Origin of the sequence: Pedobacter cryoconitis, from assembly GCF_014200595.1 — a bacterium.
Classification (GTDB): domain Bacteria; phylum Bacteroidota; class Bacteroidia; order Sphingobacteriales; family Sphingobacteriaceae; genus Pedobacter; species Pedobacter cryoconitis_C.
Genome location: NZ_JACHCG010000003.1, coordinates 173,015 through 230,685, shown reverse-complemented (window position 1 = coordinate 230,685; position 57,671 = coordinate 173,015). Strand labels below are relative to the sequence as shown.

The 57,671-nt window shown below is 40.4% G+C and carries 51 protein-coding genes, 6 tRNA genes and 1 riboswitch (2 of these 58 running past the window's edge); of the genes, 23 read left to right on the top strand and 34 right to left on the bottom strand.

Annotation, left to right across the window (positions count from 1 at the left end):
* Window positions 1–814: the 3' portion of a ferrous iron transport protein B gene (gene feoB / locus HDE70_RS18275; protein ID WP_183891476.1), read on the top strand. Its footprint begins 1,304 nt before the window's first position; 814 of the gene's 2,118 nt are visible here — the last part of the coding sequence; its start codon lies beyond the left edge, outside the window; the stop codon is at window positions 812–814.
* A gap of 18 nt (window positions 815–832) precedes the next feature.
* The gene (locus tag HDE70_RS18270; protein WP_311676738.1) at window positions 833–1,447 is read left to right on the top strand and encodes a SprT-like domain-containing protein; all 615 of its coding nucleotides are present in this window, start codon (window positions 833–835) and stop codon (window positions 1,445–1,447) included.
* Here the strand turns inward: HDE70_RS18270 and HDE70_RS18265 are convergent.
* The 13 genes from HDE70_RS18265 to pdxA all read right to left on the bottom strand — a co-directional run bounded on the left by HDE70_RS18265 (window position 1,396) and on the right by pdxA (window position 14,885).
* Window positions 1,396–2,214 carry a hypothetical protein gene (locus HDE70_RS18265; RefSeq protein ID WP_183870228.1) on the bottom strand — a complete coding sequence of 273 codons (819 nt, stop codon included), beginning with the start codon at window positions 2,212–2,214 and terminating at the stop codon, window positions 1,396–1,398. The genes HDE70_RS18270 and HDE70_RS18265 overlap by 52 nt on opposite strands.
* Window positions 2,215–2,271: 57 nt before the next feature.
* Window positions 2,272–4,248, bottom strand: a complete 1,977-nt coding sequence (locus tag HDE70_RS18260) for a thiamine pyrophosphate-dependent enzyme (protein WP_183891475.1) — start codon at window positions 4,246–4,248, stop codon at window positions 2,272–2,274.
* A 5-nt stretch (window positions 4,249–4,253) separates the two neighbouring features.
* On the bottom strand, window positions 4,254–5,645 hold the full coding sequence (locus HDE70_RS18255; RefSeq protein ID WP_183870226.1) for a LutB/LldF family L-lactate oxidation iron-sulfur protein: 1,392 nt from the start codon (window positions 5,643–5,645) through the stop codon (window positions 4,254–4,256).
* A gap of 105 nt (window positions 5,646–5,750) precedes the next feature.
* Window positions 5,751–7,385 (bottom strand): M28 family peptidase, encoded by a 1,635-nt coding sequence (locus tag HDE70_RS18250; RefSeq protein ID WP_183891474.1) that lies wholly within the window; start codon window positions 7,383–7,385, stop codon window positions 5,751–5,753.
* A gap of 208 nt (window positions 7,386–7,593) precedes the next feature.
* Window positions 7,594–8,028 carry a ribose 5-phosphate isomerase B gene (gene rpiB / locus HDE70_RS18245; RefSeq protein WP_183891473.1) on the bottom strand — a complete coding sequence of 145 codons (435 nt, stop codon included), beginning with the start codon at window positions 8,026–8,028 and terminating at the stop codon, window positions 7,594–7,596.
* 4 nt (window positions 8,029–8,032) lie between these two features.
* Window positions 8,033–8,923, bottom strand: a complete 891-nt coding sequence (gene tatC, locus HDE70_RS18240) for a twin-arginine translocase subunit TatC (protein ID WP_183870223.1) — start codon at window positions 8,921–8,923, stop codon at window positions 8,033–8,035.
* A 90-nt stretch (window positions 8,924–9,013) separates the two neighbouring features.
* Window positions 9,014–10,354 carry an acetyl-CoA carboxylase biotin carboxylase subunit gene (gene accC, locus HDE70_RS18235; protein WP_068405607.1) on the bottom strand — a complete coding sequence of 447 codons (1,341 nt, stop codon included), beginning with the start codon at window positions 10,352–10,354 and terminating at the stop codon, window positions 9,014–9,016.
* 36 nt (window positions 10,355–10,390) lie between these two features.
* Window positions 10,391–10,873: an acetyl-CoA carboxylase biotin carboxyl carrier protein gene (gene accB / locus HDE70_RS18230; RefSeq protein ID WP_183870222.1), complete on the bottom strand. Its 483-nt coding sequence runs from the start codon at window positions 10,871–10,873 to the stop codon at window positions 10,391–10,393.
* 72 nt (window positions 10,874–10,945) lie between these two features.
* Entirely contained in the window at window positions 10,946–11,935 is a 990-nt protein-coding gene (locus HDE70_RS18225; protein ID WP_183891472.1) for a beta-ketoacyl-ACP synthase III, read from the bottom strand.
* 13 nt (window positions 11,936–11,948) lie between these two features.
* On the bottom strand, window positions 11,949–12,887 hold the full coding sequence (plsX, locus tag HDE70_RS18220; RefSeq protein ID WP_183870220.1) for a phosphate acyltransferase PlsX: 939 nt from the start codon (window positions 12,885–12,887) through the stop codon (window positions 11,949–11,951).
* A gap of 99 nt (window positions 12,888–12,986) precedes the next feature.
* Window positions 12,987–13,178 (bottom strand): 50S ribosomal protein L32, encoded by a 192-nt coding sequence (gene rpmF / locus HDE70_RS18215; RefSeq protein WP_068405618.1) that lies wholly within the window; start codon window positions 13,176–13,178, stop codon window positions 12,987–12,989.
* Between the two features lie 18 nt (window positions 13,179–13,196).
* Entirely contained in the window at window positions 13,197–13,730 is a 534-nt protein-coding gene (locus HDE70_RS18210; RefSeq protein WP_183870219.1) for a YceD family protein, read from the bottom strand.
* 75 nt (window positions 13,731–13,805) lie between these two features.
* Entirely contained in the window at window positions 13,806–14,885 is a 1,080-nt protein-coding gene (pdxA, locus tag HDE70_RS18205; protein WP_183870218.1) for a 4-hydroxythreonine-4-phosphate dehydrogenase PdxA, read from the bottom strand.
* A gap of 6 nt (window positions 14,886–14,891) precedes the next feature.
* Between pdxA and HDE70_RS18200 the strand changes: the two genes are divergently transcribed.
* The 5 genes from HDE70_RS18200 (at window position 14,892) to HDE70_RS18180 (ending at window position 20,728) form a co-directional block, all read left to right on the top strand.
* Window positions 14,892–15,086, top strand: a complete 195-nt coding sequence (locus HDE70_RS18200) for a hypothetical protein (protein WP_183870217.1) — start codon at window positions 14,892–14,894, stop codon at window positions 15,084–15,086.
* Between the two features lie 106 nt (window positions 15,087–15,192).
* Window positions 15,193–15,975 carry a 16S rRNA (adenine(1518)-N(6)/adenine(1519)-N(6))-dimethyltransferase RsmA gene (gene rsmA, locus HDE70_RS18195; protein WP_183870216.1) on the top strand — a complete coding sequence of 261 codons (783 nt, stop codon included), beginning with the start codon at window positions 15,193–15,195 and terminating at the stop codon, window positions 15,973–15,975.
* A gap of 11 nt (window positions 15,976–15,986) precedes the next feature.
* The gene (locus HDE70_RS18190; protein WP_183891471.1) at window positions 15,987–16,910 is read left to right on the top strand and encodes a 2-hydroxyacid dehydrogenase; all 924 of its coding nucleotides are present in this window, start codon (window positions 15,987–15,989) and stop codon (window positions 16,908–16,910) included.
* 112 nt (window positions 16,911–17,022) lie between these two features.
* Window positions 17,023–19,506, top strand: a complete 2,484-nt coding sequence (locus tag HDE70_RS18185) for a DUF2339 domain-containing protein (protein ID WP_183891470.1) — start codon at window positions 17,023–17,025, stop codon at window positions 19,504–19,506.
* On the top strand, window positions 19,499–20,728 hold the full coding sequence (locus HDE70_RS18180; protein ID WP_183891469.1) for a DUF3999 family protein: 1,230 nt from the start codon (window positions 19,499–19,501) through the stop codon (window positions 20,726–20,728). The genes HDE70_RS18185 and HDE70_RS18180 overlap by 8 nt, the downstream gene beginning before the upstream one ends.
* Window positions 20,729–20,772: 44 nt before the next feature.
* Here the strand turns inward: HDE70_RS18180 and HDE70_RS18175 are convergent, their stop codons facing one another.
* Window positions 20,773–22,653 carry a M1 family metallopeptidase gene (locus HDE70_RS18175; RefSeq protein WP_260161228.1) on the bottom strand — a complete coding sequence of 627 codons (1,881 nt, stop codon included), beginning with the start codon at window positions 22,651–22,653 and terminating at the stop codon, window positions 20,773–20,775.
* A gap of 280 nt (window positions 22,654–22,933) precedes the next feature.
* Between HDE70_RS18175 and greA the strand changes: the two genes are divergently transcribed.
* Complete coding sequence (gene greA, locus HDE70_RS18170) at window positions 22,934–23,407, top strand: transcription elongation factor GreA (RefSeq protein WP_183870212.1); 474 nt, start codon at window positions 22,934–22,936, stop codon at window positions 23,405–23,407.
* Window positions 23,408–23,416: 9 nt separating this feature from the next.
* On the top strand, window positions 23,417–23,809 hold the full coding sequence (locus HDE70_RS18165; protein WP_111633005.1) for an HIT family protein: 393 nt from the start codon (window positions 23,417–23,419) through the stop codon (window positions 23,807–23,809).
* Window positions 23,810–23,841: 32 nt separating this feature from the next.
* Here the strand turns inward: HDE70_RS18165 and HDE70_RS18160 are convergent, their stop codons facing one another.
* Genes HDE70_RS18160 through rsgA form a run of 3 tightly spaced genes read right to left on the bottom strand, consistent with a single transcriptional unit; the run spans window position 23,842 to window position 25,548 of the window.
* Window positions 23,842–24,168, bottom strand: coding sequence for a nucleotide pyrophosphohydrolase (locus HDE70_RS18160; protein ID WP_068405648.1), 327 nt, complete (start codon window positions 24,166–24,168; stop codon window positions 23,842–23,844).
* Window positions 24,169–24,621 (bottom strand): D-aminoacyl-tRNA deacylase, encoded by a 453-nt coding sequence (dtd, locus tag HDE70_RS18155; RefSeq protein ID WP_183891468.1) that lies wholly within the window; start codon window positions 24,619–24,621, stop codon window positions 24,169–24,171.
* Window positions 24,622–24,627: 6 nt separating this feature from the next.
* On the bottom strand, window positions 24,628–25,548 hold the full coding sequence (gene rsgA / locus HDE70_RS18150) for a ribosome small subunit-dependent GTPase A (RefSeq protein ID WP_183870210.1): 921 nt from the start codon (window positions 25,546–25,548) through the stop codon (window positions 24,628–24,630).
* A 357-nt stretch (window positions 25,549–25,905) separates the two neighbouring features.
* Here rsgA and thrA point away from each other — a divergent pair, with 357 nt between their 5' ends.
* From thrA to thrC, 3 genes are read left to right on the top strand one after another with little or no spacing between them, the layout of a single operon-like run.
* Window positions 25,906–28,353, top strand: coding sequence for a bifunctional aspartate kinase/homoserine dehydrogenase I (gene thrA / locus HDE70_RS18145; RefSeq protein WP_183870209.1), 2,448 nt, complete (start codon window positions 25,906–25,908; stop codon window positions 28,351–28,353).
* The gene (locus HDE70_RS18140; protein WP_183870208.1) at window positions 28,350–29,285 is read left to right on the top strand and encodes a homoserine kinase; all 936 of its coding nucleotides are present in this window, start codon (window positions 28,350–28,352) and stop codon (window positions 29,283–29,285) included. The genes thrA and HDE70_RS18140 overlap by 4 nt, the downstream gene beginning before the upstream one ends.
* A gap of 11 nt (window positions 29,286–29,296) precedes the next feature.
* On the top strand, window positions 29,297–30,607 hold the full coding sequence (gene thrC / locus HDE70_RS18135; RefSeq protein WP_183870207.1) for a threonine synthase: 1,311 nt from the start codon (window positions 29,297–29,299) through the stop codon (window positions 30,605–30,607).
* Between the two features lie 62 nt (window positions 30,608–30,669).
* Here thrC and HDE70_RS18130 read toward each other — a convergent pair whose 3' ends face one another.
* The 6 genes from HDE70_RS18130 to murQ all read right to left on the bottom strand — a co-directional run bounded on the left by HDE70_RS18130 (window position 30,670) and on the right by murQ (window position 38,395).
* Entirely contained in the window at window positions 30,670–31,107 is a 438-nt protein-coding gene (locus HDE70_RS18130; protein ID WP_183869964.1) for an META domain-containing protein, read from the bottom strand.
* A gap of 74 nt (window positions 31,108–31,181) precedes the next feature.
* Window positions 31,182–32,135: a methylenetetrahydrofolate reductase [NAD(P)H] gene (gene metF, locus HDE70_RS18125; protein ID WP_183891467.1), complete on the bottom strand. Its 954-nt coding sequence runs from the start codon at window positions 32,133–32,135 to the stop codon at window positions 31,182–31,184.
* Window positions 32,136–32,153: 18 nt separating this feature from the next.
* A complete protein-coding gene (gene metH / locus HDE70_RS18120; protein WP_183891466.1) occupies window positions 32,154–35,813 on the bottom strand; it encodes a methionine synthase in 3,660 nt (1,219 codons plus the stop codon).
* A gap of 119 nt (window positions 35,814–35,932) precedes the next feature.
* Window positions 35,933–36,042: riboswitch (SAM riboswitch) on the bottom strand.
* Between the two features lie 169 nt (window positions 36,043–36,211).
* On the bottom strand, window positions 36,212–36,961 hold the full coding sequence (locus HDE70_RS18115; RefSeq protein WP_183869967.1) for a Bax inhibitor-1/YccA family protein: 750 nt from the start codon (window positions 36,959–36,961) through the stop codon (window positions 36,212–36,214).
* 50 nt (window positions 36,962–37,011) lie between these two features.
* Entirely contained in the window at window positions 37,012–37,581 is a 570-nt protein-coding gene (locus tag HDE70_RS18110) for a hypothetical protein (protein WP_183891465.1), read from the bottom strand.
* A gap of 7 nt (window positions 37,582–37,588) precedes the next feature.
* Window positions 37,589–38,395 (bottom strand): N-acetylmuramic acid 6-phosphate etherase, encoded by an 807-nt coding sequence (gene murQ, locus HDE70_RS18105; protein WP_183891464.1) that lies wholly within the window; start codon window positions 38,393–38,395, stop codon window positions 37,589–37,591.
* 191 nt (window positions 38,396–38,586) lie between these two features.
* Between murQ and HDE70_RS18100 the strand changes: the two genes are divergently transcribed.
* The gene (locus HDE70_RS18100; RefSeq protein WP_183891463.1) at window positions 38,587–40,194 is read left to right on the top strand and encodes a S41 family peptidase; all 1,608 of its coding nucleotides are present in this window, start codon (window positions 38,587–38,589) and stop codon (window positions 40,192–40,194) included.
* A 78-nt stretch (window positions 40,195–40,272) separates the two neighbouring features.
* On the opposite strand, the gene der is transcribed toward HDE70_RS18100, so the two are convergent.
* On the bottom strand, window positions 40,273–41,574 hold the full coding sequence (gene der, locus HDE70_RS18095; protein ID WP_068405690.1) for a ribosome biogenesis GTPase Der: 1,302 nt from the start codon (window positions 41,572–41,574) through the stop codon (window positions 40,273–40,275).
* 46 nt (window positions 41,575–41,620) lie between these two features.
* A complete protein-coding gene (gene era / locus HDE70_RS18090; protein WP_111633120.1) occupies window positions 41,621–42,499 on the bottom strand; it encodes a GTPase Era in 879 nt (292 codons plus the stop codon).
* A gap of 111 nt (window positions 42,500–42,610) precedes the next feature.
* Between era and HDE70_RS18085 the strand changes: the two genes are divergently transcribed.
* The 7 genes from HDE70_RS18085 (at window position 42,611) to HDE70_RS18055 (ending at window position 44,317) form a co-directional block, all read left to right on the top strand.
* Window positions 42,611–42,683, top strand: a tRNA-Met gene (locus HDE70_RS18085).
* A gap of 41 nt (window positions 42,684–42,724) precedes the next feature.
* A tRNA-Glu gene (locus tag HDE70_RS18080) sits at window positions 42,725–42,796 on the top strand.
* A gap of 48 nt (window positions 42,797–42,844) precedes the next feature.
* Window positions 42,845–42,917: transfer RNA gene (locus tag HDE70_RS18075), tRNA-Met, on the top strand.
* Window positions 42,918–42,961: 44 nt separating this feature from the next.
* A tRNA-Glu gene (locus HDE70_RS18070) sits at window positions 42,962–43,033 on the top strand.
* Between the two features lie 205 nt (window positions 43,034–43,238).
* On the top strand, window positions 43,239–43,934 hold the full coding sequence (locus HDE70_RS18065; RefSeq protein ID WP_183891462.1) for a hypothetical protein: 696 nt from the start codon (window positions 43,239–43,241) through the stop codon (window positions 43,932–43,934).
* Between the two features lie 197 nt (window positions 43,935–44,131).
* Window positions 44,132–44,204, top strand: a tRNA-Met gene (locus tag HDE70_RS18060).
* Window positions 44,205–44,245: 41 nt separating this feature from the next.
* Window positions 44,246–44,317 (top strand) — tRNA-Glu (locus tag HDE70_RS18055).
* A 610-nt stretch (window positions 44,318–44,927) separates the two neighbouring features.
* Here the strand turns inward: HDE70_RS18055 and HDE70_RS18050 are convergent.
* Window positions 44,928–46,430: a glycosyl hydrolase family 18 protein gene (locus HDE70_RS18050; protein WP_183869972.1), complete on the bottom strand. Its 1,503-nt coding sequence runs from the start codon at window positions 46,428–46,430 to the stop codon at window positions 44,928–44,930.
* Window positions 46,431–46,774: 344 nt separating this feature from the next.
* Between HDE70_RS18050 and HDE70_RS18045 the strand changes: the two genes are divergently transcribed.
* Window positions 46,775–48,055, top strand: a complete 1,281-nt coding sequence (locus tag HDE70_RS18045) for an acetyl-CoA C-acetyltransferase (RefSeq protein WP_183869973.1) — start codon at window positions 46,775–46,777, stop codon at window positions 48,053–48,055.
* 6 nt (window positions 48,056–48,061) lie between these two features.
* Here HDE70_RS18045 and HDE70_RS18040 read toward each other — a convergent pair whose 3' ends face one another.
* From HDE70_RS18040 to HDE70_RS18005, 8 genes are all read right to left on the bottom strand, one after another.
* Window positions 48,062–50,266, bottom strand: a complete 2,205-nt coding sequence (locus HDE70_RS18040) for an alpha-galactosidase (RefSeq protein ID WP_183891461.1) — start codon at window positions 50,264–50,266, stop codon at window positions 48,062–48,064.
* A gap of 111 nt (window positions 50,267–50,377) precedes the next feature.
* Window positions 50,378–50,809 carry a DUF417 family protein gene (locus tag HDE70_RS18035; RefSeq protein WP_183891460.1) on the bottom strand — a complete coding sequence of 144 codons (432 nt, stop codon included), beginning with the start codon at window positions 50,807–50,809 and terminating at the stop codon, window positions 50,378–50,380.
* Between the two features lie 89 nt (window positions 50,810–50,898).
* Window positions 50,899–51,834, bottom strand: coding sequence for an NADP-dependent oxidoreductase (locus HDE70_RS18030; protein ID WP_183891459.1), 936 nt, complete (start codon window positions 51,832–51,834; stop codon window positions 50,899–50,901).
* A 226-nt stretch (window positions 51,835–52,060) separates the two neighbouring features.
* Window positions 52,061–52,258, bottom strand: a complete 198-nt coding sequence (locus HDE70_RS18025) for a hypothetical protein (protein ID WP_183891458.1) — start codon at window positions 52,256–52,258, stop codon at window positions 52,061–52,063.
* Window positions 52,259–52,282: 24 nt separating this feature from the next.
* Window positions 52,283–52,498, bottom strand: coding sequence for a bacteriocin (locus HDE70_RS18020; protein WP_183869978.1), 216 nt, complete (start codon window positions 52,496–52,498; stop codon window positions 52,283–52,285).
* 404 nt (window positions 52,499–52,902) lie between these two features.
* Complete coding sequence (locus tag HDE70_RS18015) at window positions 52,903–55,056, bottom strand: peptidase domain-containing ABC transporter (protein ID WP_183891457.1); 2,154 nt, start codon at window positions 55,054–55,056, stop codon at window positions 52,903–52,905.
* On the bottom strand, window positions 55,053–56,222 hold the full coding sequence (locus HDE70_RS18010) for an HlyD family secretion protein (RefSeq protein ID WP_183869980.1): 1,170 nt from the start codon (window positions 56,220–56,222) through the stop codon (window positions 55,053–55,055). The genes HDE70_RS18015 and HDE70_RS18010 overlap by 4 nt, the downstream gene beginning before the upstream one ends.
* Window positions 56,223–56,299: 77 nt before the next feature.
* Entirely contained in the window at window positions 56,300–56,494 is a 195-nt protein-coding gene (locus HDE70_RS18005) for a hypothetical protein (RefSeq protein WP_183869981.1), read from the bottom strand.
* A 234-nt stretch (window positions 56,495–56,728) separates the two neighbouring features.
* Between HDE70_RS18005 and HDE70_RS18000 the strand changes: the two genes are divergently transcribed.
* Together HDE70_RS18000 and HDE70_RS17995 are read left to right on the top strand one after the other, a co-directional pair.
* Window positions 56,729–57,283, top strand: coding sequence for a hypothetical protein (locus tag HDE70_RS18000; protein WP_183891456.1), 555 nt, complete (start codon window positions 56,729–56,731; stop codon window positions 57,281–57,283).
* Between the two features lie 82 nt (window positions 57,284–57,365).
* Window positions 57,366–57,671 carry the 5' end (the start) of a bifunctional helix-turn-helix domain-containing protein/methylated-DNA--[protein]-cysteine S-methyltransferase gene (locus HDE70_RS17995; RefSeq protein ID WP_183891455.1) on the top strand. It continues 543 nt past the right edge of the window, so the window shows 306 of its 849 coding nt (coding positions 1–306); the start codon lies at window positions 57,366–57,368; the stop codon falls past the right edge of the window.

The window sequence follows — 57,671 nt, the reverse complement described above, 5'->3', positions numbered from 1 at the left end:
ACTAATCTCCCTGATTATTCCCGACACCAAACTATTCGGCTTTGTCAGCATGCAGGCGCTTGCCCTGATGGGAATGTACCTGATCAGCATCATTGCTGCGGTTACAGTAGCTTTCGTGATGAAATTCATGATCAAAGCCACTGAAAAGTCTTACTTTATTATGGAGCTGCCTGTTTACAGAATGCCAAGATGGAGTAACGTACTGTTCACCATGTATGAAAAATCTAAAACTTTCGTATTTGAAGCAGGTAAGGTGATTATCGCGATATCCATAGTCTTATGGGTGATGGCAACCTATGGGCCTTCAGAGAAATTCCAGCAGATAGAAACTAAATACGCTAAAATTGAAATGCAAAAAGACAGTGTACAGATCAGTACGCTGGAAAGAGATAAATCGGCCGAAAAACTAGAAAACTCTTACGCAGGAATCCTGGGCAGAAGTATCGAGCCGGTCATCAAACCTTTAGGCTTTGACTGGAAGATCGGTATTGCACTGATTACCTCATTCGCTGCCCGTGAAGCCTTTGTAGGGACGATGGCTACGATTTACAGCGTTGACAACGGAGAAGAGAATCCAGGCACGATACGGGATAAAATGAGAGAGGCAAGAAATCCGGAAACCGGGCTGCCAGTCTTTACCTTTGCCACCGGATTTTCCCTGATGCTGTTTTACGCTTTCGCTATGCAATGTATGAGTACCGTTGCGGTAGTTTACCGCGAGACCAAATCATGGAAATGGCCGCTGATTCAAACAGTATATATGACCGCTATGGCCTATGTAGCCAGTTTAATCGCATATCAGTTTTTGAAGTAAATTCTTTATCTTAGGACTGTGGAAAAAGTTGATGTTTTAGCACAGTATATGCCCCCTGAGGCGGCTCCCGTAATTGCTAAATGGATCGACTACTTTCAATGCGAATTTAAGATCTCCAAAAGCAGGGCGACCAAACTCGGTGATTACAGACACCCTTTTAAAGAACTGGGACATAAGATCTCTGTCAACAATAACCTGAACCGTTATGCATTTCTGGTTACTACCGTGCATGAATTTGCACACCTGTTAACCTGGAACGATCATAAGAATAAGGTCAAGCCACACGGCGGAGAATGGAAACACAACTTTAAAAGGATGATGACCCCATTTCTGGAGCAGCAGGTTTTTCCCGAAGACCTTCAAAAGGCCATCAGCACTTACTTAACTAACCCTTCCGCCTCCAGCTGTACTGACTTAAGTCTGTCCAGAGCACTTAAAAAGTACGATGGTATACTGGATCACTCCCGGTTAGAAGAACTTCCCCAGCATACCGTATTTACCATTAAAGATGGCCGCCGGTTTAAAAAAGGGGAGAAACTCAGGAAACGTTTCAGATGTGAATGCCTGGATAATGGGAATATCTACTTGTTCAGTCCTTTGGCCGAAGTTGTCGTATCTGCTACAGGTACATAAATAGATGTATTATCCTCTATTTTCCATTTGAAGTTTAATTTGTCATCCTTAAATTGTGAAGGGAAATTCAATAAACTATCGATATAAGCATCTTTAGTTTTGACCAGAATGCTCGATTTATAACTCGGCTGTCTCTTGCTTTTAAGCATAATATAAAGTGCATCCGGATAAGTGGAAATATTATCAAAAACCATTTCAAATTTATCTGTTCCCTGAATTGCATCATTGATACCTTTCACATCCGAAGCGTAATTTTCTTCAGGATACTTATTATCGGCAGCTTGTACCAATAAATAAGGGAGTGTACGTAAGGCCTCAGCCGAGCTTGCTGTGCGGCTATCTATTTTGAAGATCACATTATTCCGCATATAAGTCCGGACGTCCTTAAAGACGCTCCCTTCTTCATTCATGAGCTTAATCCGTTCTTTGACCAGGATCAGGCTGTCATTTTTAAAATAATAGCTTTTTACTGCATTACTGATTGTACCATTTGAAGTATAGGTTTTATACAACATCCCATCATTATGTGCACTGTACTTTTCTGCATATACTGAAAGATCGCCCGATAAATAGATCAGACTGTATTCTTTCTTATAATCTCTGAGTGTCCGGTCAATCGAAGCAGCATAGTTTAAAATAGACTTGTCGGTCATATTTGTGGTACCTTCCTCAGGTAAACCAGCTTGTGGATGGGTAGATTTAAAATACTTACAACCCGGAAGCGTAAACAGTAAAACTCCTAAACATAGTAGATAAATGGTTTTCATAACGCGCTCCAGTAAATAATGGTCTGCCAATCAGCAGGCCATTATCGTGCCAAGGCCTTAGTAAGCCATCAATTTCTGAATAGTTTCATGCAGACGGCTTTTAGCCAGAAACTGATCTTCGAGCAGCTTGCTCATCGGAATAGCAGTGTCCAGACTCGCGCAACGCATTACAGGCGCATCTAAATCTGTGAAACAATGTTCACCAATCCATGCGGCGATTTCAGCTCCGAAACCACTGCTCAGCGTATCCTCATGAAGGATAATTACCCTGCCAGTAACTTTCACAGCAGCTGCAACTGTTTCCTTGTCCCAGGGTTGTAAACTGCATAAATCGATCAGGTTCACTGATAACTCAGGATGATCATACAAATAAGAGAGGGACCAGTGAACGCCTAAACCATAGGTAATAATGGTAAACTGCTGCCCTTTTTTCAACCAGTTGGCTTTGCCGATTTCCAGCGTATAATGACCAGCAGGAACCAGCCCGCTTAAACTTCTGTATAAAAGTTTATGCTCAAAATAAATCACAGGATTAGGATCTTCAATTGCCGCCAGCAGCAAACCCTTTGCATCGTATGGGAAAGCAGGATAAACTATTTTAAGTCCCGGTGTCTTGGTAAACCAGGCTTCATTACTCTGAGAGTGAAAAGGGCCTGCACCAGTTCCCGCGCCAGTAGGCATCCGCACCACTACATCTGCTTTTTCTCCCCAGCGGTAATGTGTTTTCGCCAGGTTATTGATAATCTGATTAAAGCCGCAGGTAACGAAATCTGCAAACTGCATTTCCACTACCGCTTTATAGCCGTTGATTGATAAACCAAGCCCCGCGCCAACAATGGCAGATTCACAAATAGGGGTATTGCGGACTCTGGCCTTGCCAAATTCTTCTACAAAACCTGCTGTAATCTTAAATGCACCACCGTATTCGGCAACATCCTGCCCCATAATAACCAGGTTAGGATGTTGTTGCATCCCAATTCTCAAACCATCGCTGATCGCATCCAGATAACGGATTTCGGTAGAAGGTTCGGCAGGAGGGACTACTTGCTGGGTATAAGGATAGTACATATCCGTTAGCTCTGTTTCCGCTGAAGGTGAAGGATCAGCATCTTTAAAAGCCTGCTCAATTTCCTGATCCAGTTCAGTTTTAAAATCTGCTTTAATTTCCTCTAAAAGCTCATTCGTCAGGATATGCTGTTCAAACAGATAGCGCTCGAAATTCTTAACCGGATCTTTTTCAGCCCACTGCTCAAACAAGTGTGGAGGAACATATTTTGTACCCGAGGCCTCTTCATGGCCTCTCATTCTGAAAGTGAGGCATTCCAGTAAAACTGGTCTCGGATTGGCACGGATGTTTTTTGTAATCTCAGTAATCGTATCAAAAACCTCCAGCACGTTATTCCCGTCAATCTGAATTCCTTCAATACCATAACCTATAGCTTTGTCCACTAAGTCATCACAATTGAATTGCTCATTGATAGGTGTAGAGAGGCCGTAACCATTGTTTTCAACCAGAAAGATGACTGGTAAATTCCAGACTGAAGCGACGTTGACTGCTTCATGAAAATCACCCTCGCTGGTGGCGCCTTCACCTGTAAAAACAAGTGTGGCCTGTTCTTTTCCGGTGATCAGATCGGCCAGGGCAATTCCGTCAGCCAGAGCCAGCTGCGGGCCAAGGTGAGAAATCATCCCTATGATTTTGAATTCCTGTGTGCCGAAGTGAAAAGACCGGTCTCTGCCTTTGGTAAAACCGGTCATTTTTCCCTGCCACTGCGCCATTAAATTACGCAGCGGAATGTCTCTGGAAGTAAAGACACCCAGATTCCTGTGCATCGGCAAAATATATTCTTCCGCATTCATCGCTAAAGTGGCTCCCACTGCGATTGCCTCCTGGCCTATGCCAGAAAACCATTTACCTATTTGTCCCTGCCTAAGCAGGATTAACATTTTTTCTTCGACCATTCGGGGATAAAGGAGACGCTTATACAGCGACAACAAAGTTTCATCGTCTTTTTCTTTCCGGTCGAAATGCATATAGGTTAGGTTTGCGGTTTATTTTTGGATTTTTCTTCCCATTGTTTAGCGAAAGATTTTGGTGCGATCTCCGGCATAGCACGGTACTTGCCCCACATTTTTTTGAAGATCAGCTTCATAAAAAAGTTCTTGATTTTTCCGCCGAACAAATCCATCTTAGATCTTTTGGACATGCCCGAATTCCAGATCTTCCAGCCAATATCTTCAGTTTTTGTGTTTTGATGCTGTTCTACAGCATCTCTTCTGTTCAGCAGCAACATTTTATGAATATCAATCTTTACCGGGCAAACTTCAGAACATTTGCCGCAAAGACTTGACGCATAACTCAGGTGCTTGAAATCTTTCATCCCCTGTAAATGAGGCGTAATAATAGAGCCAATAGGGCCGCTGTAAGTTGTATTGTAAGTATGACCACCTATATTTTTATAAACAGGACAGGCATTTAAACAAGCACCGCAACGGATACAATATAATCCCTGGCGCTGATCTTTTTGTGCCAGCAGGTTTGTACGTCCGTTATCCAGTAAGATCACGTACATTTCTTCCGGGCCATCAGTTTCATGTGCCTGTCTTGGCCCGCTTAAAATTGAATTGTAAACTGTTAAATTCTGGCCTGTGCCATGGCTGGATAATAAAGGCCAGAAAAGGTCAAGGTCTGCCATCGAAGGAATGATCTTCTCTATTCCGACAATCGCAATATGTATTTTAGGGAAGGTCGTGCTTAAACGTGCGTTCCCTTCATTTTCAGTTAACGCAACACTGCCTGTATCTGCAATCAGGAAATTTCCACCGGTAATCCCTATATCAGCAGTCAGGTATTTCTCTCTTAAAAGCTCTCTCGCTTTTTGAGTAAGCTGTTCCGGCGTATAATCTATCGGAGTACCGAATTTTTCATGGAATAACTTCGCAATATCCTCCTTGGTCAGGTGCATCGCAGGCGTCACGATATGGTAAGGTGCCTGCCCTAATAACTGTACGATAAACTCTCCCAGGTCACTCTCTAAAGAAGATATGCCGTTCTTTTCCAGAAAATCATTCAGATGAATTTCTTCGGTAGTCATGGATTTCGATTTAATAACCGATTTGCCACCACTTTTATTAATTATATTTAAGATCTCTTTCTGTGCCTCTTCAGCATCATTTGCCCAGATTACTTTTCCACCACGGCGCTGGAAATTGGCTTCAAATTCAGGTAAGAATTTGTCCAGGTTTTCCATCACTCTCCACTTGATGACATGCGCCTTCTTCTTTGAGTTTTCTAAATTCTCAAATTTCGTTAAACCCCTTGCAACCGCATCATTGTACTTTCCAATGTTGTGGTTGATTGTGTTACGATGATCTACATCAAATGCCTTCTCATCTGCCTTCACCAAAAACTCTTCAGCAATCTTCGTCATGTTCAAATATAAATAAATGTTTGAGAGCGTGTTTAAATTTAGGGGCTAAAATTAACAAGCTCTTAATAAAACGAAAAAACCTGCGGGTTATGCAGGTTTTTAAAATTATTTCTTTGGCGTACCATCTTCATTCTTATCTACCGCAGGCCGGGTAGGGCGGTTAGCCAGGTCCCAGGCCGTATAATAGACTAGTTGTGCACGTCTGGCCAGCAGGTCAAATTTGATCTTGCTCACTTCATCGCCTGGCTGGTGATAATCTTCATGCACCCCATTAAAATAAAAGATAACCGGAATACCATGTTTCGCGAAATTATAATGATCTGAACGGTAATAGAACTGGTTTGGATCAGTCCTGTTATTGTATTTCATGTCCAGGTTCATCTTCATGTACTGGTCATTCGCATTGATTCCGGCAGCATTCAGTTCAGAACTCAGCATATCAGAACCAATGATATAAATATAATCTTCGTTGTTCTCATGTTCCTTATCAACACGGCCAATCATATCAATATTTAAATTGGTAATTGTATTCTCCAAAGGCAGTACCGGGTGTTCAGAGTACCACTCAGAACCTAATAAACCTTTTTCTTCTCCAACTACGGTCATAAACAAGATACTTCTTTTAGGCCCTTTTCCGGCTGCTTTAGCTTTGGTGAAAGCATCAGCAATCAGCAATACACCTGTAGTTCCGGAGCCATCATCATCTGCACCATTGTTCACTTTATCAGTACCTGAAGTCGTTAAGCCGATATGATCATAATGACCAGTGATCACCAGGATTTCTTTTTTTAACACCGGATCTGACCCTTCCAGAAAGCCTAAAACATTTTCAGCTCTTACTTTTACTTCTTCCTTTTTAGCACTGCCAGACAAAGCGATTTTAATGACCTGTGAAGCAGGCTGGCCAGTTGAGCTGATCTTTTGTTGTAAAGCCTCCACAGTTGTGCCTGCCGCTTTTAATAGTTCGTTTGCAGTAGCTGTATTGATATTAATGGTAGGAAAAGTTTTCATCTTCGCCATTCGTGCAGTATTCTCCTCGCTTTTCAAAGTCAGCTGTCCTGAACCTGCATACATCAATTTCGTTTCTGCATTCAAACTATCCAGTGATGGGTCTATCTGAATTACAGCCAGTGCCTTGTGATTAGCCAGGTATTGAACTTTTTCTCTTTTCGCTGCCATTGCTTTTCTTCTTGCAGCGCGGTCGGCCGGAGCAGTCTCATGTTGTTGCGACGGACTGCCAGAAGCAAAGATCACAATCACTTTACCTGCCACATCAATGTTTTTATAATCATTGTAGCCCTCTGTATCTAAGCCGTAACCAGCAAAAATGACTTCTTTAGTGTTGAAAGTAAAGCCTTCCAGCGATACATTCGACGCAGGAATAACAAAGTCGTAGTTATAGACCTTAGCCTGGCCCCCAATCGTAAAGACAGGTTGGTTCAGCTGATAAGTGACCATGTCTATCGGCTGAAAGTAATCACCTTTAACCGGTCCTTTTAAGCCAATACTTTTGAAATAATTTTTGATATAATCAGCTGCCATCCAGGCGCCCTTTTTACCAGTTTCCCTGCCTTCGTATTCATCAGATGCGAGTACAGAGAGATGTTTGTAAGCATTTGCTTTATTGATACTTGCGCTAAACTTTACTGCCGTTTGATTCTGAGCAGGAGTTTGATTTTGTGCACATGCACCCAAGCAAAGCAATAAAGCTATGCTTGTACTTAAAAAGTGTTTATTCATTATTTAGTTTTATGCTGTTTTCTTGTTTTTCCAGATGAATTAACCCGGTCTTTAAAAGGTCTTAATATAGGAAATTAACTATTTCTTTTAGCGGCACTCCGCCGATTTTTAAGGGGGTCACTATTATGTTACAACATAGCCGGAAACAGAATTGGCCCGTCATACTTTAGCATGACGGGCCAATTGTTTATGAAGCTTAGCCTTGCGGTTAGCAGGATATTTTAGCTACACGTTTAGCGTGTCTGCCGCCTTCAAATGCTGTATTCAGAAAGGTCATCACCATTTCCTTAGCCAGTTCTTCTGAGACAAACCTCGCAGGGATACAAATGATATTTGCATCGTTATGCTGTCTGGCCAGCGAAGCCAGTTCATTCTCCCAGCAAATCGCAGCCCTGATCCCCTGATGCTTGTTGGCAGCAATAGCAATGCCGTTAGCACTTCCGCAGATCAGGATTCCGAAAGGGAATTCCCCGTTTTCCACAGCCGAAGCCACAGGATGTGCAAAGTCAGGATAATCTACAGAGTCCGGGCTATAAGCCCCGAAATCCTGAACTTCAAAATCCTTCAGAAAATCACGCAATAACTCTTTGCAGGCAAAACCAGCGTGGTCAGCACCAATAGCGATTTTTAGTTGTGTGGACATGTTTTTAAGCGTTGTTACCTTTAGTTGTACCGTAAAGTTCTTTGTTTTTTCTGCGCTCAATTTTTGCAGAAATGAATATACTCAACTCATATAAAATGAATAGCGGGAAAGCTACAACAAGCATCGTCATCATATCTGGAGTAGGCGTAACTACAGCAGCAATGATCAGGATGATGACGATAGCATATCTCCGGCTTGCACGCATAAATGCAGGCGTCATGATACCGAATATAGAGAGGATATAAATGACAACAGGTAATTCAAATATAATCCCTGTACCGATGGTTAAAGTCGAGACAGATGATAAATACGAATCAATAGTAAACGTATTTTCAATCATCGGGCTTACTGAGAAATTGGTCAGGAAGTTAATTGATAATGGACAGATGATGTAGTAACCGAATAAAACACCTATCAGAAATAATACAGAAGCAAAGAAGACAAATCCCCTTGCAGCCTTCCTTTCTTTCTCATGAAGGGCAGGTTTTATAAATAACCAGAGTTCAAAAAGAATATATGGGATACCAAAAACGATACCCGTCATGATACAGGAATTAATCTGTAACGTGAACTGGCCAGCCATTTCTGTGTTGATAATTTTACCCTTGATTGAAGTGATACAAAAATCAGATCCCAGTGAAGGGAAGATCTGGACCAGCTTACACATCATCCGGTAAGTCCAGAAATCGGGGCTCTTAGGGCCCATTATAATGGTGTTAAACAGGAAATCGTAATACCAGAAGGCTAAGCCTGTAAAAATTACGATCGCCAATAATGCCCTGAGCAAGTGTTTTCTTAATACATCTATATGGTCAAAGAAAGACATTTCGGATTCCAGATTCTTTCCTTTATTCTTAATGGCCCCTATAAGGTCCTGCGCTTTATTATCACTCATGTACGTTATTTGTAAAACAAAAATACCATTCTATTTTATTAGAATGGTATTTACGTTTTAAATATAATAATTAGATGTCTTTATTCGGATTTATTCAGAAAAAACAAATGTTTCCATGAATTTAGTGGTGAAGTTTCCTGCTCTGAAGTTCGGATCTTTCATCAATTGCAAGTGGAAAGGAATAGTGGTTTTTACACCTTCAATTACAAACTCACTTAGCGCACGCTCCATTGTACTGATCGCTTCTTCACGTGTTTGTGCAACACAGATCAGTTTAGCAATCATAGAATCATAGTTTGAAGGAATCTGATAACCTGCATAAACATGCGTATCAACCCTTACCCCATGTCCGCCCGGAGAATGGAAATTAGTGATTTTTCCAGGACAAGGTCTGAAATTGTTAAAAGGATCTTCCGCATTAATCCTGCATTCAATAGCATGCATATTCGGAAGATAGTTTTTACCAGAGATCGGAACACCTGAAGCTACCTTAATTTGTTCTTTGATTAAATCGTAATTGATGACCTCTTCTGTAACCGGGTGCTCTACCTGGATACGTGTATTCATCTCCATGAAGTAGAAATTACGGTGTTTATCAACCAGAAATTCGATTGTTCCGGCACCTTCATAAGAAACAGCAGTGGCCCCTTTAATTGCAGCCTCACCCATACGTTCTCTCAATTCCGGAGTCATGAAAGGAGATGGGGCTTCTTCAACCAGTTTCTGGTGACGACGCTGAATAGAACAGTCACGCTCAGATAAGTGACAAGCTTTACCATATTGATCACCAATAATCTGGATTTCAATGTGACGTGGATCTTCGATATATTTTTCTAAGTATAAACCGTCGTTTCCAAAAGCAGCGCCAGATTCCTGTCTTGCACTATCCCATGCATTTTCGAAGTCTTCATCTTTCCATACCACACGCATTCCACGGCCACCACCACCGGCAGTTGCTTTCAGGATTACAGGGTAACCGATTTCATTCGCTAAGACAATACCTTCTTTTACACTTTCCAGCAAACCCTGAGAACCAGGGATAGTAGGTACACCCGCTTTTTTCATCGTTTCTTTGGCGGAAGCTTTATCTCCCATAGAATTGATCTGTTCTGGTGTAGCACCAATGAACTTAATTCCATAGTCTCTGCAAACAGAAGAGAACTTAGCGTTCTCAGATAAAAAGCCGTAGCCTGGATGAATCGCATCTGCATTGGTTAATTCAGCAGCTGAAATAATATTTGGGATACTTAAGTAAGAATCTTTACTCGGAGGTGGGCCTATACAAACAGCTTCATCCGCGAAACGAACATGGAGACTCTCCCTGTCAGCAGTTGAATAAACTGCCACAGTTTTAATGCCCATTTCCTTACAGGTACGAATAATACGTAATGCAATTTCGCCCCTGTTGGCAATTAGTATTTTTTTAAACATATAATTGATAAGATGATAATTTGCCAGAAGCAAAAATTACATAGGTTCTACTAAAAATAATGGTTGGTCGTATTCTACAGGTGATGAGTTATCAACCAATACTTTAACGATTCTTCCGGAAACTTCACTTTCAATTTCGTTGAATAATTTCATTGCCTCAATGATACAGATAACTTTACCCGGAGCGATTTCATCACCAACACTTGCAAATGAAGGTTTGTCAGGGCTCGACGAACGGTAGAAAGTTCCGATCATTGGAGATTTTACAGTAATATATTTAGAATCATCAGCCTCAGCAGCAGACGAAGCGTTGTTTGCCGTTACAGCAACAGGTTGTACCGCTGGAGCAGAAGGTAACACCTGTGGTGCTACTGCCTGTGCAGGAACTGTCGTAGTAATAACTGTTGGGGTCTGATTAGTTTTGATAGTAATTTTGAAGTCCTTTTGTTCTATTGCAACTTCATTGACGCCCGAACGAGAAACAAATTTAATGAGTTCCTGAATTTGTTTGATATCCATTTTTAGGTATTTTGTTGAAAAGATATTGGTCTTTTAAAGACTCAAAGTTAATATTTTTATTTGTAATAAAATTTAGTAAGCCCACTTTATATATACTGATCCCCAGGTAAATCCACCCCCAAAAGCAGCAAGAATAATATTATCTCCCTTTTTTAGTTTGTCTTCCCATTCCCATAAACAAAGCGGGATGGTCCCATTGGTGGTATTGCCGTAACGTTCTATATTGATCATTACTTTTTCAGCTCCTATGCCCATTCTTGAAGCCGTAGCATCAATAATTCTTTTATTCGCCTGGTGCGGAACTAACCATTTCACATCTTCAGCATTCAGCTGGTTCCGTTCCATGATTTCGGCCGCTACATCTGCCATATTGGTCACTGCAAATTTAAAAACAGCTTTTCCTTCCTGGTAAACGAAATGTTCTCTCTGGTCAATCGTTTCGTGCGAAGCTGGTCTGACAGATCCGCCCGCTTTCTGATGCAGGAATTGTCTTCCGGCACCGTCCGATTTTAAAACAGAATCAATGATCCCATTTCCTTCATCATTAGGTTCCAATAATACAGCACCACAGCCGTCACCAAAAATGATGCAGGTTGTTCTGTCTGTATAATCAATGATAGACGACATTTTGTCGCCGCCCACTACCAATACTTTTTGATGTTTTCCTGACTGGATAAATTGCGAAGCAGTAGAAATCCCATAGATAAATCCAGAGCAGGCAGCCTGTAAATCAAAACCCCATGCATTTTTTGCGCCGATTTTATCAGCTAAAATATTTGCAGTGGCTGGGAAAGGCATGTCGGGGGTCGTGGTGCAAAAGATAATCAGATCGATTTCTTCTGCGGTAATACCTCTTTTCTTTAACAGTCCATTAACCGCGTGAACAGCCATGTCGGAGGTACCTAATCCTTCACCTTTTAATATTCTTCGCTCTTTTATACCCGTTCGTGAGGTTATCCATTCATCTGTTGTATCAACAATCGTCTCTAACTCTTTATTAGAAAGGATATAATCAGGGACATAACCTTGAACCGCAGTAATAGCAGCGTGAATTTTACTCATTTGTTGTCAGATTTTATTTAAATGCATCTTGTATTTTTCCAACCAGACCTGTAGTAATCATGTCTCTCGCTTGAAAGATCATGTTTTTTACAGCGGTAGGCGAGGAGATTCCATGACCTATGATCACAGGTGCATTTACTCCAAGAACCGGACTTCCACCGTAGTTTTCATAATTAAACCTGTCAAAGAACTCATCTTTAAGTCCTTTTTTGATCGTCATTATGTAAAACGATTCAGCCAATTTAAGCATAATGTTTCCGGTAAACCCGTCACATACAATTACATCTGCTTTTTCGTTGAATAAATCACGTCCCTCAATATTTCCAATAAAATTAAAGAGATTACATTCTTTCATCAATGGAAAAGTTGCCAGACTTAACATATTTCCTTTTTCATCTTCTTCGCCAATATTGATGAGGCCGACTTTAGGGGTATTGATCTGCATAACATTTTCAGCATACAGACTACCTAAAATTCCGAATTGAAGCAGAGTGTCAGGCTTGCAGTCAGCGTTTGCGCCAACGTCCAGCATTAAACCTCTTCCTCCATCAAGTTTGGGTACGATCGTGCACAGACAAGGTCTGATAATACCAGGAACTGTTTTTACACTAAAAACAGCACCAACCATCATCGCACCAGAGTTACCTGCGCCGACAAATGCATCGATTTCCCCTTTTTTTAACATAGAGAAACCCAGAGAAATACTTGAGTTTGGTTTTTGAGCAATTGCTCTTGTGGGATGTTCGCCCATACCAATTACCTCTTCGGTATGAACATATTCAAAGTGATCGGGATTGAACCCGCTGTCAGCGAGCAAAGGCTTAATTTGCTGAGTATCGCCTATTAGCACTAAATGCTCATTTGGCGCTAATAATTCATGAGCAGCTATTGCTCCCAAAACGTTTGCTTTGGGAGCATAGTCTCCGCCCATTATATCGAGACCTATTTTCATAGTAAAAAATCAGTTTGTGAATAAAGCATTATTGCCTTTTTTTCAAGCGCCTAAGTTAAACTTAATGAAGCTGAAAACACAAACAATTTCTCCGAAAAATTAACCTATAGAGGTGTTTTCAATAACCAGTTTACCGTTGTAGTACAAATTCCCATCAACATTGTATGCATGGTGAGGAATGTGGATTGCACCTGTAGTTTGACAAGTAGATAAAGAAGGAGCTACCGCTTTATAGTGTGTTCTTCTTTTATCTCTTCTACTTTTAGAGATCTTGCGTTTTGGATGTGCCATTGCTGATTTATTTAATTATTATTTTAATTTTTTTAATGCTTCCCAACGCGGGTCAGCACTTGTTGTATTTTCTTCTTGTTGAGAAGGATTAGCCAGACTTTCCAGTCTTTCAATCATCTCTTTGTCGCATTTGACACCATTGCCGTTCTGCTCACAAATTTTTATATAGGGTACCGATACTGTGATAAATTCATAAAGAATTTCCGCGATATCGATGCTACTTTCTTTTTTATTCAATACGATGATTTCTAAATCATCACTCTCCAGCTCATCTTCAGCGAATTTTACAATCTGCCTTTCTGAAATATCCAGAGGGGCATCAAATTCAGCTAAACATTTATCACAATCAAGCTTTATTGTTCCGGCAATGCGAATTTTCAAAATCAGCATTGTCTCCTGTTTATCCAATTCTACCGTAACTTTCAAATCCCCCTTTTTTACCAAAGAGTATTCGAATGCGTCAAAAAAGCTGTTATCAATCTCAAAATCAAATTGATGCTTGCCAATTTTTAAGCCAGTAAACGGGATCGAAAATTCTTTTAAAGGTTTCAATTGTAACAAAATTTTAGCCCGCAAATGTATGAATTAATTTGATACTTCTGAAATGTTTTAGAAATATTATTGTGGTTAATTTGCATCATCCTTCACATCTGCCGCAGTTTCTATAATTTTTCCGCCGCTTCTTAACTGGTTGCTTAACAGTTCGTCCTGTTCACGTCTGTGTTTTACAATATGTGTCGCAGCAAAAAGTGCTTCTATAAAAGAAGACGGATCTGCCAGGTCTTTTCCGGCAATATCGAAGCCTGTACCATGATCAGGAGAGGTCCGCACATATTTCATTCCGGCTGTAAAGTTTACACCCGTTCCGAAAGCAATGGTCTTGAAAGGGATTAAGCCCTGGTCATGATACATCGCCAGTACGGCATCGAATTGTTTATAAGCGCCTTTGCCAAAAAATCCATCCGCAGGATAAGGGCCAAAGCAAATTACACCGGAATCAAACGCTTCCTGAATCGCAGGCATAATAATGTCCTGTTCTTCACTGCCAAGCAAGCCATTGTCGCCAGCATGAGGATTTAACCCTAATACGGCAATTCTTGGTTTTTCAATCCAGAAATCTCTTTTCAGACTCTTATTGATTAGCAAAAGTTTTTTAACAATACTTTCCTTCGTGATACTTTCTGCAATTTTAGAAACAGGAATATGACCTGTAACTACGCCTACACGAATATCTTCACTCAATAAAAACATCAGTACGTCAGAACTGCCGGTACGTTCCTGCAAGTATTCTGTATGACCAGGGAATTTAAAATTCTCTGCTTGTATCGTATGTTTATTGATCGGAGCAGTGACTAAAGCGTCAATATTTCCTTTGATCAGGTCTTCTGTTGCTCTTTCCAAAGATAACAAGGCATATTTTCCACCAATTTCATTGGCTACACCCAGTTCGATCTTTACATCCTCTTCCCAGCAGTTGATCATATTTGCTTTTTTAGGATTAGCAGCTTCAGCGTCATTGATCACATTGAAACTGAAATCACCTAAACCCAGTGCTTTTCTATGGTAAGAGGCTACTTTTGTATGTCCATAAACGATAGGGGTGCAGTAATCAAGAATACTGTTATTGGCTAAAGTTTTCAGAATCACTTCTAAACCTATGCCATTTACATCACCTATACTGATACCTATTTTGATTTTATTGCTCATGCTCAAATGAAAATTTGCGCAAAATACAGAAATTCATTAGAAAACGTGCTGTTTTTAAGGGCGATCTGTTTAGAACGGGTAATTATGGCTATTGAGGCTGTGGACATAGGTGATAAAGAAAGAGCAGTTAAATACAGGCTGAAAAGTAGTGTAACTGGTAGAGTTCTGCTTGAAATACGTTTGCTGATTAGTGGTTCTTAGCTAAGGCTTCATTGCTAATAATTAGGTTGAACTCGTAAACTTTAGTTATTTTGCACCTTTTAGAAGTCTCGGCTTCTTTCGATTAACAAAATATAACAGCAATCATATGAGTTTGGTAAGGGCGAAAAAACATTTAGGGCAACATTTTTTGACCGATAAAAAAATAGCAGCTAAAATTGTAGACGGTCTTGTCCATACCGATCAATACAGTCAGGTGCTTGAAGTAGGGCCGGGTATGGGTATCCTTTCGGACATTCTGCTGGAAAGAAAAGACCTGGAAACCTTTATGATCGATATCGATGTGGAATCCTATCATTTCTTAAATGATAAGTATCCGCAAATGGGCGAAAGGTTAATTAACGGGGATTTTTTGAAAATGGATCTGAAAAAAGTATTTTCCGGTAAATACGCCATAATAGGTAATTTCCCATATAATATTTCTTCACAGATCTTATTTAAGGTTTTGGAGCACAGAGAAAATGTAGTAGAGATGGTAGGCATGTTTCAAAAAGAAGTTGCAGAACGCTGTGCATCTAAAAGCGGAACAAAAGATTACGGGATTCTAAGTGTGCTGATCCAGGCCTATTATAATATTGATTATTTATTTTCTGTAAAACCGGGAACTTTTAATCCACCTCCTAAAGTAAATTCGGGTGTAATCCGCTTGAGCAGAAATGAGAGAGTGACTTTGGATTGCGATGAGAAATTATTCTGGACTGTCGTTAAAGCCGGATTTAATCAGCGTAGAAAAACATTAAGAAATGCTTTGTCGGGTGTATTGCCTAAAGTTAAAATGGATGATAATATCTATTTTGAAAAAAGAGCGGAGCAATTGAGCGTAGAAGATTTTATTACCCTTACGCAGCTGGTAACTAAGCTGGCGTTATAATTATAAAACAGATGAACGGTAAAATTTTAATTGTTGATGATTTACATCCTGTATTCAAAAGCAGGGCAGAACAATTAGGTTATGAAGTAGACGATCGTCCATTGATCACCAGGGCAGAAACGCTGGCTGTGATTTCAGGATATGATGGTATTGCAGTACGGACGAAGTTTAAGATAGACAGGGAGCTGATGGAAGCTGCACCGGGGCTTAAATTTGTAGCCAGAGCAGGAGCGGGGTTGGATAATATCGACGAGGCTTATGCGAAGGAGCGGAATATTAAGTTGCTGAATGCGCCTGAGGGAAACAGGGATGCAGTAGGGGAACATGCGATGGGGATGTTGCTTTCACTGATCAATACGCACCGCAAGGCTGATATCGAGATCAGAAACGGAATCTGGGATCGGGAAGGTAACCGTGGATGGGAGCTGAAAGGCAAAACTGTCGGGATTATCGGTTATGGTTTTATGGGAAGCAGTATGGCCAGAAAGCTTTCGGGTTTTGAGGTGAAAGTACTTGCTTATGATAAATATAAAACGGGCTTTTCTGATGCTTATGCGCAGGAATGCAGCATGGAAGAAATTGTTAAACATAGCGATGTGCTGAGTTTACATATTCCACTGACTTCAGAAACCAGGCAAATGGTGGATGAGGAATATTTGTACCATTTCAAAAAGAATATATTTTTCATCAATACGGCCAGAGGCGAAATTGTGAATACGAAAGCGGTATTGGCAGCGATTAAATCTGGTAAGATATTAGGTGCCGGACTGGATGTGCTGGAAGTAGAAAAGTTCCCGGCATTGGCAGAACAGGATTGGTTTAATGAATTGAAAGAATCGGAGAAGGTTATTTTGACGCCACATGTTGGTGGATGGACTTTTGATTCTTATAGAAAGATTTCTGAGGTACTTGCTGATAAGCTGGAGCAGGTTTAGCGTAAAAAGATATTTTATGTCAGACCCGGTTATGTGAATGACCGGGTTTTTTATTGCCCGAAATTTTTTGCTTTGAACTTAAATATTATCTTTATCAACAAACGCATTACTCATGGAGTTTCTTTATGTCATCTTACTGGTTGTCATCATTGTGATGATTGCCACCACTAAAAGCAGTCTGAACGAGAGGGTCGGCAAGCTTGAATACCGGATCTTTGAATTTCAAGAGCTTTTAAAGCAAAGCAGACCCGGTTATGCTCCACCAGAAACTACTGCCACGGAGTCAGAGCCACAAGAAATGAGACCGGTAGATTGGGGGACATCTCAATTTCACGCGCCAGCAATTCCCTTTGTTCCGCCACCCTATAAAACTACAAAAGATCTTAATCCTGATCCCGTACGTGATTTCATTCCTAAACCTGTCAAAGAAGAAACTCCAGAGGCGGTTGTTCCTGAAGAAACAGTACAGCCTGAAGTTGTTCACGACACACCGGCTAATATTTACAATGAACTTTTAGACGAAGACCATATACCCCATCCGGTTCAACAACCTGTTCACCGCGAACCCGCAGAACCAGAGCTTTCCTTCTTTGAGAAACATCCTGATCTGGAGAAATTTATCGGAGAAAATTTGATTAACAAAATTGGTATTGCGATACTCGTACTGGCTATCGGTTACTTTGTGAAATTTGCTATTGACAGCAACTGGATCGGCCCGGCAGGCCGTGTGGGTATTGGTGTACTTTGCGGAGGTATCTTAATTGGTGTCGCACATTGGATGCGTAATTCTTACAAAGCATTCAGTTCTGTTTTAGTTGGGGGAGGGCTTGCCGTATTATATTTTACCATTACGCTCGCCTTTCATCAATTTCATCTGTTCAATCAAACCACATCTTTCATTATACTGATTGGGATAACCTGTTTTGCAGTCGCGCTTTCGCTCCTCTACAACCGGCAGGAAGTAGCTGTTATTGCATTGGTAGGTGGTTTAACCAGTCCACTAATGGTGAACACTGGTCATGCTAATTACCACGGTTTGTTTATTTACCTGGTGATCCTGAATGCAGGGCTGCTGGTGATTGCTTACCGTAAATCCTGGCGTATTCTTAATGTCTCAACCTTCGTACTTACTGTACTGATGTTTTCAGCGAGTCTGTTCAGCATGCCAATCGTGAGTTATGGAATTGGCTTTTTATATGCCAGCATTTTATATCTGCTTTTCTTTGGGATTAATGTGGCTAATAATGTCCGGGAGAATAAAACATTTATCGGTTCTGATTTTACCATCTTACTGGCCAACACTGCGTTATACTTTGGAGCAGGATTGTTCCTGCTGACCGGAATGCATCAGGAACAGTTCAGAGGGCTTTTTGCTGTAAGTTTAGCAGTGATCAACCTGCTGTTATCTTACCTGCTGTTCAGGAATAAAAAAGTGGATACCAACGTGCTTTATCTGCTGATCGGGATTACACTGACCTTTATATCGGTTGCCGGCCCAATTCAATTACACGGCCATTATATTACATTATTCTGGGCGGCGGAAACTGTACTGCTTTACTGGCTTTATCAAAAATCCCGGATCTATTTAATGCAGCTGGCTTCGCAAATCATCTGGGCATTAATGCTGTTAAGCCTATTCATGGACTGGGCGGCAATATATGGTGATTCTGCAATAACAGTTAATATGCTGATCAATAAAGGGTTTATTACCACCCTGTTTACCGCGGTCAGTTCTTACCTGTTATACATTCTTTATCAAAAGCCGGGCGTTGAAGGAGAAACTCCTAAGGGGGATATCTTAAATCCAGCATTTATTAAATACACAGCTATTGTACTGCTATTTTTAAGCGGACTACTGGAAGTTAATCATCAGTTCTCCAACCGTTTTCCACATACGGCTTTGAACAGCGTATACGTGATTTTATATGCCTCAGTATTTCTTTACCTGTATTTATTCTTAGCTAAAAAACGAGAATCACTCCGGTTAAACTGGAGAATAAATGCTATCCTGATCAGCACCTGTATCACGGTTTATCTGTTCTTTATGGTTGAGTTTTTCGATCTGCAAGAAGCCATGCTTGTTCGTCAGGAGGTTGCATCATTCCATTTTACAGCCCACTGGATTTGCGCGGTGTTTATCGGACTATTATTTTATCAGCTGATCCAGATCGCCAGAACGTTATTACCAGAAACCCTGAGGAAAATGGCAGCCTGGACTTTAGCGGGTTCAATTGTCCTGTTCTTAAGTCTGGAAGTCAGCCTGATCAGCAACGTACTATTTTATTCAGCCAGGAACCCAATCAGCAATGTGGAGACGATTTATATTAAAACAGGTCTTCCTGTACTCTGGGGATTAGCATCCTTTGCGATGATGTGGCTGGGTATGCGCCATAAATACCTTACGCTACGGATTATTTCGCTTAGTCTGTTTGCACTTACTTTAGTAAAGCTATTTATATTTGACATTAGTAATATCCCACCTGCTGGTAAAATAGCGGCGTTCTTTTTCTTGGGCGTAATACTATTAATCATTTCATTCATGTACCAGAAAGTTAAAAAGATCATTGCAGCAGATGAACCCCATAAAGATGAATAAACAGTTTTTTTTAACGCTAACCTTTTTAATGAGTGTTTCCTGCGTATTCGCGCAGCAAACATTCAGATATCAGGCGGTACTGCCAAAGGTAGAAGCGGATGGTTTTTACCGGGTTGATTTAAGTCCTGAACTCATTGCTGGTGCTCAGGCAAATCTTGGTGATATCAGGATACTGAATCAGAAGAAACAATTTTCGCCTTATATTTTTGGCAATCAATTGGTTTTTAAAGATCAGCGGAGCTTTATTGCTTTCCCGCGGTTAAAAACATGGAAAGAAGCAGATACGGTAACTACTTTTATCGTGGAAAATGCAGCTCACCTGACCATTAATCAATTGAGTTTACAATTGCGCAATGCCTCTGTTAAAAGAAATGTAAACTTATCCGGGAGTGATGATCTTAAAAAGTGGTACGCCATCAAAGAGAACATATCTTTAGAAGAAGCCGTTTCCGATGAACAGGGTAATGGAACTTATCAGCAGCAGCTGAACTTCCCTTCCAGTTCTTACCGGTATCTGCGGATACAGATCAACAATGAAAATAAAGAGCCGGTAGCGATTTTACAGGCTGGTATTTACAAGCAGCAAAGTATTCCGCCTGTTTATGTTCAGCTTAAAAAGCCTTTGATTCAGCAGCGGGACAGTGCTCAGGTCAGTTATATAAGCGTGCGTTTTAATGCACCTTATCAATTGAATAAACTGCATCTGGAAATTGCCGGGCAAAAGTATTATAAACGCAACATCAGGGTTTATGCGATACATCAAAAAGAGAAAACACTGGTCGCAGATACATTCATCAGTACTTCGGCAATTCCTAACCTGTACTTCTCTGCTAAAACCAAACATTTAGAACTTGAAATTGTCAATGGTGATAATCCACCTTTAGTCTTGAATAAGGTTAATGGTTACCAGCTGAGCCAAAGTCTGATCAGTTACCTTGAAAAAGGCCAGGATTATGCGATTCTGTTCGGGGATGAAAAAGCAAAGGCACCAGATTATGACCTGAAGTTTTTCGGAGATAGTTTGCAGCAGGAGTTAAAACCGCTGAATTATCAATTGATTTCTGCTAGTCCTTTATATCAAAAGATACCAGAGAAAAGTAAGGAGATAAAAGATGGAATTCCGGGCTGGGTAATCTGGGCTGCAATTGTAGTGGTAGCAGCTTTACTGGGTTTCCTGACTTTTAGAATGACGCAGGAAGTTAGCAAAAGAGATAAAATATAAAATGCCCTGCTGTGTTGACGGCAGGGCATTTTATGCAGTTGGAATTACTTGTTCCAGCTGTTATCTGATGGCTTGGCATCCATATAAATACCACCATCCAACACCATTGATGTTACTGGTTTGTCGGCAGTAAATTGAATGTTAATCGCTTTCTGGTTGAATTTCCACACGGTTGGAGTTTCATGGATTACATGAGTTGTTCCGTCAGCATAAGTGACTTTAATATCAAAAGGTATCGCAAAACCACCTATGTTCTGAATAGAGATGTTATACGTCATTCCTTTGATAGTTACTTTATCAATAGCCAGATCAATATAGTTATTGCTAAAGAACCAATTGTTCCAGAACCAGTTTAAGTCTTGTTTGGAAACATCATTGATCGTGTTAAAGAAATCCCATGGAATAGGATGTTTTCCATTCCAGCGATCCATATACGCATGCAGGTATTTCTTGAACAATACATCTCCAAACATATCTTTTAAAGCCAGATAAGCCAGTGAAGGTTTCACATAAGCATTGTTACCGTAACCTGAGCCGGAAACCTGGGTAGATAAAGTAATAATAGGCTGATCTTCTTCTGTTGAAGGATCTTTAATCCAACGCTCTACTCTGAATTTCTTGTAATTCTGGTCTGCTTTTTCTTTGCCAAGCTGCTGCTGGCCAATCAGGTATTCTAAAGTAGTTGCCCAACCTTCATCCATGTGCGCATAACGCGTTTCATTTGTTCCCATGTAAAAAGGGAAATAAGTATGTGCAATTTCATGGTTCAATACAAACTGGCTGAATTCCATGTCTGGTGTACTGCTGTCATTCACCATCATCGGGAATTCCATATCAGCAAAACCTTGTACTGCGGTCATTTTTGAGAAAGGATATGGGACACCCGGCCAGTTATTTGAAAACCAGTCTAAAGCCAGTTTAGTCCAGGTTGCAGCATGAGAAAAGTCTTCAGCTTTGCTGTCATAGGCAGATTGTACACTTGTTCTTCTGCCGGTTTTTTTATCCACGACCACGCTTCCTGCATCCCATAAATAATGATTGCTCAGGGCAAAGGTTACATCAGTAATATGATTGACAGCAAATTTCCAGGTATTCCATTCATTCTGCTTAGTCACTTCTCCATTGGCCATTTCCTGTGCATTAGCAATAGACACGACTTCTTCACTGGTATAAGACTTTTTAAGCTTCTCTGCGAATTTAGGCTGTAACACCTCATCCGGGTTCTTTAAATCGCCTGTGGCCCATACCACGTAGTTTTTAGGTGCTCTTACTGTTAACAGGTAATCGTTGAAATCATTATAGAATTCGGTTCTGTCAGTATGCGGGATTTTATCCCATCCATTGTAATCGTCGTAAACTGAAACTCTTGGAAAAGCATAGGCTACAAAAAAGGTAGTGCTGTCAATCTGGCCTTCTCTGCCGCTTACTTTTGACAAAGGATAACTCCAGTTGATTTTAAAGGTTGCAGTTTTGCCCGGCGCTAAAGCATTGTTCAACTTAATGTCTGATGTGGTACCCCAGTCTTTACTGTCCACATTGTAACTCTGGCCATCTACTGTAAATAAACTGATATCCAGCCCGGTTGTTAAATAATCTTTGCTTACATACCCTGCTCTTGGCGCTTCTGGTTTGTGCATGTTATTGACAAACCTCATTGTTATCCTCTTCAGCGTATCAGGACTGTGGTTCGTATAAGTGATAGTTTCCGTTCCTTTAACTAATTTATCATTTGGAGTGACAGTGATCGTCATGTCGTACTTCCCTTTATTCTGCCAGTAGTTTTTTCCAGGCTTGCCATCCAGCGCACGTGTGCCGTTAGCAAACGCTGCTTTGATATTCCGTGGCATGTACAGTTCCTGGGCCTGTGTGGTAACGGTTCCCAATAAAAATAGCGTAGCTATCTTGAAAATGTTTTTGTGCATCATATTTTTTATAATTCGTTCAATACCTGTCTGAATTCAGTTGTTCCATGTTTGGCAGCTGAATTCAGGCAGATTTTCAAAAGTAATCGTTTTAAGCCTGTAAACAAGTTATTCGCTAAATATTAAAGGGGCTTTAAAGGCTTTGTAAACAATTCAAATCAAAAGATTTGCTTTTGTAAGAATTGCCTGTTATCTTCGTTTTAATTGAAGCAAGACTATGTGGGCTTATTGCCGGTATAGTCTTGTTTGTATTTTAAAGGTTTTACAAATAATAAATTAAGCTATGACAGAGGTAACATACTACACTCAGGAAGGATTAGATAAGCTAAAAGAAGAAGTACATTACTTAACTACTACGGGGAGACAATTGATCTCCAAAGCTATAGCTGAAGCAAGAGATAAAGGCGATCTATCTGAAAATGCGGAGTACGATGCTGCTAAGGAAGCACAAGGTCTGCATGAAGCAAAAATATCTAAATTGAAGACTACACTTGCATCTGCAAGATTAATTGATGAATCGAAATTAGACCTGACTAAAGTGCTGGCTTTATCGATCGTTAAAATAAAGAACTTAAAAAACGGTGCAACGATGAGTTACCAGCTGGTAGCTGAAACTGAAGCTGACCTTAAAACCGGAAAGATCTCTGTGAAATCCCCGATCGCACAAGGTTTGTTAGGTAAATCGGTAGGTGACAAAACTGAGATTGAAGTTCCTGCTGGTAAAATCGAATTCGAAATATTAGAAATCACGAGATAATCATTTTATATGTCAAGTATATTTTCCAAAATCGTAGCCGGAGAAATTCCCGCACATGTAGTTGCCGAAACGACAGAATTTATGGCGTTTTTAGATGTCAGTCCTTTAACAATGGGACATGTACTGGTAATCCCTAAAAAAGAAATTGATTATATATTTGATATGGACGAAGAAAGTTATTTCGGACTTACCTTATTTGCAAAGATTGTAGCGGTAGCGCTAAAGAAAGCTTTTCCATGTGTAAAAGTAGGAATGGCCGTTATTGGTCTGGAAGTACCTCATGTACATATCCATTTGATCCCTATGAACGCAGTGGGGGATATGAACTTTAGTAAAGCGAAGCTGAACCCTACGCAGGAGGAGTTGCAGGAAGCCGCTCAGAAAATTAAAGCACAGTTATAAAAAGATAAGAGCCAGTTTAACTGGCTCTATTGCTATTTAAGCTTCTCATTATTTTTATGCCTGTCGGCATCTCTGATACTCTTTTTCACCAGGTTTTTTTCCATTGCTTCGGTCAGGTTAATACCCGTTTGGTTGGCCAGACAGATCAGCACAAATAAGACATCGGCCATTTCATCGCCAAGGTCTACAGCTTCATCACTTTTTTTAAAAGATTGCTCACCGTATTTACGGGACATAATACGGGCTACTTCACCCACTTCTTCCATTAATATAGCCGTATTGGTCAATTCGTTGAAATAACGGATCCCGGTCGTATTGATCCATTGATCAACGGTATCCTGTGCTTCCTGTATCGTCATCTATTCTTTGTTTTTAGTGTCAATTAATATCGTTACGGGCCCGTCATTAACCAAACTGATTTTCATATCTGCGCCAAAAATTCCTGTTTGTACGGGTTTGCCTGATAAGATGCTGAGTTGTTTAATCATGGCCTCATAAAGTGGAATAGCCTGATCTGGCCTTGCAGCCCTGGTAAATCCAGGTCTGTTTCCCTTTTTAGTAGCTGCAAACAACGTAAACTGACTGATCAGTAAAATATTTCCGGCTATATCTGCAAGCGATTTATTCATCAGCCCCTGTTCATCACTAAAGATCCGGATATTGAATATTTTAGCAGCGAGCCATTCCAGGTCTTCTTGTCCGTCGGCTTCTTCAATGCCCAGTAAAACGAGTAATCCTTTTTTAATCGAACCGGTTACTACATCATCTACCTGGCAACTGGCCTGTGTAACTCTTTGTATAACTGCTCTCATGGATGTTTAAGCCCTGGTTTCATTGCCGTGGTACATACTCAGGTAACTTTCATAGCGGCTGCTTTCGATTTCCCCGCTTTTAACGGCCTCTAAAACTGCACAATTAGGTTCGTTGATGTGACGGCAATTGTGAAATTTACATTGATGCATCATATCGCGCATCTCTCTGAAGTAATGACTCAGTTCTTCTGGTTTAATATCATAAATGCCCAGTTCTCTGATGCCCGGACTATCGATCAGATAACCACCGAAAGGCAGGGTATGCATTTCAGCAAAGGTTGTAGTATGCTGTCCTTTATCACTGGATTCAGAGATCTCGCCTGTCTTGATATTACGGTCTGGCAGCAGTACATTGATCAGACTTGATTTTCCTACGCCTGAGTGCCCTGAAAACAGGGTTGTTTTATCTTTTAATAAACTTTCTATCAAAGGCATATTAGTTCCTTCGGTCGCAGAAACTTCATAACATGGATAACCCAGATTTTCATAGATGTTTTTATACTCTGCCAATACTTCCAGCCCGTCTTCGTTGTATAAGTCCAGTTTATTGAAGATTAATACCGAAGGAATGCTGTAAGCTTCTGCGGTTACTAAAAAGCGGTCTATAAAGCCAAGCGAGGTACGTGGAGAGGCGAGTGTAACCACCAGAAAGGCCTCATCTATATTGGCTGCTATAATCTGTGCCTGTTTTGATAAGTTAATTGATTTTCTGATGATATAGTTTTTCCGGGGATGAAGTTTATAAATAACTCCATTTTCAGAATTAGGTTCCATCTCGAAGTCTACCTGATCTCCAACTGCAACAGGATTGGTGGTCTGAATTCCTTTGATCCGGAATTTTCCTTTAATCCTGCATTGGTAATCACGGTCATCTTCTCCATGAACTAAATACCAGCTCCCTGTTGATTTTATTACTAGTCCTTGCATAATTTACGCAGTAAAGGTAAGTAAAAAACAGGAGGGTGCTTTTTGAGAACACTGAATTAATTTTAGCCTGTTATATTTATTTCCTGATAATTTTTTTTCATATTCTCTTGCTTATTAGGAAAATATAACTTTACTTTAGGGTATAGCAATACCGAAGCAATATTGTTATGGACATATGATAAATAATTCAACACTTACATCCATTATTATTACCACCACCGGGAAAGCCGGAGGCAGGTGTATATTGGTATAATAAGAATAATAAAAAACCATAAAAAAGCGCCTTCCTCTAACCCGGAAGGCGCTTTTTTTTTGAACCTGAACCTGTAAAAAACCAGTAGATTAACAATTAAAACTATGAACATTCTAAAATTCGGCGGTACTTCAGTAGGATCGGCATCAGGTATACGAACCCTGATCAGCATCCTAAAAGAAAGGGAACAGGGTGATTATCCAGTAGTTGTACTTTCAGCAATGAGTGGAGTCACCAATCTGCTCCTGGCAATGGCAGAAAAAGCACAGTTGGCAGAAGAGTATGCCGCAGAGCTCAAAGAAATCGAAGAAAAACACTTCGAAGTCGTGAGAACCTTGCTTCCTGCTGGTGCGCAAAACCCAGTATTTACACGGTTGAAGATCTACTTCAACGAGCTGGAAGATGTTTTGCAATCGGTTTATCATTTAAAAGAATTAAGTCCTCAGACAAAAGATTTAATTCTGAGTTTTGGGGAGCGTTGTTCTGCTTTTATGATCAGCCATGTTGCTAAACAGGATTTCCCGAATGCGATTTGTGTAGATGGGTCTGAACTGATTAAAACAGACAGTAATTTTGGACAGGCCAAAGTAAATACGCCTTTAACAGAACTGCTGATTCAGGACTTTTATGAAGCAAATAGAGATAAACTATTATTTGTAACCGGATTTATAGCCAGCAATACCGAAGGAAGAACCACAACTTTGGGACGCGGCGGCAGTGATTTTACAGCTGCAATATGGGGCTCTGCCCTGAATGTAAAAGAGATTGAAATCTGGACTGATGTAGATGGGATGCTGACTGCTGATCCAAGGATTGTGGAAAAAGCATTTTCTTTGCCAGAGCTGAGTTATACAGAAGCGATGGAGCTTTCTTATTTTGGGGCAAAGGTGATTTACCCGCCTACAATGACTCCTGCTTTTCTAAAGAAAATACCAATCGTAATCAAGAATACTTTCAATACCAATTTTAAGGGCACTTATATCCGTCATGGGGTAAATACTTCAACTTTTCCTATCAAAGGAATTTCTTCCATTGATGAAATCAGTATCCTGAATTTGTCTGGTAGCGGAATGGTTGGTAAGGCTGGTTTTAGTGGCAGGTTATTTTCTCTTTTATCAAGAGAGCAGATTAATGTGGTACTGATTACGCAATCTTCTTCTGAACATAGTATCACTTTTGCAGTAAAGCCTGCGGATGCTTTAAGTGCGCTGGCTATCATCAGTAAAGAATTTGAACTGGAATTACAGGCTAAAAAACTGGAATATCCGGAAGTGGAAAATGGATTGGCTGTACTGGCTATTGTAGGGGAGAATATGAAACATACACCGGGCATGTCCGGTAAATTGTTCCATGCTTTAGGTAGAAACGGGGTTAATGTGCGGGCAATTGCACAGGGATCTTCAGAATATAATATATCAGTTATTTTATCGAAAAATGACTTGTCAAAAGCAGTGAATGCGGTACATGAAGCTTTCTTTGAAAACCTGAAGAAAACACTGCATGTGTTTTGCCTGGGTACGGGAAATATTGGTAAAACTTTGTTCCGCCAGTTATTGGTTCAAAGTCCGCTGCTTGCAAAAAACAATGACCTGGAGGTGAAGGTGATGGGGATCAGTAATTCGCGCGGGATGTATTTGAGTAAAACAGCTATGAATCTGGCAGATTGGGAAAATGAGCTGAGCAAAAATGCGGAGCCGGCAGATTTGGCTTCCTTCGTGAAACAGATGAAAGCCATGAATTTACCGAACTGTGTTTTCGTAGACAATACAGCAAGTAGTAATCCGGTCAATTTTTACCAGGAAATACTGGAATCAAGTATCTCGCTGGTGACGTGTAATAAAATTGGTAATTCTGGCGAATATGAGCAGTATGCTGCTTTTAAAACAGCTGCGCGTACTTATGGTGTAGACTTTCATTATGAGACAAATGTAGGAGCAGGTCTTCCGATTATTCGCACACTGAAAGATTTAATGCTGAGCGGAGATAATATCTTCAGTATAGAAGCGATCCTTTCAGGAACTATTTCTTTCATCTTTAATAACTTTAAAAATGATGTCCTTTTCCATGAGATCGTTAAAGAAGCACAGGATAAAGGCTATACTGAACCAGATCCGCGTGATGATTTAAATGGAAAGGATTTTATGCGTAAAATGCTGATCCTGGCCAGAGATGCGGGTTATCCGTTAGAAGAAGCAGATGTACAGCTGGAAAGTATGCTGCCTCCGGCTTGCATGGCTGCGGATAGTGTGGATGATTTTTATCAGGAACTTAAAAACAATGCGGCTTATTTTGAAGAGCTGAAAAGCAAAGCGGCGGCTGAAAATAAAGTGCTGCGGTATATCGGAAAACTGGAAGAAGGAAAAGTGACTATTAACCTGCAAATGGTTGATGACAGCCATCCTTTCTACATGCTTTCGGGCAGTGATAATATTATTTCTTTCACTACAGACCGGTACAAAGATCGTCCTTTAGTGATTAAAGGGCCTGGCGCGGGTGCAGAAGTAACTGCTGCTGGTGTATTTGCGGACATCATAAATGTGGGCAAGAAATGAGAAATTCAGTAAAAGTTTTTGCTCCGGCAACCGTAGCGAATGTAGTTTGCGGGTTTGATGTTTTAGGTTTTGCAGTAAATGCGCCGGGTGATGAAGTGATTATGCGGGTTACGGATAAGCCGGGAGTAATTATCTCTAAAATTACAGGGGATGAGGGCAGGTTACCGCTTAATCCGGCTAAAAATACGGTTAGTGCCAGTGTACAGGATTACCTGAAACATATTGGCCGTACAGCTATTGGAATTGATATTGAATTGCATAAAAAGATGCCTATCGGAAGTGGTTTGGGTTCAAGTTCTGCGAGTACGGTAGCTGGATTATTTGCGATCAATACTTTGTTTGACAATCAATTGAGTAATAAAGAACTGGTTCCTTTTGCGATGAAAGGCGAGGAGCTGGCCTGTGGGTATGGACATGCAGATAATGTAGCGCCTGCTTTACTGGGTGGTTTTGTACTGGTTAGAAGTTACGAACCTTTAGATGTGATCAGCTTACCTTTTCCACAGGATATGTGCGCTGCAATTGTTTATCCGGAGGTAGATGTTCCGACTAAGGATGCCAGGCAAATGATCCGTTCTAAGGTCTTATTGAAAGATGCGGTGAAGCAATGGGGAAATGTAGCTGGTTTGGTGACAGGCCTGTTTACGAATGATTATGATTTGATTGGCCGCAGTATGGTCGATGTACTGGTAGAGCCTACAAGATCTATTCTAATCCCTGATTTTTATAAAATGAGAAGTATTGCGATGGAATTGGGTGCGGTCAGTTTCGGGATTTCTGGTTCCGGCCCTTCTGTTTTCGCCCTGACAAAAGACCAGGATACGGCACATTTAATTACGCAGGCACTGCAAAAACAATTAAAATCCATTCAGATTAACAGTCTTTCATTTGTATCATCGGTCAATAAAAAAGGCCCGGTTATACTTGATTAAAAAACGCGAACATGAAATTATACAGTACGAATAACCACGACCTGAAAATAGATTTCCAATCTGCTGTTTTCAATAGTATGCCACAAGATAAAGGCTTATATATGCCTGTGGAAATCCCTGCGCTTGATCAGGATTTTATTCAGCATCTTGACCGCTATACGCTGCGTGAGATTGCTTATAAAGTGAGTTCTGCTTTATTGCAGGATGATATTCCTGCAAATGATTTAAAAGCAATCATTGATGATGCGATTAATTTTGAAGCCCCTTTGCATCCGTTGGATGAGGATACTTATGTATTAGAATTGTTTCACGGCCCTTCACTGGCTTTCAAAGATTTTGGCGCCAGGTTTATGAGCAGGGTAATGGCTTATTTTTTAAAAGATAATGAGCAGCTGCTGGATGTGCTGGTGGCTACTTCGGGAGATACCGGCGGAGCAGTAGCGCTTGGGTTTTTAGGGGTACCGAATACCAGGGTAACAATTTTATATCCTAAAGGAAAAGTAAGTGAAATTCAGGAATTACAATTGTGCAGCAATGGACAGAATATCCGTGCAATAGAAATAGACGGGACTTTTGATGATTGTCAGCATTTGGTTAAGCAGGCGTTTGCTGATGACGAGCTGAATAGTAAAATGAGGCTTACTTCTGCAAATTCGATTAATATTGCCCGTTTAATCCCACAAACCTTTTATTATTTTAATGCAGTAGCCCAGCTTTTCAGAAAAGGGCAAAGAGAAGTAGTATTCGCGGTGCCTAGTGGTAATTTCGGGAATATCGCTGCGGGTTTACTGGCTTATAAAATGGGCTTGCCTGTAAAGCAGTTTATTGCTGCGACCAATGCGAATGATACGGTTCCCCGTTTTCTGGAAACCGGTATTTATGAGACCAGACCTTCTGTACAGACTTATGCGAATGCGATGGATGTAGGTGCGCCAAGCAACTGGGTAAGGATTATGGCTTTGTTTAACGATTCGCGTGAACAGGTGAAAGAACTCGTAAAGAGCTATCGTTATACAGATGAGCAGACTGTGCAGGCGATTGCTGATATTTACCAGCAGTTTAATTATGTGGCTTGCCCGCATACGGCTATTGCCTGGTTAGCGGTGCAGGAATATCGCAGGCAACAGGCTCCATCCGAAGATACTTTTGTATTCCTTTCTACAGCACATCCTTGTAAGTTCCCGGATATATTCCCTGCTGAAATTGCTGCGCAGATTAATATACCTGAACAAGTAGATACGCTGAGACAAAAAGAGAAAATAGCTACAGCAATGGCGGTAGATTTTGATGCTTTTAAGTCCTTTTTATTAACAGCGGATTAAGGTTACTTAGCCGGTTATATTCAAAAAAAAAGCCTGTTTAATTTGAATTAAACAGGCTTTTTCTATTTGATCTTTTTAAATCGCATGATGGCAATATCGCCCATCATAAAATTAAGTATCGTATCTCCTTTTATGGAGTATTTGTTTACTTTTTTTAAGGTTTCAAAGAAAACTGATTCTCCTTCACCAGGACAGGCCATTTTTGTAACTGCCATTGGCTGGTTAAAGTTAATAGAGGTATCATCTGCATTCAATTTTCCTGAGAAAGAGTTACAGCTGCTGTTACCACTTACTTTTTTATCTGCAAGGTCAAAAACCAGGGTCGGTTTCTGACCCGGATATAAACCATTGAAAGCAATCCTTGGGCCTGAGATATAATTCAATTCCCAGGTTCCTCCGAGTTTTGATAAATCTGAACTTGCTTCTACCGTATTCTTTAAGGCATTACAGGAAGTTAAAGTGCCAATAACTGTAAGTACCATCAATGTCGTCCTTCTCATATCGTTCTTTGTAGAGAACGAAATATACAAAGAATCTGCCAAATATTAGTCAGGAGCAGAATCTGACCTCCAAATTAGAAAACTGCGCGGGCAATTCTTTTTGTCGGTTCAGGGTTACTCATGGTATAAAAGTGAAGTACGGGAGCGCCAACTTTGATTAACTCTTTGCATTGCTGGATCATCCATTCTATTCCTACCTCTTTTACGTCCTTCTCATTTTTACATTCCTGCACGGCCTCTGTCAGATCTTCTGGCAAATCAATGTGGAATATTTTTGGTAAACTGATGAGTTGTTTAGACGAGGTAATCGGTTTAAGTCCGGGAATAATGGGGACATTTATCCCATTTGCCCTGCACTGGGCAACAAAATCACAGTATTTAGCATTGTCGAAAAACATTTGGGTCACGATAAATTCTGCACCCATATCTACTTTTTGCTTCAGGTATTTGAAATCGGCTTTTAAGTTTGGGGCTTCAAAATGCTTTTCAGGATAACCTGCCACACCAATACAGAAATCTGTCTGGAAGGCTGAGTGATCTTCAAAAAGATATTTCCCGTTGTTCATGTCGTTAACCTGGCCTAAAAGATCTGTAGCGTAAGCATGACCGCCGGGGGTAGGGATAAAGGTTGAATCTGCGTGTCTTGCGTCTCCGCGTAAAACCAATACGTTATCAATTCCTAAAAACTGAAGGTCAATCAGTGCATTTTCAGTTTCTTCTCTGGTAAAACCACCACAAATTAAATGCGGAACAGCATCTACTTTGTATTTGTTCATAATCGCAGCACAAATCGCTACTGTACCCGGACGTTTACGGTAAGAAACCTTTTCCAGCAAGCCGTTATCATGTTGTTTATAGATATAATCTTCTCTATGATAGGTCACATCAATAAAGGGTGGATTAAATTCCATTAAAGGGTCTATGGCATCATAAATATCAGTGATACTTTTTCCTTTAACTGGCGGCAGGAGCTCAAAAGAAAACAAGGTTTTACCCTTGGCATTGGTAACGTGGTCGGTGATCTTCATTTAAGTTTTGTTGTGAGGTTAATAGGCTAAATTCGGACTAAGCCATCTTTCGGTATCTTCAAGTGACATGTTTTTTCTGACTGCGTATTCTTCTACCTGATCTTTGGTTATTTTCCCAAGGCCGAAGTATCTGGATTGCGGGTGTGAGAAATAGAAACCACTCACTGCTGCAGTTGGATACATCGCGAAGCTTTCCGTCAGGCGGAGCCCGATTTTCTGTTCTGCGCCCAGTAGTTCGAATAGTGTTTCTTTTTCGGTGTGATCCGGACATGCAGGGTAACCTGGCGCCGGACGGATACCTGCGTATTCTTCCTTGATCAGATCTTCATTCGTTAACTGCTCGTCCTGTGCATAACCCCAGTAATCTTTACGGACTAGTTCGTGTAAGTGCTCAGCGAAGGCTTCAGCAAGGCGGTCTGCCAGTGCTTTTGCCATGATACTGTTGTAATCGTCATAGTTGGCTTCAAATTCAGCGACCATCTCATCACAACCAATACCTGTAGTGACTGCGAAACCACCAAAGTAGTCCTGAACGCCATCTTCCTTAGTCGCCACGAAATCTGATAAAGCATAATAAGGTTCTCCGGCAACTTTCTCCGCTTGCTGACGCAGGGTATGGATCGTTACAGGTTTGCCTTCTACGTCTAATACGATATCATCGCCTTTGGCATGTGCCGGCCAGAAGCCAATCACTGCCCTGGCGGTCAGTAATTTTTCGTCAACGATCTTTTGTAGCAGGACGCGGGCATCATCATATAATTTTTTTGCCTCTAAGCCAACTGATTTGTCGTTGAATATTTTTGGGTAACTGCCTCTTAATTCCCAGGTATGGAAAAAAGGAGTCCAGTCAATATAAGGAACAAGGGTTTCCAGCGGATAATCATCAAATGTTTTAGTCCCGGTAAATTTAGGTGCAGGTGCAACCAGGGCAGGATCTATAGTAAATTTATCTGTCCTTGCTTCTTCAATAGTTTTGAAACGTTTATCGTTACGTTTATTCAGGTGCGCTTCGCGCGCTTTATCATATTCCTGCCTGATATTATCAATATATCCTCCGCGGGTATCCGGATTCATCAGGGTACTGCATACGGTCACACTTCTGGAAGCGTCGAGCACGTGGATAGCAGGACCTGAATAATTCGGTGCTATTTTTACCGCGGCATGGATTCTGGAAGTTGTGGCACCACCTATCAAAAGGGGTACAGTAAAGCCTTCACGTTCCATTTCTTTGGCAAAGTGAACCATCTCATCCAGCGAAGGGGTAATCAGACCACTTAAACCAATAATATCTGCATTGATTTCTTTGGCTTTTCTAATGATTTCCTGTGCGGGGACCATGACGCCTAAATCCACGATTTCAAAATTATTACAGGCTAAAACTACACCTACAATGTTTTTACCAATATCATGGACGTCACCTTTTACTGTGGCCAGTAAGATTTTTCCGGCCGAAGAACTTTGATCACCATCGGGATTGTCCAGTTTTTCCTGTTCAATAAAGGGAAGCAGATAAGCTACTGCTTTCTTCATTACCCTGGCAGATTTTACAACCTGTGGCAGGAACATCTTTCCGGCACCGAATAAATCACCTACGATATTCATTCCGTCCATTAACGGGCCTTCAATCACGTGAATAGGACGGTCGTATTGTTGTCTGGCTTCTTCTACATCGGCATCCAGGTATTCAATAATTCCTTTGACCAAAGAGTGGGAAAGACGGGATTCAACAGGCTCTTTTCTCCATTCTTCATCTTTAACAAGCTCTTTTCCTTTAGATTTTACAGTTTCTGCAAAATCTACCAGGCGTTCTGTCGCATCTTCGCGGCGGTTTAATAAAACGTCTTCTACGCGTTCCAGTAGTTCGGCAGGGATCGCTTCATAAACTTCCAGCATCCCGGCATTCACAATTCCCATATCCAGTCCGGCTTTAATGGCATGGAACAGAAAGGCAGAGTGCATGGCTTCACGTACGGTATTGTTTCCTCTGAAAGAGAAAGATATGTTAGATACACCACCACTTACTTTCGCATAGGGCAGGTTTTCTTTAATCCAGCGTGCTGCGTTGATAAAATCAACTGCATAGTTATTGTGTTCTTCTAAACCTGTGGCTACGGTTAAGATATTCGGGTCGAAAATAATGTCTTCTGCGGGAAAGCCAATTTCATCTACTAAGATGTCGTATGAGCGTTTACAAATTTCTTTTCTGCGTTCGAAGTTATCTGCCTGTCCGTTTTCATCGAAGGCCATTACTACGATTGCTGCGCCGTAATTCATGATTTTACGGGCACTTTCACGAAATTTATCTTCTCCTTCTTTGAGTGAAATCGAATTGACAATCCCTTTTCCCTGTAAACATTTCAGACCGTTTTCAATGACACTCCATTTAGAGGAATCGACCATGATCGGCAGTTTGGAAATATCAGGTTCTGAAGCAATCAGGTTCAGGAATTTCGTCATCGCGGCTTCAGAGTCCAGCATCCCTTCGTCCATGTTCACGTCAATGACCTGCGCACCACCTTCTACCTGTTGTCTGGCAACGGCAAGTGCAGCTTCGTAATCACCGCTTAAAATTAACTTGGAGAATTTTGGGGAGCCCGTGATATTGGTTCTTTCACCAATGTTGACAAACATGCTTTCGGGCGTAATGGTTACGGGTTCAAGTCCGCTCAGGCGAAGGTACCGTGGTATCTCTGGTATTTGTCTTGGGGTAATGTTTTTGGCTTTTGCGGCAATAGCTGCGATATGCTCTGGCGTAGTGCCACAACAACCACCCACGATATTGACAAAGCCGTGCTGAATGAAGTCTCCAACTAAAGTAGCTGTTTCATTAGGCATCTCATCATAAGCTCCAAATTCATTCGGTAAGCCTGCATTAGGATATGCGGATACGTAGCAAGGTGCTTTGGCAGCCAGTTCTTCAATGTGAGGCCTCATGTCTTTTGCGCCCAGTGCACAGTTGAAACCGATGCTGAGCGGGTTGGCATGAATGATTGAATTCAGGAAAGCTTCTACAGTTTGTCCGGACAGTGTTCTGCCCGAAGCATCTGTAATGGTTCCGGAAATCATGATCTCAATTTTGCGCCCTATAACTTCTTCGTATCTTTTGATCGCAAAGATTGCTGCTTTCGCATTTAAAGTGTCAAAAATAGTCTCAATTAATAACAGATCAGATCCGCCGTCAACGAGCCCTCTGATTTGCTCATAGTAAGCATCAACGAGTTCATCGAAGGTTAAAGCCCGGTATCCCGGATCATTCACATCTGGTGAGATGGATAGGGTACGGTTAGTAGGGCCTACAGCGCCTGCAACAAAACAAACGCGGTCTGGATTTGCAGCCATGAATTCAGCAACAGCTTCTTTGGCTATTTTAGCGCCTTCGAAACTCATTTCATAGTCGAGTTCCTCCATCTTATAATCCGCAAGAGAGATCCTTTGCGTACTAAAAGTATTGGTTTCAATAATATCTGTACCTGCTTTAAGATATTCTGTATGTATAGCTTTGATGATATCAGGACGCGTAATATTCAGCAGGTCATTATTCCCTTTGACGTCGCATGGATGATTCGCAAAGCGCTCTCCTCTAAAGTCTTCTTCAGTCAGGATATAGCGCTGAATCATGGTGCCCATTGCGCCATCGATGATTAGTATTCGTTTTTTAAGCTCTTCTCTTATGCTCATTATTTGTTTTGATGGATAGCCATTTGTCTGTATTCAGGTAACTCATGCGATGCAGTATCTTAAAGACAGAAAATTTTGTATAAAAAGGCCTAATCAGAAATCCAGTGTCGGATCGAATTAACTTATCTGTCAGGAACAGCCAAAACTGTTCGAGTAGAATGTAGCACCTTGTAAGCACAGGTTGCTAAGACTTCGTCGGGTCTAATCCCTCCGTCTTTCTTTATAAGCTGATGCAAAAATGCAACAAAGAAAAATCATTTCCAAGCAAATAGAGTTTAAAGCATATAAAATTGCAAAAATCAGGCAATTTGAAGGGTGGTACGGAACAATGTTCTGTACGGGCACAAAAAAAGCCGGTCAGTTCTAAACTGACCGGCTTTTTGTAAAAGGTTGCTGACTTATTTTCTTCCTCCGAATATTCTCAATAGGAATATGAAGATATTCAGGAAGTCAAGGTATAATGACAACGCGCCCATGATCGCTAATTTCTTAGTATCATCAACGGCCATTGTACCGCCGTTTTCTTCGATACCTGCACCGATACGTTTTAGTTTTTGAACGTCATAAGCAGTTAATGCAGTGAAGATCGCCACACCAAAGAAACTCATGATATAGTCAAAACCTGAACTTTTCAGGAACATGTTAATTACACTGGCAATTACAAGGCCTACTACACCAATCATTAAGATTGATCCGAACTTACTTAAATCAGTGTTGGTGGTGTAACCTAACACAGCCATTAAACCAAATATCCCTGCCGCAGCAGCAAAACAAGCCACTACTGAACTTGTTGTATAAATCAATAAGATGAAACTCAGACTGACACCAGTCAATACTGAATACAGAATAAATACGCCTAATAACGCGCTATATGACAACTTACTTAGTCCTGCACTCATTAAAAGTACCAGCCCAAGCGGGGCAAACATAGCAACATAACCTATCATAGACATTTTACCTGTTTCCTGATTGATCAGGTAGCTTAACATTTCTGGCGTATTTGCCATGTAAACCGCAGCCAGTGTTGATAAACTCAACGCTACAAACATCCATAAAAACACGTTGGCAAAGAATTTCTTTGCAACTGTTCCTGTCTGGTTTTCCACAAATACTGATTGTTGTGACCAATTATTATTGTTGTTATCCATGTTATTTTAAAATTTAATTAAATATACGAATCTATTTGTATCAGCAAAAGCTATGCCCCTAGTCTTTTTGTCAGAATTTCTTCAACTTTATGGAAGATTTGAAGGGGTTTTGCTGTTCTCCATGCCAAATCGTCAAGTTCACCACCAAAGTTGATATAGTAATCAATATTGCTGTTTCTGAATTCTTCAATTACATGCGGGTTAAAATTGAGTCCGGTGATCCATCCGTCTTCGACGTCCTGAAACCATTCTTCATAGTAACTGTCTTCTGAAGCATGGAAGTTAAGGACGTTTTCTCCAATGAGGATAAATTTATTGATGCCTTCATCGATCATCAGTTCCAGTATTTCTCTTTTCAGAAGCATAATATCGTTTCCTATCGCGTCATTCCATTCACCGATAAATTCAATGATCGCATAGTTATGGTCGTAGTCCACAAACAGCACTTTAATATAAAGTGTATTGGAACCAAAATCATCCCATTGCGGATGGATCAGGAAATTATACAGCTGTTTATCGAAATAAAACTCAGAGTATTCGGTATTGTAAAAAGGTGACCGGGGGTCTTCCGCGGCTATATAGTCGTCACGCCAACGGTAAAATGGTTCTATTTCGTGCATAATATTTTTATTTAGTACCGGCTTCCACAGCCTTTCTAACACTTCCGTAACGGATCAGCAGGTCTTCGGCTTTTTTATAGTCGATATGAAGTTCATTCATGACCATCTGTGTACCTCTGTCAACGAGTTTATGATTCGTTAATTGCATATCGACCATTCTGTTTCCTTTGACGCGGCCTAATCTGATCATCACTGTTGTGCTGAGCATATTCAGGACAAGTTTCTGGGCAGTACCGGATTTCATCCGGGTCGATCCGGTTAAGAATTCAGGGCCTACTACAACTTCGACGGGGAAATCACTGGCTTCAACTACAGGGCCGCCTTCATTACAAATGATACAGCCGGTCAGTACACCGTTTGCTCTTGCGTTTTTCAATCCACCGACCACATATGGGGTAGTCCCTGATGCGGCAAGCCCAACCAGGCTGTCTTTTGCATTGATGTTAAATTCCTGTAAGTCTATCCAGGCCTGGGTATCGTTGTCTTCTGCATTTTCTACAGCACGTCTGATTGCCTTGTCACCTCCGGCAATAATTCCGACTACCTGGTCAAAAGGGACGCCAAATGTCGGCGGACATTCTGAGGCATCAACTACACCCAGTCTGCCGCTTGTACCTGCGCCGATGTAAAATAACCTTCCTCCGCTTTTCATCCGCTCTGCTACAGCAGCAGCCAGTTTCTCAATTTGCGGAATCGCTTTCTCCACGGCCAGGGGAACTGTTTTATCTTCGTTATTTATACCTTTCAGAATGTCAAGCACTTCCATCTGATCAATATTGGTATACTTTGATTCTTGTTCGGTGATGCGTATCATGTTATCTTTTTTTTGTTAAAAATCGTCAATTTCTTTTTAACAGGGAAATATGAATGCATTTCGGGCAGATTTACAGCTGAATATTTATAAACAAATGAGGATTATAATAAAATCTTAAACAATTACAATTCTAATGGGGTTAGTAGCTTAATTAACAGTGTAATTTCATAACTTTGTGCAAACCTACTTCAGTGAAACCAACTACCCGTAAAAACCTGCTTGTCGCAATCACTTATTCTGTTACATTAATAGGTGGTATGTTTCTGGGTTACAAGTTTTTAAAGGATCAGGGGTTCACTTTTCAGCGCAGTGTTCAGTTCGCGGATAAAAATTCAAATAAAGTAGACGAAATTATCAATCTGATCAATAGAAATTATGTGGATGAGATTAATGCGGATACTTTAAGTCACCTGGAAATTGATAGTTTATTACATCAGCTGGACCCGCACAGTGTTTATCTTCCTCCGGTTAAAGCAAATGCACAATCTGATATGCTGGAAGGCAATTTTCAGGGCATCGGTATTGAATATTATATTCTTAAAGATACGCTGCTGGTCACTAATGTGATCAAGGACGGGCCGGCTGCACAGGCGGGTCTGAAACTGGGTGACAAAATCTTGAAAATTGATAGTTTATTTGTCAGTGGTAAACATTTGACTAAAGATAAAATGATCGGAAAGATCAAGGGTAAAAGCGGGACTCCGGTTCAACTGGTTGTATTGCATACCGGAGCTGTGCATCCTGTCACGTTAACAATCAAAAGGGGGAGAGTGAGTGTGAGCAGTATTGATGCTGCTTATATGATTAATGCGGATGCCGGGTATATCAGGATCAGCGAGTTTGGCGCCAATACAGATAAAGATTTTGTAGAATCTGTAAAAACACTGAAGGCCGCGGGAATGAAAAAACTGGTACTTGATCTGCGTGATAATGGCGGTGGTTATTTAACTGCGGCTACCGGGCTGGCCAATCAGATTCTTCCTGAAAATAAACTGATTGTTTATACTGAGGGGAAACATGAGCCGCGTACAGATTATATTGCCACAGGGGGAGGGGAGTTTGAAAATGGGAAACTTGCTGTGCTGATCAATGAAAATACAGCTTCTGCGAGTGAAATACTGGCGGGTGCTGTTCAGGATCTGGATAGGGGAGTGATTATTGGACGCCGTTCTTTTGGAAAAGGACTGGTACAGGAACAGTTCCCTTTTGGAGATGGTTCTGCACTGAATCTGACTATTGCCAGGTATTATACACCTCTGGGCCGTAGTATTCAAAAGTCTTATAAGAAAGGTTATACTGCTTATCAGAATGAGATCGATGATCGTTATAATGATGGGGAGCTGACTGATAAGCCTGTAGCTGCAAAAGATAGTTTGAGAAGAAACCTTGCTTTTACAACGGGTTCGGGGAAAAAAGTTTTTGCAGGTGGTGGTATTGAGCCGGATATCTATGTGAAAATGGATACCACAGGAATGAATAAGTTCTACGGTATGTTATTGACTAAAAAGGTGCTTTTTGATTATGTATTCGATGTTTTGGCGAACCGCTATACTGCTGCTTACCTGGAGCAGAATTTAGCAACTTTCAGTATCAGTGATACGGATTATAAAGACTTTGTGAAGTTTATACAGAGCAAAAATATTGTGATTGATCCCAAACAGCTTGCTGCGGCAAAACCAGTTATTTATAGTGACCTGAAAGCTTTGTTGTGTAAGTATCATTTAGGGGAAGCTGGTTATTATAAGGCTTTGAACTTAAATGACAGTATGGTAAAGCAGGCGATTTCCAGCATGCAGTAAATAAGACTAAAACCCATTTATTAAGGCATAAAAAAAGCGGTATTAAATCTAATACCGCTTGTTGATGATTTTCAGCTTCTATTTTTGTCTGAAGTAGATCTGGATTGGTGCTCCGCTAAAGTCGAAGTTCTCACGTAATTTATTCTCAATGAAACGTTTATATGGTTCTTTGATGTATTGAGGAAGGTTACAGAAGAAAGCAAACATTGGTGAGGTTGCATTGATTTGCGTCACATATTTTACTTTAATGTATTTTCCTTTTAATGCTGGTGGCGGATATTTCTCAATGATCGGCAACATCACATCGTTCAGTTTCGAGGTAGGAATTTTCTTTCCTCTGTTTTTGAACACTTCTAATGCGGTCTCAACTGCTTTGAAAATACGTTGTTTACTTAATACTGAAGTAAATACGATTGGAATATCTGTGAACGGTTGTAGTTTAACACGGATCTGTTCTTCGAAAGCTTTCATAGTTTTATGATCTTTCTCTACTAAATCCCATTTGTTAACCAGAATTACGATACCTTTTTTGTTCTTCTCTGCTAAGTGGAAAATATTAACGTCCTGAGACTCCAGGCCATCAACAGCATCTATCATTAGCAATACTACATCAGCCTCTTCAAGGGCTTTAATGGTACGCATAACAGAATAAAACTCGATGTTCTCTTTTACTTTTGTTTTTTTACGAAGCCCTGCGGTGTCGATGAACATAAATTCATGTCCGAACTGATTGTAGTGAATATGGATGGAATCACGTGTTGTACCTGCAATTGGGGTAACGATGTTTCTATCCTGGCCCATTAAGGCGTTGATCAGGGAAGATTTACCCACATTTGGTCTGCCGACAATTGTCAGTTTTGGTAAAGCATTTTCTTCGACTACGTCATCTTCAAAATGTGAGATCACGTCATCCAGTAAGTCACCTGTACCTGAACCTGTCATCGAAGAGATTGAATAAATATCTCCAAGGCCAAATCCGTAGAATACAGCTGCATCATTTTCTAATGAAGTATTGTCTACTTTATTTACGACAATGAAAACCGGTTTTTTACTGCGGCGTAATAGCTGTGCTATTTCATCATCTAAATCTGTAATTCCAGTGATTACGTCAACCATAAACAGGATAACGGAAGCTTCTTCGATCGCGATAACTACTTGTTCACGGATTGCCGCTTCAAACAGATCTTCAGAATTTGCTACATAACCTCCTGTGTCAATTACAGTAAATTGTTTGTGTGTCCATTCAGCAACGCCATAATGGCGATCGCGTGTTACACCACTGAAATCATCAACAATTGCTTTACGACTTTCAGTTAAGCGATTAAAAAGGGTAGATTTGCCTACGTTTGGTCTTCCGACGATTGCGATAATGTTACTCATGTGTTTTGTGAATTGTATTAATTATTAAGGGGTTGCAAAGGTAGGTTTAATTTTCGTACCCGAAACTTTTTAAATAGTTCTTTTTACTACGCCAGTCCGGAAGTACCTTTACGAAGGTTTCAAGGAAGACTTTCTGATCTAAAAACTTCTCAATATCCTTACGTGCTTCAGTACCAACCTTCTTCAGCATAGCACCACCTTTACCAATCAGAATGTTTTTCTGTGAGTCACGTTCTACGATGATCTCTGCACTGATCCTGGTGATTTTCTCTTCCTCTTTAAAAGAAGTGATCACTACTTCTGTACTGTAAGGGATTTCTTTCTGGTAGTTGTTGAAGATTTTCTCCCTGATAATTTCAGAAACAAAGAAACGCTGGGTCTTATCTGTCAGGTCACCTTTATCGTAGTAGGGTGGGTGTACCGGAAGATATTCTAAGATCCGCTCCATAATCCCATCTAAGTTATATTTATGTAAGGCTGAGATTGCATAAATATGTTTTGGTTTTAAAAGTTCCTGCCAGTAAGCTTGTTTCTCTTCTACCTGCTCCTGGGTTGCGCCGTCAATTTTGTTGATCAGTACAATCATAGGAATAGTGGTATTGATTATTTTTTCCAGTACATCGTTTTCATCATGTTGTTCATTGATGTCTGTAACGAATAAAATTAAATCTGCATCACTTAATGCGCCTTTGACAAAATTCATCATTGAATCCTGTAGTCCATAACGGGGTTTTATGATGCCGGGTGTGTCTGAAAAAACAATTTGTGAATCTTCTTCATTGACAATTCCAAGAATACGGTGACGGGTAGTTTGGGCCTTCGGAGTGATGATCGATAGCTTCTCCCCCACCAGGGCATTCATTAACGTGGATTTACCAACATTTGGCTTTCCTATTATGCTTACAAAACCTGCTTTATGCGACATTGAATTTTTTTTAAAATAAATTTGCATTGCAAAGAAACGAAATATATCTTTGCAGACCAATTTAAAACAAAGGAAGATTTAATCTTTTATAGTTTGAGATTGGAAATATAGTGCGGGGTGGAGCAGTTGGTAGCTCGTCGGGCTCATAACCCGAAGGTCATCAGTTCGAGTCTGGTCCCCGCTACCTGGAGAAGCAAAACCTGCAAAGGTTAGTCGCTTTGAAATGGCCCGTTCGTCTACCGGTTAGGACGCCAGATTTTCATTCTGGAAATAGGGGTTCGATTCCCCTACGGGCTACAAAAGAAAAGGCTGGTTGCACACTGGCCTTTTTTGATTAAAACATAGTGCGGGGTGGAGCAGTTGGTAGCTCGTCGGGCTCATAACCCGAAGGTCATCAGTTCGAGTCTGGTCCCCGCTACCTGGAAAGCGTTTAACCCTTAAAAGTTAAGCGCTTTAATTTATGGCCCGTTCGTCTAGGGGTGAGGACGCCAGATTTTCATTCTGGTAACAGGGGTTCGATTCCCCTACGGGCTACTCAAATTTTCATCTTGTTTCTTTGATGAAAAAAAATATTTATTGATTTTCGGGGTTACTGTTTCTTTAACTTACAGGTTTTGGCTCAATTTTGTATTTATATTTCTTTCTCAGCTTATCTGTAGTTTTATTTGTTTTATAGCTATATATTTATCTATCCGAAATAATAATTATTAATTATAAAAAATAGATACTAGTTTAGTTTATGAAGATTTCTCTGTTTTGGTGTGGCGTTTTTGCCTTATGTTTATTCGCAGCCTGTAAAAAGGAAAACCCTGCACCTTCGGAAATAAAACCTGATCCGTTATTGACCCTGGGAGATTCTTGTTCTTATCAGATGGATGGTAAATCTTATTCATTTACTTATCAGAATGGTTTTAGTATTGGAAATTCGCAAACCAATGTTAAATTAGATTCGGTTGTAAAGGGAGCAAGATATTATTCTGGTGATAAAGACTCTGTGATGTTTAGCAGAAGTTATAATTTTGATGCCAGGGATTTTAATGCAGGTATTAGTATTTCATTTGCTAAAAAATATAATAAAAAAGAAATGGAGCAAAGTAAGCTGGCTCTTTTTATCCCTAAAAATGGAATGGATCTGTTTCAGCCCGGAAATTATAAATATCCCATTGATTATGAAAGAGAGAATACGCAAAGTGGTATAGCTATTGAACTACATATAAACGAATCTTTTTCTTCGTATAGTAAGGTTTCTATAGCACGTCCAACCGTGATAACTTCAGAGAGTCAGCGACAGTCAAAATTTGAAATCATTCGCTGTGTTAAATTGACAAATGGTAACTATTTACTGGAGGCCAAATTCAATACTGTCGTTTTTGACGGAGAAGAAAAGGTGAAAAAGAACATTGAAAATGGATATTTGAGGTTAATTCTGTATTAACTAAGACATAATTTGTGTTTTTTAACATAAAAATGAAGATTAGATCTGTCTGTTAATTAAGGGGATAGGATTGTTTTCTAAAAATAATACAAGTATTTATTGTTAATACTTGCGGTTTTTGAAAAATAACCCTATGTTTGCATCACTTTAAAAAACAGTAGTATTAGCCTCTGAAGGCCTGTTTGTTAAGGATATAGTGCGGGGTGGAGCAGTTGGTAGCTCGTCGGGCTCATAACCCGAAGGTCATCAGTTCGAGTCTGGTCCCCGCTACCTGGAGAAGCAAAACCTGCAAAGGTTGGTCGCTTTGAAATGGCCCGTTCGTCTACCGGTTAGGACGCCAGATTTTCATTCTGGAAATAGGGGTTCGATTCCCCTACGGGCTACGAAGCCGCTTTACGAAAGTAGAGCGGCTTTTTGCGTTTCTGGAATTTTCTTTTACTGCGTACAATAAATGTAATCCTTGATTTGTATGTTATTTAAATGATTAATTATGAGTCGCTTGTCTCTTGTTTCGAAGGGAGAATATATGGAACTTTACTATCAGGAATTTAAATTATTCCTGCAAAGGAGAGACCGAAAACCTTAAATAGAGTAGGTATTCAATAAAGTTTTTAACTGCTTTTGGGTGTAAAAACAGTTCTTTGATTATGTCAAGATTATGGTATGCTTATATGGGGTCTGGTAGTTATTCTGATCCACATAGTTACACTAGATCAGTTGTGACGCCTACTTGTCGAAATGGAGCGCATCTTTGTGCAGTATTCGCAACTGAGGGGCCAACAGTGGGTTGCCCACCGGGCCCGGGTCCTTATCCGCTTTTCATCTCTACTAATATTCAGTCGTATATTGCAAGTGGTCTTGTGCAGATTATTCCAACGCCACAACCTCCCCCTCCTGATGTTGCATATGTTTATTTTAAGGCATAATAAACTTTTGATGTTAAACCTGATCAGGATATAGCATTATATCCTGATCAGGTTAATTTAAAAATTATTATTTAGGGCAGTTCTCTACAAACTCCCATGGGCCCCATTGGCTGGCCTCTGGTAATTCATTAGGATTTACGTACCATTTGTTTTTGTATATTTTGCCATTGTAATATACTTTTGTACCAGGTGCCGGGTAAGCAATTCCTGCATTGTAGGGCGCTACACCACAATTTCCTGTGCCGGGGTTGGTTGGATTAGTTGGGTCAGTAGGTATAACTGGTGTGTCATTCTTGTAGTCAAATGCATTCGCAAGTGCTGCTGATGTAGTTTGTCCGTTTAAAACTTTTTTAGCCACATTCAAATAAGTTACGCCAGTATAATTCGTTCCTTTTGCAGATAACAATGCAAGGTTCCAAATCATGATACCATCATTTTTACCTGCTCTGCTTTGTGTACCACCGTCATGGATATACTTTGCTAAATCAGCTTCAAATTGAGGTGTGTGTTCAAAATAAGGCCCCCATGGTTCGTTTGGTACGTGTGTACCGTGTGCTAATTGGAAGCCGTAGATGTTAGCGTAATAAGCATAAGAGTCATACATTAACTTGCGGTTAGGCGCTGCTCCTATATTATAAGCCTGATAAGCAATGATATCCAATTTATCTCCTGCTGCTTTGATTACAGGAATCATTGCACCTGTTGAGCTGAAGCCAAATAAGCTGATACTTTTTGTTCCATCGGTTGCGCTGTACAGGTAGCTGTCAGATTCTCCGGTTATCGTGTTGCGTTTGCTATAGGCGAATGGAGATGCGGCATCATCATTATTTAATCCGCCTAGTGCTCCTGACCCTACAGGTGCTGTAGCGATGATATATCCTGCTGATTTTGGCATTAATTTTCTGGATTCGGTAATGAATCTTGTTAAGTAAGCTACGTTAGCTGCATTTCCTGATTCGCTAAAGCTACCAGCAGGTTCAAAATCCCAGTCAATCCCTCCGAAGCCGATATCATCTACGAAGTCTTTGATCTGTTGATAGTTGATGTTGTTGAAGTTTTCCGGAGCTCTCCAGTAGGTTTCACCACCCAGGGATAAAATTACTGTGATACCGCGTTGTTTCAGAATTCCAACAGCACGTTTCAGCATCAAACCGCCTTCGGTTGCCTGATAACACTCTAGTCCGGTGTTTGCTGTTGAAATGTTGTAAGAGCCTTTTACATACGTTAAGTTAGGTTTGGCAAATGCAAAGAATACGTGTGTTACAGCAGTTGGTAAGGTTGTGAATGCGCTTTTTCCATCTTCATTTAACCATCCTTCAGTCCAGCTTGGATAGTAGCCTATGGTGATTGGTTTGGTTAAACTGGCGTTAGCGTTACGTTCGAAATTGACCTGTGTTTTCGAATTACTTAATGACTGGTTGTCTGATTGTGAATTCCCAGGTTCTGATTTCTTGCAGGAAGAAAAAGCGGTTAAGATAAAAAGCCCTGCTGCGGTGCTCTTTTTTAAGAAATTGCATACTTTCTTTTTCGATGACAAGATTTTGTCATCAACTGATAAATGTTGTTTCATAGGATTAGGTTTTTAAGTTAATATCAAAAATAACATAGAGAATTACATTCGCAACTTTAATTGTAACATTTTCGATATAAATTATCGGATGTTATTTATGTGGTATTTATTTTCTTTGTAGAATAATAATCTTGATTTTTTTGCTTGGGTTTGGGTGGACTTTAACTTGCTGATGTGTCTCATTGTCACATTATTATGTAAATATTGTATTTTTTTATATTTCAATTAATGAAAGTATAAGGCCTTATATAGAAATGTTTGAGCTTTTTTATTATATGTTTTTAATTTTAAATTTTGTTGGCTGATATTCAGTAAATTTAGTGGTCATTAATTAGGATCAGGCTATGCTGGGTAACCATAAATCAAGGAAAGTGGCGATCGTTGGATACAATCGCATTCCGTTTGCACGTCACAATACTTCTTATGTTTATGCAAGTAACAAAGAGCTGTTCAGTGCAGCACTGAACGGGTTGATTGACCGGTATAAGTTACAGGGGCAACTGATAGGAGAGGTGGCCGGGGGAGCAGTGATCAAACACAGTACCCAGTTGAATTTAACGAGAGAATGTGTAATGGCTTCTTTGCTGGATCAGAAAACTCCTGCTTGCGATCTTCAGCAAGCTTGTAATACGGGGGTTGAAACAGCAATTTATATTGCCAATAAAATTGCATTGGGTCAGATTGATGTTGGAATTGCCGGAGGAGTTGATTCTGCGAGTGATGCTCCGCTGGTATTAGGGGAGAAGTTGCGTAAAATTCTTTTGGCAACACGCAGAGCAAAGACATTTGGACAGAAATTTACTGAATTTTCTAAAATCAGGATTAAGGATCTGACTCCCGTAGCGCCAATGAATATGGAGCCGGGTACAGGGTTGTCAATGGGAGAGCACACTGAGATTACTGCTAAATACTATCAGATTTCCAGAGAAGAGCAAGATATCTTCTCTTTGAAAAGTCACCAGAAACTGGCCGCTGCATATGACCGTGGATTCTTCAGGGATATGATAAGCCCATATTTGGGATTGGATATAGATAATAACATGCGCAGGGATACCAGTCTGGAGAAATTATCAAGGCTAAAGCCTGCTTTTGATAAAGTAAATGGGTCACTTACTGCGGGTAATTCTTCTCCATTAACTGATGGGGCCTCTTGTATTTTATTGGCCAGTGAGGAGTGGGCTGCTGCGCAAGGTCTGCCAATTCTGGCTTATATCACTTTTGCAGAGGTAGCTGGTATTGAATACCTCAAAGCAAAACAAAATCTGTTGCTGGCACCGGTCTATGCAGCGGCTGATATGCTTAAAAAAGCAGAGTTAACTTTGCAGGATTTCGATTTTTATGAAATTCATGAGGCTTTTGCAGCCCAGGTACTGGCAATTCTTAAAATATGGGAAAGCTCTGAACTCCTTAAAGAATTTGGATTTGATGAAGCTTTTGGTAAAATAGATCCTGATAAATTAAATGTAAACGGAAGCAGTATCGCTACCGGGCATCCGTTCGCTGCTACCGGTGGGCGTGTTTTGGCCACCCTCGCCAAACTATTGTATGAAAAGGGCAGCGGTAAGGGCTTTCTTTCTGTTTGTGCAGCAGGAGGGATGGGAGCTACAGTAATTCTGGAAAGATAAATTATACTATTCAATCACAAGCCAGGTATATCCATTTGCCGGTATAGTTACCTCATAAATTACCTGATTATTATTGTCTAAAGTGTAAGAAACAGCTTTTCCTTCTTTCTCTCTGATATTGGCCTGACCAGTAAGACCTGTGTAATAAAGCGGCAATATGATTGTTCGGGTAATTTTCTCTGCCGAAGGGTTATATAACATAGCTAATCCCTTTTCTTTTTGATTTGGATTTACATGTAAAATCCCATCCCATTCTCTTCCGTCCGCCCTGCGCAGGTGTATAATGTCTGAATTTAAAATGGTCCTGTATTTTTTATACCAGCTGATCACATTAGTAACCAGTTTCTTTGTTTCCTGCGTATCGTATAATCTCGGGCCGCGGTAACAGGCTTGTATCCCTGCTCCGTAATATTGCATCATCAATTGTTCGTAAGCATTAAGATGTGCTGACAGTGGCTCTAGCGTCGCAGCTTCTCCACCGCCCTGATATTGTGTTAATGGAACGAATCCCCAGCTCATTGTGGGTGTTTTCTCCCAGGTTCCGTCATAGATATTCTGACGGTTCAGGATCACCTGCTGCTCTCTTGGCAAGCTAAAGTTTACTTCTCTGTAGCCCAAGGCTATTTTATGGGTTCCATCCAGAAAATACCAGTCTGGTGCATTGACATAAATGCCATTTTCATTGCACCAGCGATATAATCCTTTTTGCAGTTCTATTTGTGCCCATTGCGAATCTTCCAGTCCTTTATGACCCGGATGTTTTGTCGATGCACAGACATCGCCCGGATAGGGGCCATCATTCTCAAATATATCGAGTCCTGTCTTTTTAATAAACTCTTTGATTTTATTCAGATAGGCAAGGCCCCAGTTTGAGCCTAAACAAGGTGCATGGCCGAATTGAGCATGGACATCTGCTTTTCCGGTTTTCGGGTCAATCACATCTTCTTCATCATTAATCCGGCGACTGGAAAATAGGGAATATCCGCCCATCAAGATCCCTTTACTGTGTGCATAATCTACTAATTCCTTAATTTTGATTATATTTTCTGCGCTCTGGTCTTCCATGTGCAGACCGCTGCCAAAACTGAGAATAATAGCTTCATAACCTGTTTCAGCACATTGGTCAACAGCAGTTTTGACTACCTTTGGATCAATAGTGATCAGGTGCATAAAAATTGGGTTTTCTGTTGACCATGGGGCGATTTTACGGTACATCATACGTTGTGCCAGTCCATTTCTGTCCCTGTCATAGCTATCCAGCAGTAATTCATTGGTTCTGATAGACTTAAAAGTATTCCCAGGCGCAATTTCTACGCCCGGGCCAATTGGTGGATAAACCTCCAGTAAACATGGCGTTCTGAGATTATAGTTAACCTGCGAAGTGTAGGTCGAATCTGTATTCCAATGGGTAGTTTGATCCGACAAACGGGCATTCATGGAGTTATTAAAAGCATAGTTGCTTTCTACATAAATTCCATGCGGGGGTTTAATATTTCCTGGATTTCCATCAACTGAAGATTCTTCCTCATGTGCAGCAATGAGCTCATTAATTACTTTATCTAACTTGATGGTTTGCTGCCCTTTATTTTCGACACTAAGCCATTTACAGATGAGTGGTATGCCATCATATAATTCATAATTTATATTGACCCGGATTCCTTTTAAAGCAGGTAAGCTGGATTCAAAAGAAAATGTCAGCATCTTTCCTGTAGGTTGTTGCCTGTTGGAGGCCCACTCATTGGCGGCAGGCTTCCAGTTGATATAGGGTACAATGGGAGTGATCCGATAAGATTTAAAAAGGAAATCTGAATCATTTGCCGTTAGTCCGTCCAGCCATTGATTTAAAAGGTAAGCCTTTTGCTTTTGGCCGTATAATCCGCCAACGTTATATGGCTTACCATTGATGGTCAATTTTGCTTCCGGACATACGGCTCTTAAAAGCTGCTGTCCATTGCTTAGATTGCTAAAATCTGTACAGGCAAGATTTGGCTGTAAACGAAATGATCTTTTGATTAATCCATTAGATAGAATGATGTCTTTATTCGTTAAACTGCGGTATACTTGTGCTGTTCTGTCCTTACTATTGATCAGCCAATCTTGTTTCTTAGCCGGTTCTTCTGTTTTTTTCCATATTGGCAATGACGTTATTTTATCTTGTGCCAACAGGTGACTGGCTTGAAATAATAGTAAAGCAGCTAATATTCTTCTCATTTTTTAATCTCCGTTTTTACGAATATAAAGAGATAAATACAGAAGTAAACAGGAAGTTTGGGACTTAAAATAATAAAATGATTTAGCTGTATCTGTTTGATAACTAAATTTTTAATCGGCATATTCATTTGCAGAATGTCCAAAAACCTGGATCCCTATAGCTAAAAATGCCAGATCTTTTAAGATAAAGAAATCGGTAACCGGAACACCGTCCAATTGCTTCCAGATACCGGGAGTGCTGAGCAAAAAGCTTAACGTGGAGGCAAAAATGACCAGTGTGAGTATACCGGCAATTTTTCCCGCTTTTCTGCTCCAGAAAGAACCAGCCAGAAACAGTGCAGTAATAATTTCAAAGATTCCTATAATGATAGATCCTGTCTGAATAGAAACCAGTTGATAAAGCCAGCTCATTATCCAGCTGTTTTCGACTAAAGGTTTAATCGCTTTTGCTTCTGAGGGCGTAAATTTTAATAGGCCTATCCATACCAATACCACTATGGTGGCAATCACGCCCATGGCGTAACCTGTTTTGTTTGTTTTCATACCCCTTTGTCGGGCTTTTCAAAGAAACCTTACAGGGAATTATAAAAAAGATAAGCGCCAGGTTTTAGTGGGCACTTATCTTTTTTAACTTAAACAGTGATGACTATTTTTCCAACTGTCCTTCCCGATTCTATAGCAGAATGGGCTTCTGGTAATTGCTCAAACGCATAAGTTTGACTTACATGAGATTTAATAATCCCTTTTTCCAGTAAAATGGCCAGTTGTTTCATATCATCTCCATTGGAAGCTACCAGGATGAAGTAACCATTAATTCCCTTAGCTGATGCTTTAGCGGTTACTTCTTCATTCAGACCTGAGGGAATACTAATGATTGTACCGCCTGTTTTAATGACCTCCAGTGAACGATCAATATTATCGCCGCCTATGGTGTCCAAAACAAAATCAAGGTCTTCAGCAGCATCTTCAAAGCGCTGACTTTTATAGTCAATATGCTCGTCTGCACCAAGTTTTATTACAAAGTCTTTGTTTTTTGCAGAGGACGTTCCAATCACATAAGCGCCAATATGTTTGGCAATTTGCACGGCATAATGTCCTACACCTCCGGCAGCCGCGTGGATCAGTACTTTATCGGTCGCTTTGATTTTTGCATGATTAACCAGCACTTGCCAGGCTGTAAGTGCTGCCAGTGTCGCCGCAGCAGCTTCTTCATGTGATATATTAGCTGGTTTTAATGCAAGATGTACCGCCGGAGCAGCTGCATACTCAGCATAAGCTTTACCGTGACCGGGAAAATTGACCATCCCAAATACTTCATCACCCACTTTAAAAAGCTGGGATTTTGATTCGGTAATTATGCCTGAAACATCCCATCCCAGGATAATTGGAGGTTGTTCTTTGAGTTTTCCATATAATCCTTTTCCGGTTCTTGTCTTTGCATCTACAGGATTAATACTAATTGCTTTAACCTGGATCAGGACTTCGCCTTCAACGATTACTGGTACGGGTAATGTAGTCAGTATCAGTTTGTCTACATCACCGGATTCTGTTAAAACTATTGCTTTCATTTCTCTTCATTTAAATTTGTAACGCAAAATTGTACTTATTTATTGACGGTTTTACGGTATAAATTTTCCTTATTTCGGTAAATTTGAGACATGAAGAAAGTTCGGTCTGACAATGAAATAGCTGATGAGCTACTTTTTATGGAGGAGATTCAGCGGAATAGGTTTTTCAAAAATGACCGTTATGCTGATACTATCAGCATAACGGCAGCGTTAATTTATTATGGTTTTATAGAGAGCCGAAAATGGTGCCTAATGTACTGCCTATAAAGCTGACAGTGCTTTTTACAAAATTAGAAGTGATATCTATCACTTCTTTGGTTAAACCTGAAACTAAATCTCCAAGAATACCACCACCTTCAATTGTTGACATTTCTGCCGTGTTCATTTCCTGAACACCAAAGTTTTTTAATTCTAGATTCTTCATAATAGGGGTCGGTTTGCTGAGGTCTTAAAGAGAACCTAAAATTGTAAATAATTGAGTAAGACCAAATTTTACAGTGTTACCAACTACAGTACTTACAGTATTAACAACTCCACTTACAGTTGTAGCAACTGCGCCAACTACACCAAAAATATCACCTAGTAAACCACCGCCTTCGATTGTTGACATTTCTTTTGTGTTCAGCTCTTGAACACCAAGGTTTTTTAATTCTAAATTTTTCATAATGGGGGATTATTATAAAATATATTCCTTACTCATTAAAGGCTTTTCAGGATACGCCTAGGTTGGCCAAACACTATAACGAAAGTAATGATATTTGACTAAAGCGTATAAAAGCCAAAAAACCTTAAGCACCCTGATTTTGTTTTGTAGTTGACTGAATACTTGATTTTTATACTTGAAAACAGGCTTTTTGAGCTACTGTTCCAGTCACATCCGGCGCTTATTCAATTCATTCATTTAGTGCACTGTCCGTTTTGAGGGCTGGACAGTGGGTTGCGAGTGATATTGGCGCCTGTTTTTTTGCTGAATATTGTAGTTAACTATCTGATCGTAAGCTTGTTTTTCTTTTTGGTGAATAGGATTTTCATTAGCCGGAGGCCGAGAAAATCTCAACCGAAATTGAATTACAGCTGCGGCATTTGAAGTTTCCATAAATTAGCATAAGCTGACTCCTTACTGTAGATCAGTTCATGGTGTGTGCCTTGTTCAACAACCACTCCTTTATCCAGAACAATGATTTTATCTGCATGATTTAAGGTACTTAACCGATGTGCAATAACGATAACAGTTTTTTGATTCGCTTTTAAGAGATCAATCATTTTTTGAACATACTGTTCTGAAGCAGAGTCGAGTGAGGAAGTTGCTTCGTCCAGAATAAGGATTTCCGGATTCCGGTACAGGGCTCTGGCAATTGCAATACGTTGCCGCTGCCCACCAGATAAGGTAGTTCCATTTTCTCCAAGATAAGTTTGGAATCCCCGGGGCAGGGTCTCAATGAAGTCAATAATCCCAAGCTGCGTGGATATTTCAATGATCCTTTGCATGTCAGGCTCATAATCACCTACGGCTATATTGTCAATGACATTGCCGGCAAATAAATCAATTTTCTGCGGCACCACTGCCACTGCCTGGCGCAGAGAGGAATTACGGATATATTTTAAATCATAGCTTCCTATGCGTACATTCCCTTCTTGTATAGGATAAATATTTTGCAGGATGGACATCAAGGTCGATTTTCCTGAACCACTTTCGCCAACAATGGCCGTAAATTTACCTTTGGGAATCATCAGGTTTAGATTTTCAAAAACATTGAGCCTGGTTCCATAACGAAAAGAAACTTTTTCAAAGTGTATATCACCGATCTTATCGGGGGTAAGGTCAATCTGGCTTTCCTCATTTTCGCGTTCCAGATCCATAATTTCAAATAACCTGTCTGCTGCAATCACAGCATCCTGTACGGTTTTATTCATGCCGATCAACGAAGTCACCGGGCCGGTAAAATAACCGATAAGTGTATAAAAAGATAACAATTCGCCGGGGGTAATATTACCGTCGAGCACATATCCGGCGCCTACCCACAGTAAGACTATGGTTAAAAGCCTGGATATTAATTCAGTTGAAGTCCCTGAAAATACGGAGTTGATATTTGATTTAAAACCTGTTTGTAAAAGGTTGATAAAGCGGGTTTCTGTTTTTTCATTCGCGTGGGATTCCAGGCCAAAACGTTTGATGGTACCCACTGAATTCAAGCTTTCCACCAATTGTGATTCCAGTTCCGCAGAATCTTCCATGAGTTTCCTTTGTACTTTCTTATTTAACTTATCTGTAATCGCATAAATGATAAGATATAATGGGATAACAGTCAGCATGATCAGTGCCAGCTTCCAGTAATAGGTGAACATCATGATAAACGAGAAGAAAACAATGAAGATGTTCACCAGAAAGTTAATGCTCACGTCGTTCAAAAAGGTTCTGATTTTTACGGCGTCATTGATTCTTGAAATAATTTCACCCACACGCATGGTATCAAAAAATGTCTGTGGTAATTTCAATAAGTGTTTGTAATAGCCTAAAATTAGCTGGCTATCGATCATCTGACCCGTTTTTAAAGTGAATATCGTTTTGGCAGTACCGATCAAAAGTTGAATGGACAGGATAATTACCATCGCTATACTCATCAGGTTAAGCAGGTTCCGGTTACCATCAACCAATACAAAGTCTATTAGTTTTTGTACGAAAATGGATGTAGACAGGCCTAATATGGTATACACAATAGCACCCAGCAGTGCCTGAATCAGAATGCCTTTGTGCGGTTTGATCAGGTTCCAGAAACGACTTTGTACGGATATTTTCTCATTTCCGGGTTGAAATTCTTCCGCGGGTAATAGCAAAACGAGCGCCCCTGTCCACTCCTTTTTAAACTCTTCATGGGTTTTACGGTGCATCTGTCCGTCGGCAGGATCCATCACCTCAATGAACTTACTGGTCACTTTATAGATAACCACGTAATGTTGTAAAATCTGATCAACGATTAAGTGAGCGACAGCAGGTTTAGGTATTTTAAATAAACTCTCGAAAGGGCCTTTTACACCTGCGGCCTCAAAACCTAATTTACGGCCGGCTTCTACCAATCCTAAAACTGTTGTCCCTTTTTTATCCGTACCTGCCAGCTGCCTGATACGGGCAACGGAAAGATCCAGCTTAAAATGAGAGGCAATTGACGCTAAACATGCCGCACCACAATCGGTAATATCTCTTTGTTTTACTTTGGTGCTCATATCTTGTCGCTTACATTTGGATTAACCCAGTCATCAACTTTATCGTATAACAACTGATATAAACTGCGCTCGGTCACCGTAAAGCGTGCAGTGAAGTTCATGCCCTTCTTTAAAAATCCTTTATACCCGTTTTTCAATATTAAATAATTCCTGGTCAGGTTACATCTGACTTTAAATACAGGCTGATTATTGATCAGGATAATATCATCTGATATATCGAGCACCTGTCCGGTTGCCAGTCCCCACTGATTATAATTAAAAGCATCTACCTGGAATCTGACCTCTTGTCCTTTTCTGATCAGTCCGATATCCGCTGGTTTGATATAACAGAAAGCAGTAATATTAGTATCAGGCGATATCTCACCGATTTTTTGATTGGCAAATACATAAGCGTCTTTCTGGATACCTGAAAGATTCTGCACTGAGCCGCTGATCGGGGCCCTTAGGGTATATTGTTTTTTCTGTTCGTTTAAATCCACCTGCTGGCTGGACAGCTGACGCAGCTCATTCCGGAATTGATTGGCTTCTGTTTGCCACCTGGTTTTATATTTAGTCGTTACCATCAGGTAAGCAGAGGCCGCCTGTTCTTTCTCAAACTTATATTTTTCGTATTCAGATTCGGTCACAACTTTACTCTGATACAATTTATTATACCTGTTAAAGGTGGTTTCGGTCTGTTCTTTGGCGATTCTGGCATTTTCAGATTCCTGTGCAAATTCTTGCCAGGCTGCGGTGTACTGACCGGTTTTTGGATTCGGATAACTATATCCATTCCATTGAATGTAAACTAGTAATTTATTCAGGTCTTGTAAAAATTCACTGATCTGTCCCTGGCGTGTTTGTACAAGGGCATCCTGTTTTTTTGGTGCAGAAGCATCAATGACCAATAAAATATCGCCCTGTTTTACCTTTTTATTGTCTTTTAGCCCGAGCTGAATGATTCTGCCATTGACAGGGACAGTAAGCTCTGTTTTTTCCATAGAAGATTGTAAAAGGCCGCTGCTTTTGACGCTGATCGGCGTTTTAATAAATGGTAGTGCAATAAAAACTGCTAAGATGGCCAGTACGGTAGCGATATAGATAAATTGGCTGGGCTTACCAATCTTTGACCGGTAAACGATAGAATTACTCGATATAGTTTCAATGGTGTAATTAGACAGGGACATACAGGCAGCATATAAAATAACCGTTATGCTTCAATCGGGCATAACGGTTATCAGTAAGAATTTTAAATTCTAATTTTTTAAAGAGGACCGATGCCAATATTGATCAGTGGAGATAATATTTTATTCAAAGTATTCACCACATTGCCTAATAGTGTGTTCACACCCCCAAGTAGTCCGTCAAGGAAACTCAGCAGACTTCCGCCTTCGGTATTTAGCATTTCCGTCGCGTTCATTTCCTGAACACCAAGATTTTTTAACTCTAATTTTTTCATAATAATAGCTTGTTACGAATAGTTCCTTACTCATTGAAGGCTTTTCAGGGTACGCCTCTTTGGTCAAACGCTGAATCGAAATTAGAGAATAAGAAGTTAAAAACGTGGTGGTGCTTCTTATTCAATTTATTCATTATTTGTTACTACGGAAATTGTGCTATTTAAATATACGCTGACAATTCATGTTGATCACCGGATTTTATTACCTTGTCTGCCTTGCAGGGCTATTTTTTTATGAAGAAATATATTTTTTATACGCTATTGGTTAGCTTACTTTTCGGAGCAAATTCAGTGTCATTCGCACAGAAAGGAATTGATTGTAACCAGGTGCTTGATCAGGAGCCTTATTTTTCCAAACATCAGACTTTACAAAATGATTCTCTTTTTTTAAGAGATCTTGAAATCTTAAAACATTGCGGGAACTACGGAAATGTGGATAGCGTGCTGTTGAAAGGATCAGTGCTTTCTGCTTTTTTGCGCACTGCAATGGATGAGGGGCAGCCTGCTACTTACCGCACAATGATCGGGTTTATGGATAAGTTTAAGGATACGCAGGATTATCGTCAATTTGTAGAATCCTTACAGCTCTATAAGAGCCTTGAAAATAGAAAGGTGAACCTGGAAGAGTGGGATCTTGCCCAGCCTTTTTTTGTGAAAATGGGTTTTACTCAAAATGATATTGATGATTTTAAGGAGTTTATTGCTAAACCTGCGCATCATGAGCTGACTTATATTGCTGCTTACTATCTGTATATGAAGGAACTCAATGAAGTTACAGGTAGTAAATAATTGTTGAAACTGAGCAAGTTTCGGGTGGTTAAAACTTGTTCTGGTCTTTATTTTTGTGTGGTCAAATCAATTATACGAAAAAATGAAAGCACAGGAAGAAACTAATTATAGCCGCATTGCCCAGGCAATCAGCTATATCAATGGTAACTTTAAAACCCAGCCCGGTCTGGAAGAAATTGCCGAAAAAATCAATCTCAGCCCCTTTCACTTTCAACGGTTATTTACAGAATGGGCAGGAGTAAGCCCAAAGAAATTTCTGCAATACCTGACCGTTGAACACGCGAAGAAAATGCTGAAAGAAAATCAGGCGACCCTATTTGAAACTGCCTTTGAAACCGGTCTGTCCGGAACAAGCAGGCTGCATGATCTGTTTGTCAATATTGAAGGA

Excerpts from the sequence above, each read along its gene's own strand:
- der (WP_068405690.1), bottom strand. The coding sequence starts at position 41,574 with ATGAGTAACATTATCGCAATCGTCGGAAGACCAAACGTAGGCAAATCT.
- rpmF (WP_068405618.1), bottom strand. The coding sequence starts at position 13,178 with ATGGCACATCCAAAACGCAAGATCTCTAAAAGTAGAAGAGATAAAAGA.
- pdxA (WP_183870218.1), bottom strand. The coding sequence starts at position 14,885 with ATGAGCAATAAAATCAAAATAGGTATCAGTATAGGTGATGTAAATGGC.
- HDE70_RS18025 (WP_183891458.1), bottom strand. The coding sequence starts at position 52,258 with ATGAAGAATCTAGAATTAAAAAACTTTGGTGTTCAGGAAATGAACACG.
- dtd (WP_183891468.1), bottom strand. The coding sequence starts at position 24,621 with ATGAGAGCAGTTATACAAAGAGTTACACAGGCCAGTTGCCAGGTAGAT.
- HDE70_RS18185 (WP_183891470.1), top strand. The coding sequence starts at position 17,023 with ATGGAGTTTCTTTATGTCATCTTACTGGTTGTCATCATTGTGATGATT.
- tatC (WP_183870223.1), bottom strand. The coding sequence starts at position 8,923 with ATGAGTGATAATAAAGCGCAGGACCTTATAGGGGCCATTAAGAATAAA.
- HDE70_RS18065 (WP_183891462.1), top strand. The coding sequence starts at position 43,239 with ATGAAGATTTCTCTGTTTTGGTGTGGCGTTTTTGCCTTATGTTTATTC.
- HDE70_RS18045 (WP_183869973.1), top strand. The coding sequence starts at position 46,775 with ATGCTGGGTAACCATAAATCAAGGAAAGTGGCGATCGTTGGATACAAT.
- HDE70_RS18175 (WP_260161228.1), bottom strand. The coding sequence starts at position 22,653 with ATGATGCACAAAAACATTTTCAAGATAGCTACGCTATTTTTATTGGGA.
- HDE70_RS18020 (WP_183869978.1), bottom strand. The coding sequence starts at position 52,498 with ATGAAAAATTTAGAATTAAAAAACCTTGGTGTTCAAGAGCTGAACACA.
- HDE70_RS18180 (WP_183891469.1), top strand. The coding sequence starts at position 19,499 with ATGAATAAACAGTTTTTTTTAACGCTAACCTTTTTAATGAGTGTTTCC.
- metF (WP_183891467.1), bottom strand. The coding sequence starts at position 32,135 with ATGAAGATCACCGACCACGTTACCAATGCCAAGGGTAAAACCTTGTTT.
- murQ (WP_183891464.1), bottom strand. The coding sequence starts at position 38,395 with ATGATACGCATCACCGAACAAGAATCAAAGTATACCAATATTGATCAG.
- thrC (WP_183870207.1), top strand. The coding sequence starts at position 29,297 with ATGAAATTATACAGTACGAATAACCACGACCTGAAAATAGATTTCCAA.
- HDE70_RS18050 (WP_183869972.1), bottom strand. The coding sequence starts at position 46,430 with ATGAAACAACATTTATCAGTTGATGACAAAATCTTGTCATCGAAAAAG.
- HDE70_RS18015 (WP_183891457.1), bottom strand. The coding sequence starts at position 55,056 with ATGAGCACCAAAGTAAAACAAAGAGATATTACCGATTGTGGTGCGGCA.
- plsX (WP_183870220.1), bottom strand. The coding sequence starts at position 12,887 with ATGAAAATAGGTCTCGATATAATGGGCGGAGACTATGCTCCCAAAGCA.
- HDE70_RS18160 (WP_068405648.1), bottom strand. The coding sequence starts at position 24,168 with ATGACGATACAGGAAGCACAGGATACCGTTGATCAATGGATCAATACG.
- HDE70_RS18265 (WP_183870228.1), bottom strand. The coding sequence starts at position 2,214 with ATGAAAACCATTTATCTACTATGTTTAGGAGTTTTACTGTTTACGCTT.
- HDE70_RS18165 (WP_111633005.1), top strand. The coding sequence starts at position 23,417 with ATGTCAAGTATATTTTCCAAAATCGTAGCCGGAGAAATTCCCGCACAT.
- HDE70_RS18010 (WP_183869980.1), bottom strand. The coding sequence starts at position 56,222 with ATGTCCCTGTCTAATTACACCATTGAAACTATATCGAGTAATTCTATC.
- HDE70_RS18255 (WP_183870226.1), bottom strand. The coding sequence starts at position 5,645 with ATGACGAAGATTGCTGAAGAGTTTTTGGTGAAGGCAGATGAGAAGGCA.
- HDE70_RS18035 (WP_183891460.1), bottom strand. The coding sequence starts at position 50,809 with ATGAAAACAAACAAAACAGGTTACGCCATGGGCGTGATTGCCACCATA.
- accC (WP_068405607.1), bottom strand. The coding sequence starts at position 10,354 with ATGTTTAAAAAAATACTAATTGCCAACAGGGGCGAAATTGCATTACGT.
- HDE70_RS18040 (WP_183891461.1), bottom strand. The coding sequence starts at position 50,266 with ATGAGAAGAATATTAGCTGCTTTACTATTATTTCAAGCCAGTCACCTG.
- accB (WP_183870222.1), bottom strand. The coding sequence starts at position 10,873 with ATGGATATCAAACAAATTCAGGAACTCATTAAATTTGTTTCTCGTTCG.
- rsgA (WP_183870210.1), bottom strand. The coding sequence starts at position 25,548 with ATGCAAGGACTAGTAATAAAATCAACAGGGAGCTGGTATTTAGTTCAT.
- HDE70_RS18110 (WP_183891465.1), bottom strand. The coding sequence starts at position 37,581 with ATGCACGAAATAGAACCATTTTACCGTTGGCGTGACGACTATATAGCC.
- rsmA (WP_183870216.1), top strand. The coding sequence starts at position 15,193 with ATGAGTTTGGTAAGGGCGAAAAAACATTTAGGGCAACATTTTTTGACC.
- HDE70_RS18190 (WP_183891471.1), top strand. The coding sequence starts at position 15,987 with ATGAACGGTAAAATTTTAATTGTTGATGATTTACATCCTGTATTCAAA.
- thrA (WP_183870209.1), top strand. The coding sequence starts at position 25,906 with ATGAACATTCTAAAATTCGGCGGTACTTCAGTAGGATCGGCATCAGGT.
- era (WP_111633120.1), bottom strand. The coding sequence starts at position 42,499 with ATGTCGCATAAAGCAGGTTTTGTAAGCATAATAGGAAAGCCAAATGTT.
- HDE70_RS18260 (WP_183891475.1), bottom strand. The coding sequence starts at position 4,248 with ATGCATTTCGACCGGAAAGAAAAAGACGATGAAACTTTGTTGTCGCTG.
- HDE70_RS18130 (WP_183869964.1), bottom strand. The coding sequence starts at position 31,107 with ATGAGAAGGACGACATTGATGGTACTTACAGTTATTGGCACTTTAACT.
- HDE70_RS18000 (WP_183891456.1), top strand. The coding sequence starts at position 56,729 with ATGAAGAAATATATTTTTTATACGCTATTGGTTAGCTTACTTTTCGGA.
- HDE70_RS18005 (WP_183869981.1), bottom strand. The coding sequence starts at position 56,494 with ATGAAAAAATTAGAGTTAAAAAATCTTGGTGTTCAGGAAATGAACGCG.
- HDE70_RS18115 (WP_183869967.1), bottom strand. The coding sequence starts at position 36,961 with ATGGATAACAACAATAATAATTGGTCACAACAATCAGTATTTGTGGAA.
- greA (WP_183870212.1), top strand. The coding sequence starts at position 22,934 with ATGACAGAGGTAACATACTACACTCAGGAAGGATTAGATAAGCTAAAA.
- HDE70_RS18140 (WP_183870208.1), top strand. The coding sequence starts at position 28,350 with ATGAGAAATTCAGTAAAAGTTTTTGCTCCGGCAACCGTAGCGAATGTA.
- rpiB (WP_183891473.1), bottom strand. The coding sequence starts at position 8,028 with ATGTCCACACAACTAAAAATCGCTATTGGTGCTGACCACGCTGGTTTT.
- HDE70_RS18200 (WP_183870217.1), top strand. The coding sequence starts at position 14,892 with ATGAAAATTTGCGCAAAATACAGAAATTCATTAGAAAACGTGCTGTTT.
- HDE70_RS18250 (WP_183891474.1), bottom strand. The coding sequence starts at position 7,385 with ATGAATAAACACTTTTTAAGTACAAGCATAGCTTTATTGCTTTGCTTG.
- HDE70_RS18225 (WP_183891472.1), bottom strand. The coding sequence starts at position 11,935 with ATGAGTAAAATTCACGCTGCTATTACTGCGGTTCAAGGTTATGTCCCT.
- metH (WP_183891466.1), bottom strand. The coding sequence starts at position 35,813 with ATGAGCATAAGAGAAGAGCTTAAAAAACGAATACTAATCATCGATGGC.
- HDE70_RS18030 (WP_183891459.1), bottom strand. The coding sequence starts at position 51,834 with ATGAAAGCAATAGTTTTAACAGAATCCGGTGATGTAGACAAACTGATA.